We start from the raw sequence: 55284 nt of genomic DNA, 5'->3' as shown, positions 1-55284 counted from the left end.
CGCGAGGTCAACGACATCGTGACTGAGAAGGCCGCCGAGGCGGGACTGAAACACGAGGACGGCAAAATCGAGTGTCTCTACTTCGACGGCGAAATCCGGGTCGCCGACGTGGTCGGCACCTTCGACGAGAACCGCTTTTCCTACGAGGGCCAGCAACTCTCCAAGGAGGTCGTTCGGCAGTACCACAAGCGCACCCAACCGGAGTGGGTCGACGCCGTCGAGGCGGCCAAGGCCCGCGCCAAGGACGAAGACATCGCCGACTGGCGCGAACTCTGTGCGGTCGACCCCGAACCCCTCGACGACCACGTCGTCGACGCCGTCCGCGACATGTACACCGCGGGCACCAACGCCTACCTCGACCGCGAGTTGTTCAGCGCGCCGCCGCTCTCGGAGGCCGTCGAGACCGTGCGGAACCTCTAAGTTCGTCGGCGCGGACCGACCGCCGAACGGTCGACCGTGAATCCCTGCCGTTTTTATCTCCCTGCCGTGAACGGCCGAACATGATACCGCTACAAACGTTCTCGGACCCGGCGATGCCAGTCGTCCTTCTGGCCGTCTTCGCGACCCTCGCCGTCTTCGTCGGATTCATCTGGGCGTTCAAGAAGATCAGCGAACCGCCGGAGAGCCACGACGAAGACGAGGAATCGAACGGCGCTCACGCCTAACGCGGTCCTTTTACTACGCGTCGGGGTATCGCAGAAGGGGACAGACGCGGAACGGCACGCCACGATTCCGGGCGATGCCCACGGCGTGTCCGGAATCCCGGTGTCGTCGGAACGAACCGAGCAGTCGTTCGTCCCGGCTCCGCACTCGATTTTAGGCTAGCCTAAAAAAAAGCTATGGGTTACTCGCCGTCCGCGCTTCGGGAGACGACGCCGCCGAGACCGTCGACTGGCCGGTCCGGTTGGCGCTCCTCGAACGACTCGGGAAGTCCCAGTTGATAATCCTCGGGGTCGACGTCGTCGCGATACTCCGTGCGGCCGTGATAGACGTGGACGGCGTTGTCGAGATGCAGTCGGACGGCTTCGAGCAGGGCCTCGGCCTCCAGCGGCTGGCCGCGCCGTTCGATTTCCTCGACGTCGGCCTTCGCCGGAACGTTGAACGCCCGCTGGGTGATGATTGGTCCCTGGTCGAGGTCGGTCGTCACGTAGTGGGCGGTGACGCCGCCGATGCGGACGCCCTCCTCGCGGGCCTGCCGGTAGGCCTCGGCGCCGGGGAAGGCCGGCAGGAGGCTCGGGTGGATGTTGATGATGCGGTCCTCGTATCGGAAGACGACGTTCGGACTGAGGATGCGCATGTAGCGCGCCAGCACGATGAGGTCCGTATCGTAGTCGTCCAGCACCTCCAGCAGGCGCTCCTCGTCGGGACTGCCCTTCTCGTCGCCGACGTCGTGGAAGTCGACGCCGTAGTGGTCGGCCAGCGGTTCGAGGTCGTCGTGGTTGCCGATGATGACGCTGATTTCGGCGCCCAACTCGCCGTCGGCCCACGCCTCGAAGAGGGCTTCGAGACAGTGGGATTCCTTCGTGACGAGGACGGCGATGGTCTGGGTTTCGCGGTCGGCCGGGAATCGGACCTGCACCTCGACGCCGAGGTCGTCGCCGAGTTCGTCAAGGGCCTCGCGGAGTTCAGCCTCCGTGCAGGTCATCCCCGACGTGTCGACCGACATCGTCATGCGGAACACGCCATCGCGGACCGCCTGGTCGAGGTCCTCGATGTTGATGTCCCGCTCGAAGAGCAGGGTCGTCACCCGGGCGATGAGTCCGGTGTCGTCCTCCCCGATGACCGTGATTTCGGTGTACTCGCGACTCACAGCCGACACCTCCGGGGGGACGTACTGAATGCCATACTACCGGGTGAGCGGCGCGTCTTGAAAAGCGACACGTTCCACGACGCGCCACGGGCGGGCCGAACCGACGGACAATTACGGACCGGCCGACGAAGGACAGCCATGACCGAGTATTTCGAGGTTCACGCCCGCGACGGCGCCGCTCGTCGGGGCGAGTTGCGCCTCTCGGAGCCGGTTTCGACGCCGGCGCTCGTCGACGATATCGTCGAGGACGCCGGCAGTCGCTGGCACGAGACACAGGAGGTGCCGGACGGCGACGAATCGACGCTGACGGTGCTGCCCCACCGAGCGTTGCCGCCGGGCACCGAACAGCCGGTCGAGGAGGCCTTCGCAGTCGACTACCCCGACGTCGACTTCCCGAGCGCGGCCGTCGTCTCGCCGGGGACGGCCGACGATTACGGCGCCGACGCCTACGTGCTGGCCGGCGCGCCGGGCTACGCTGGCCACGCCGAGGCGTTCGTGGAGGCTCTCTTGGAGACGAAGGAGGCGGTTCCCGACGACACCGCACTGTACCTCTCGGGCGTCGCCACCCCCGCTAACGCGGCGACGCTGGTCTACGCCGGCGTCGACCTGCTGGACGAGACACGCGCCCGGACGCGCGGCCTCGACGGTTTCTATCTGACCACGGACGGCGAGGAGTTCCTCGAAGACCTCGACGAACTGCCGTGTGCCTGTGAGGCCTGTCAACAGTCGGTCTCGGAGTTCTCCCGCGCCGACTGTGCCGAGCACAACGCCAACGCCCTCCGCGCGGAGATGGCCCGGGTCCGCCACCGCATCTCACAGGGTCGTCTCCGGGATTACATCGAGGGCCAGGCCCGCCACGAGGCGTGGCTGACCGCGGCCTTCCGCCGCCTCGACCAGCAGTACGCTTACGTCGAGGAACGGACGCCCGTCTTCCGCCGGAACGAACTGCTGGCCGCGACGGACGACAGCATTCGTCGGCCCGAGATTCAGCGCTTCGCCGACCGGGTGACGAGTCGGTATCAGCGCCGCCTGAAGGGCCCGCTCGTCCTCGTGCCGTGTTCGGCACGGAAGCCCTACAGCGACTCCCAGAGCCACCGGCAGTTCATGGACGCCATCCAGTATCGGGGCCACGTCGTCTCGATGACCTCACCTATCGGCGTCGTCCCGAGCGAACTGGAGACGACCTATCCCGCCCAACACTACGACAGCGTGGTGACCGGCGAGTGGACCGCGACCGAAATCGAGTTCGTCGCCGCGGTGCTGGAACGCTATCTGGAACGCGCCGACTACGACCGCCACATCGCCCACGTCCCGGGCGAGGGCTACCGGGAGATCTGCGAGCGCGTCGAGGAGTCGCTCGGCATCGAGTTCGAATACACCGTCGAAGACCACCCGACGACGACCGAATCCCTCGGAAACCTCGCGAAGGCCCTGCAGGGCGAGGAGAGTTATTATAAAAGTGAGCGCGAGCAGTCCATCGTCCGGGCCATCGCCGACTACCAGTTCGGCGAGGGCGCGGGCGACGAGGTCTTCGGCGAGAACATCTCGACGGAGGGTCGGTATCCGAAACTCCGGGTTCGCGATGCCGACGGCGAACTGCTGGCGACGCAGGTCGCCCAGTACGGCACCTTGTCGCTGACCGGCGCCGGCGCCCACGCGTGGCAGGAAAGCGATGCGCCGACCAAGACCGTCGAAATCGACGGCTTCGTTCCGAGCGGGAGCGTCCTCGCGCCGGGCGTCATCGACGCCGACGCGTCGATTCGGCCGGGCGACGAGGTCATCTTCGAGGGGCCGAAGGCCTTCGGCGTCGGCCGGGCGAGTTGTCACGGCCGGGCGATGGTCGAGGCGACCCGCGGGTCGGCCGTCGACGTTCGGCATTGCGAGGAGCGATAGCGGTCGCCGAGCGGTAGCTTTTTTCACGAACTCGGCTGAACGGCCGTGTATGGACCGCCCTGCCCTCCTCGCAGTGCCGACACTCTGTATCGCCGCCGTCGTGGTTCCGTTACGGTCGCTGCCGACGTTCCGCGTCGTCAGGGAAACCCTCGACGTGGCGATGCTGTCGCTGTCGACCAAACTCCTGTGGACGACCGTCGCCGTGGTCGGCTTCGCCGCGGTCGGGTACGCCTACGGCTCGACCGCGAACGACGACCCGCCGTCGGTGCTCGGTGTCGGCACCCTCGCGGCGTTTCTCGGCGTCCTCGTCGGCTACGCCGTCCTCTGGTCGCTCCCGCATACCACGCTGGTTACCGGGGCCATCTATCTGGAGGTACTCGTCGTCGGCGCCTATTCGGTGGTCGACGCGCTCATGTTCGGCCTGCTGGTCCTCGGTGGCTACGCCCTCTCGTCGGGGACCCGGAATCGCTGACGCCGCGCCATCGCCGGCCACCTTTTTGGTCGGGTGGTTCCAGTATCACCCATGGACGAAATCGAGTTGGGCGTCCCCGGACCGCTTCTGGAGTCGCTTCCCGAGGACGACGGCGGCGCGGCACAGGACATGCAGCGGGCCGTCGAGGGGTACAACAAGCGGCTGAACCGACTGCTCGACGACGCCGACGACGACACCGAGGCCGCAAGCGCCGTCCTCGACGTCATCGAACACTTCGAGGCACGCGGCGAGAAATACGACGAGTTCGTCCCCGAACTGCGCGCGTGGGGGCAATCGCCCATCTTCGCCATCGCGTGGCGGAACCTGTATGCCGACCTCATCGCCCAACTGTACGAACACGACTGGCTCGCCGCCCAACTGGACCGCGAGCGCAACGCCCGCCTCGTCGAGGACGGCGTGCGACTCTCCGATTTATGACGGACGCGGACCAACGGGGCGCCATGGAACTGGAACTGCGGTTCTTCGCGACGTTCCGGGCGGCGGTCGGTCAGAAAACCGTCGACTGGGAGGCCGACGACGATGCGACCATCGGCGATGTGTTGCTGTCCATCGAGGAGGAATACCCCGAACTCGTCGGGGAACTACTCGACGAGGACGGCGACATCCAACCGCAGTTGACCGTCCTCAAGAACGGCCGGGAGGTCGTCCATCTGGGGGGGACCGAGACGGAACTCGACGACGGCGACCGGGTGAGCGTCTTCCCGCCGGTGGCCGGTGGATAGATGCAGGAGACACGCGAGTTCCGTGGTATCTCCCAGCGGTTGGCCGTCCAGTACCTCGAGAACCTCGGCGGCGAGGCCGTCGACGGCGGCGACCGCGTCGAGGGCGACGGCTGGAGTGTGTCGCTCGACGAGCGGAAGGTAAACCCCGTCGGCTCGATTACCCTCAACGAGGTCACCGTCGCGTTCGAGGGCGACGCCGAGGTCCTCGAACCGCTCATCGGGAAGTTCGAACAGAAGGCGATTCGCGCCGGGGGCTGAGATGGCTGGCGGGCCGCTGAAAGGGAACGCGCTGGTGCTCGGCGCCGCGAAGGCCTCGGTCTCCGGCGAGCGCCTGCCGGACCTCGCGGACCGCGCGCAGGTGTTTCTCGAACCGCGTCTGGCGGAGTACGTCCGGCGTTACGAGTGCGTCTACGAGGACGAAGCCGAAGCCGTCTTCCTCGTCGCGGAGGGCCACTGGGCCGAGGTCGGCGAGGAGATGGGCCTCAACGACCGGGAGTGGCAGGCCCTGCGACGCACCCACGCCGAGCATCTCAAGCAACTCGGCGGCGAACTCGACCGCCGCGCGGAGTTCGAAAGCGCGCTCGAACTGCGCGAGTCGGTCGTCATCGGGAAGGACTCGACCTGAGTCGGCCGTACTTTGTGAGGCCTCGACAGGCTACGAGCACGTGATGTGGGAGACCGACGACTACCTCGACGAACTCGAAGACGAGTGGGAGAGTCGCAAGCAGGCGACCTACGTCGTCTATCCCCGAGACAGCGAAGACGACGCCTGCGAGTTCGTCGGCCTGACGAACATGCGGTTCGCGTGAGACCGAAAGACCGGCGGCCTCGGCATCTGGTTCCGCAAGCCGTTCTGGGGCCGTGGCTACTCCGGCGAGCGAGCCGCCGCGCTGATGCAGTGGGCCTTCGAGGACCTCGACCTCGAAGTGGTCGGTGCCTCCCACCAGCCGGGCAACGAGCAGTCCCGCCGGGCCATCGAGAAGTACATCGAGGCCCACGGCGGCCAGTACGACGGCCTCCTGCGAAACTGGATCACGAAGGACGATGAGATGCGCGACCTCCGACGATACACCGTTACGCGAGAGCAGTACGAAGCGGCGACGGCGTAACTACACCATCCACTCGGCGACGTAGACGTTTTTACAAAAATAGGTAGCTTGCATCCGCTTCGGGGGCGTCCGAAGGTCGCCCCCGAGGCGGTTCGCCGCGCGAGCGAAGCGAGCGCGGGACCAAGGGCCGACCGGTTGCGAGACTCCGAACGGAGTGAGGAGTCTCGGATATGCCGAACGGCGAACGAAGTGAGCCGTGAGGCGAGGGAGGCCCGCCGTGTCTTTTTCATCGAAGTTTTTGCCGGGCGGCCGCAGGCCGCCCGTGCAAAAAGTTCGCTAGTCGTCAGCCGGCGCCGCAGAGTCGCCAGCACTCACGCCGGTCCCGGGCCCGACGTCGATGTCGAGTTCGTCGAGTTTCTCGTCGGGGACGACGCCGTCGACCCAGCCACGGTGCTCGTAGTAGGCCTCTTTCATCTGGTCGAGTTCGACGAGGCTGCCCTCGACGCCGCCCTGACCGGGGACGGCGTCCTCGTGGCCTTCGACGAAGCGGTCCGGCAGGGAGTCGTCGGAGCCGTCGAATCCGACGAGGTTGTTGTAGTAGCGTTCGAGGGTCCAGATGCGTTCGCCGGCCTTTTTGAGTTCTTTCTCGCTGACGTCGCGGCCGGTCATGCCGTTGTACTGGAGGACGTACTCCTCGATGCCCTCGGCGAAGGCGTTGAACTTGCAGATGTCGAAGGAGTCGCTGATGGCGTGCATGTCCTGGAAGGTGGCGGACAGTTCCGCTTTGCCCTCCCATTCGATGGGGTCGACCTTCTCGGGAAGGCCGAGGATTTCGGCGGAGGGCGTGTAGGCCCGCAGGTGGCAGGCCCCGCGGTTCGACGTGGCGTAGGCGATGCCCATGCCCTTCATACACCGGGGGTCGTAGGCGGCCATCGTCTGACCTTTGACGTCGAGACGGCAGTCGTGGGCGTCGAGCGCATCGGCGACGCCTTCGGCGCCCTCCGCGAGCGTGTCGGCGAGGTCGCCGTCGCGGTGGCCGATCTTCTCGAGCATGTCGATCATCGCTTCGGCGTCGCCCCAGTCGATGCCCTCGTCGATGTAGCCCTTCTCGGAGGCCTCCATCGCCATCGCGAGCATGTTGCCGGAGTCGATGGTGTCGATGCCGAGGTCGTTACAGAGGTCGATCATGACGGCGACCTTGTCGCGGTCGTCGTTCATGGAGTTGGGCCCGAGCGCCCACGCGGATTCGTACTCGTAGGACTCCATGCGGACGTTCATGTCCTCGCCCTTGTGGGTGACGTCGACCTCGACTTCCTTCTTACAGGCGACCGGACAGGAATGGCAGGTCGGCTCGTCGACCAAGATGTTCTCCCGGACGTTCTCCCCGGAGACCTTCTCGGAGTCGATGTTGGGTTCGCTCGGGGACTCGGTGGCCTCGCTTTCGGTCGAGGTATATCGGCCGTTCCGGGTCGGCAGGCCGTCCATCTCCTCGGTGGCGTTCATCAGGACGTTCGTGCCGTACAGCGAGAGGCCGCCCTCGTTGGGCGCGGTCACGTCCGATTCCCGGATTACCTCCATCGCCTGCTTGTGGCCCTGTTTGAAGGTCTCGGGGTCGGCGGGCTTCGGCATCTTCGTGCTGGATTTGACGACGACGGCCTTGAGGTTCTTCGAGCCCATGACGGCGCCGGTGCCGCCGCGGCCCGAGGCCCGGTCGTCCTCGTTGACGATGTTGGCGTACTTGACCTGGTTTTCGCCACCCGGCCCGATGGCCATCATCGAGAGGTTCTTGCCGTACTCCCCGTCGAGTTCGTCTTCCAGTTCGTCGCGCGTCTCGTGGACGCCATAGCCCCACATGTGCGAGGCGTCCCGAAGCTCTACCTCGCCGTCTTCGATGTAGGCGTAGACCGGTTTGTCGGCCTTCCCTTCGAAGAGCAGGCCGTCGAAGCCGGCCCATTTCAGGCGAGCGCCGGACCAGCCGCCGTGGTGGCTGTCGGTGACCGTCCCGGTGAGCGGCGATTTCGTACAGACGGCGATACGCCCGCTCATGGTCGTCTGCGAGCCCGTCAGCGGCCCGTTCATGAAGGCCAGCAGATTGTCGGGTCCGAGCGGGTCGACGTCCGTCCCCTGGTCGAATACGTACTTGACACCGAGACCGCGCGCCCCGATGTACTTTCGCGCGTCGTCGTCGTCGACGCCCTCGTAGGCGACGTCGCCCTCCGAGAGGTCGACGCGAGCGACGTGGTCGTGGAATCCACCTAAATTTGTCATGATAACTTATCCCACTAGATACAGGGTCGCAATTGGCGTAATAGTTGCCACCGTTGCGAAACCACTATCAGTTACATCGTCGCCATCCGCCCGAACACCTTCACGAGGGCGAAAACCGGGGGCGGCGTCCGAACGCGGCAGGCGCCGCCGGTTCTTCGGGGCTAGGGGGTAGTATCGTGACCGGGACGAACCGGGGGTTTAAATATGGCGCCGTGGCACGCGTCGAGCGTGAGCCGTTCCTTGCCGGTCGCGCCCCGAGCGCTCCGCTACGCTGGCGTCCTCGCCTGTGCGGTCGTCATCCTCTATTCGTCGGTGACGGTCGTCGACGACGGCGTCCCGCGGACCCTGTTCGGTATCGGCACGACCGTCTATCTCCACGTCATCGCCTACGCCGGATTCGCCGGCGCCATCGGCTACGCCCGACTGTCGGCCGACCGGCGCGCGCTCCTGCTCGCGGCCGGGATATCGACCCTCTACGGCGCCTTCATCGAACTCCTGCAGGGGACGCTTTCCTATCGGACGATGTCACTCCTCGACGGCCTCATCAATGCTGGGGGCGCGGGCCTCGGTGCCGTGCTGTGGCGGCTGACCGCGCCCATATTCGGTGCCAGCCGATAAGACCGGCAGTCGAGGCTGGAACGACACGGCTATCCGCGCTCGTATATTAGGGCCGCCAATGAGTCAACCGAGTCCCGACGCCTACGAGCAGGGCCGAGGGATGGACGCGCACAACGAGGTGATGCGCGACATCCGGGCCCGCAACGACGAGACCTACGACCCAACCGAACCGACGCGGGTCTGGCTCGACGAGGACAACACCCCCGACGGCGTCTACCAGTCTTTGACCATCATCCTCAACACCGGCGGCTGTCGGTGGGCCCGCGCCGGCGGGTGTACGATGTGCGGCTACGTCGCCGAATCGGTCGACGGCGGCAGCGTCGGCCACGAGAACCTGATGACCCAGATCGAATACTGTCTGGACCACGAAGCCGAGAACCTCGACGGCGACGAGAAGGCCGGCCTCATCAAGATATACACCTCCGGGTCCTTCCTCGACGAGCGGGAGGTCCCGGCCGAGACGCGCGATGCCATCGCCGAGACGTTCGCCGACCGCGACCGGATGGTCGTCGAGTCCCTGCCGGATTTCGTCGACCGCGAGAAACTCCGGGAGTTCACCGACCGCGGCATCGAGACGGACGTCGCCGTCGGCCTCGAAACCGCGACCGACCGGGTCCGCCACGACGCCGTCAACAAGTACTTCGATTTCGAGGATTTCGAGGATGCGTGTGCAGAAGCCAAGGCCGCCGACGCCGGCGTCAAGGCCTACCTTCTCATGAAGCCGCCCTTCCTCGCGGAACCGGACGCCGTCGAGGACATGAAGCGGTCGGTGCGGAAATGCGCGGGCGTCGACGGCTGCCACACCGTCTCGATGAACCCCTGTAACGTCCAGCGGCACACGATGGTCGAGGAACTCTACCACGACGGCGGCTATCGGCCGCCGTGGCTGTGGTCGGTCGCCGACGTGCTGGAATCGACCGCGGACGTCGACGCCATCGTCGTCTCGGACCCCGTCGGCCACGGCTCCGACCGCGGCCCGCACAACTGCGGGGAGTGCGACGACCTCGTCCAGACGGCCATCAAGGACTTCGACCTCCGGCAGGACCCCTCCGTCTTCGAGGAGGTCACCTGCGAGTGCGAGGCGACGTGGGAGTACGTGATGGCCGAGGAGACGACGTACAACCAGCCGCTCGTTAACTAATCTTAAAAAACGGAGTCAATCTCCTTCTGCGGCAGTTCGGAAATCAGGCGAAGCCGTCGAGGACGCCCTGTCCGTCCGTCGGGCCGATATCCGGCAACGAGACCCGTTCGGGGTGGGGCATCAGCACCGCGACGTTGTCGGATTCGCCGAGGACGCCCGCGACGTTCTCCTTCGAGCCGTTGGGATTCGCCGCGTCGGTGACGTTGCCGTCGGCGTCGCAGTAGCGGAAGATGACGCGGTCCTCGTCGTTGAGCGTTTCGAGGTGGTCGTCGGGGAGTTCGAAGCGGCCCTCGCCATGGGCGATGGGGACTTCGATGACCTCGCCTTCCTCGTAGGCGGCCGTCCACGGCGTGTCGGCGTTCTCGACGCGGAGATGGACGGGTTCACACTGGAAGCGGGCGCTCTTGTTGGTCGTGAAGGCGCCGGGCGTCAGGCCGCTCTCGGAGCCGATTTGGGCGCCGTTGCAGACGCCGAGGACGGGCGTGCCGTCGTCGGCCGCTTCGCGAACTTCGTCCATGATGGGCGAGCGGGCGGCCATCGCGCCGGCCCGCAGGTAGTCACCGTAGGAGAAGCCGCCGGGAATCATGACGCCGGAGGCGTCGGCCGGCAGACCGTCCTCGTGCCAGACGATTTCGGCGTCGATGCCGAGGTGCTCCAGCGCGCGGAGGGCGTCGCGGTCGCAGTTGGAGCCTCCGAAGCGAATGATGGCGACGGTCACGACGAACACCTCGTGTGTGAGTCGGACGTCGCCATCATCGTGATTGCGACCGTCATCAGGCTTCGGTGACCTCCACGTCGTAGTCGTGGATGGTCGGGTTCGCGAGCAGGCGTTCGGCCATCTCGGTGGCGCGTTCGGCGGCCGCGTCGGCATCCTCGGCATCGAGGTCGACCTCGAAGCGGTCGGCCGACCGCAGGTCCTCGAGGTCGAAGCCAAGCCGTTCGAGGGCCTGCTGGGTCGTCTCGGCTTCCGGGTCGAGAACGCCGTGCTTCAGCCGCACGGTCACGGTCGCGGTGTAGGCGGGCATACCTGACGTGGCGTGTTCGTGCGTAAAAACGATTGTGTATTTTGGGTGGTATGCATGTTCGTGGATATAGCAGTCGGCCGCCGAATATCCCGGCCACTCTTAAGCGCCGACGACAACGCTCGGATATGCTCATCACGCTGGAGGGCCTCGACGGCAGTGGGAAGTCGACCGTCGCCGAGGCGTTGCAGGATGTTCTCCCCGCTGAGGAGACGGTGTTCACCCGAGAGCCGACCGAGTCGTGGTACGGGGAGGCGGTCAATCGCTCCATCGGCGACGACGAGGCGGACCCGCTGGCGGAACTGTTCTTATATACCGCCGACCACGCTGACCACCTCTCGCGGGTGGTTCGGCCGGCCTTAGAGGAGGGGAAAGTCGTCGTCTCGGACCGCTATTCGGACTCGCGGTACGCCTATCAGGGCGCGACGCTGTCAGGGGTGCTCAAGCGGCCGATGGAGTACGTTCGCGGCATCCACCAGCCGTTCACGCGGCCGCCCGATGCGACGCTGTACTTCGAGGTGCCGCCACACGTCGGCGCCGAGCGCGCGGGCGCGACCAACAAGTTCGAGACGGTCGACTACCTCGGGCAGGTCGAGGAGAACTACGAGCGACTCATCGAGGCCGAACCCGAGCGGTTCGTCCGCATCGACGCGACGCAGTCCCCGGAGGAGGTCATCGCCGCGGCCGAACGGGCCGTGACGAACCTGCTCGATTTATAACCCGTTCCGCTCGCTGCTCACAGCGTGTCGGGCACCTCGACGTCCTCCGGGGCTGGCATCCAGAAGTAATCGAAGGCGATACCGACCGTCAGCGGGACGAGGACGGTCAGGCCGACGACCGTCGCGGCGTCACCGAGGTCGGGGCCGAGCACCTGTCCGAGAAACAGCGTCACGACGAGCAACGCGACGGGCGTCAGCAGGACCGTATAGAGCGCACCGCCCCACCGCGTGTCGAGGCGGGTCCGGAACACCCGAGTCAACACGGCGGCCAGCGCGGTGTTGATGCCGAGGAGCACGAGCAAGCCCACGGCTTCGAAGGCGGAGACCATACCCGGCCTAGGGTGTCGAGCCTCTTTGGTTTATCCGTCCAGCCGTCACGGCTTTGGCCCCGCCGAACGAGGGAGCGGTATGTACCGCGTTATCGGTGAGCGCGACCCCGAGAAGATAGACCCCGAACGGTCCCGGCGTCTCCTCGGAGAGATGGTCCGCGCGCGGGTCTTCGACGAGCGTGCCTTCGCCCTCCAGCGACAGGGGTGGATGAGCGGCTATCCGCCGTACCGCGGTCAGGAAGCCTCGCAGGTCGCCGCCGCGCTGGCGATGGGCGACGAGGACTGGCTGGCGCCGACCTATCGGTCGAACGCGATGCAGTTGGCCCGCGGCGTCCCGATGGCCGACATCCTCCGCTTTCGCCGCGGCTACCCGGAATTCGGCTCGGACCACGACGTTCCCATCCTCCCGCAGGCGGTGCCCATCGCCTCCCAGATTCCGCATGCGACAGGACTGGGGATGGCCGCCAACTATCAGGACACCGACGAGGCCGTCATCTGCTATTTCGGCGACGGCGCCACCAGCGAGGGCGATTTCCACGAAGGCCTCAACTTCGCCGGCGTCTTCGAGACGCCCGTCGTCTTCTTCTGTGAGAACAACGGCTGGGCAATCTCGACGCCCGAGACGAGACAGACCGCGAGCGACACCATCGCGGAAAAGGCCGACGCCTACGGCTTCGAGGGCGTCCGCGTCGACGGCAACGACCCGCTGGCCGTCTACGAGGTCGTCGACGAGGCGCTGGTGATGGCTCGGGAGGGAACGCCCGTGTTGGTCGAGAGCCTGACCTACCGGCAGGGTCCCCATACCACGAGCGACGACCCCGACCGCTACGCGGACCGCGAGTCCTTCCCGGAGTGGCGGACCCGAGACCCCATCGACCGCTTCGAGGCGTGGCTACGCGAGGCCGGCATCGTCGACGAGGAGTTCGTCGCCGAGGCCCGCACCGAGGCCGAGACGACCTTCGATGCGGCACGAAAGGAGGCCGAAACCGCCTCCCCGGACTCCGACGACGTCTTCGACCACGCATACGCGGAGACGTCACCGCGGCTGGAGGCACAGCGTGAGGAACTGCAGGCGTGGGTCGAACGGCACGGCGACCCCTACGAGGACTGACGGGTGGGTGTCACTCGAGACAGACGTACGTCTTCGTATCGCTGACGCCGTCAGTCGACCGGATTTCGGTCGCCACGGAGTTGATAACGTCGTAGACTTCCTCGCCCTCGGCTTCGACGATGATGTCGAAATCGCCGGCGACGATGTTGGCCTCGACGACGCGTTCGAGGCCCCGAACCGTCTCCAGAAGCGACTCCGCGTGGCCGGCGCCGGCCCTCACCATGATAAACGCACGAACCATGCCGGGTGTTCGCGGACCGTCTCGAAAAAGGTTTGGCCCAAGACACCATGTCACAGAGTAACATTATTGGGGCCGGTCGCCGTAGGGACCCCCATGAGATTCGTTATCGTTGGAGCTGGCCGCGTGGGGATGCGAACCGCCCGCGTGCTGCGCGATGAGGGCCACGACGTCGTGCTCATCGAACCCGAGGAGACGAAGGTCGAACGACTCGAAGACGAGGGCTTCGAGGTGGTACGGGGCGACGGCAGCGACGAGGAGACCCTCGTGAGCGCCGGCCTCGAAGACGCCGACGGCCTCGGCGGCCTCTCCGGTGATTTCACCGCCAACGTCATCGCCTGCATGATCGCCAAGTCCCACGGCTGTCGGACCGTCCTCCGGGTCGACGACGACTACCGCGAGTACGTCATCAGCAAGTACGCCTCCGACGTCGACGAGGTCATCTACCCCGAACGGCTCGGCGCTATCGCCGCCAAGAACGCGCTGGTCGGCGGCAACGTCCGCGCCGTCGCCGACATCGCTCAGAACCTCCAGCTCGTCCAGTTGACCGTCACCGAGGATTCGCCGATGCGCGGGTACACCCTCTCGGAGCTGGAGCTGCCCGCCGACGCGCGGGTACTGGCGTTCGGCAAGGAATCGGGAGCGCTGGAACTGCCCCACCCCGACGTCTCCCTCGAAGTCGGCGACCGACTCGTCGTCATCGCCGATTTCAGCGTCCTGCAGGACGTCCAGCAGATTATCGTCGGCGGCAACGACCACGCGGTCGCCGCGGGAGGTGTCTGAAATGGTCGTCGCATACGTCATGGTCAAGGCTCACACCGGCGAAGCCGACCGCCTCAAGCGGGACATCGAGGGCATCGAGGGCGTCGTCTCCGCCCACATCGTCGCCGGCGACGTCGACCTCATCGCCAAGGTCGACGTGCCGTCGCCGGCCGACGTCAAGGACATCGCCGCCACCGAAATCCAGAACCTCGACGGCGTCGAGGACACCCACACCTACGTCGCGATGGCCGACGCCGAGGCCTGACCCGGCAACTACCCCGTTCGGCGCACGGTTTTTATCCCGCAACGTCGTAGTGTGCGTATGCTTCACATCCGTGGGCACGCCGGGGGGACGGCGCTTACCGGGACGCTCTACGAGCGCGGCGAGGACCCACCGCAGTTCCGGGGCGCGCCCGACGACGAGGCGCCTTACGTGTGGGTCTGCGATGCCTTCTACCGGGTCGAAAGCGGCGGGACGACCCAGACCATCGACGGCGAGGAGATTCAGGTCGCCTTCGAGTCCCCGATGCCGCGCGGCTTCGAGGAACGGGGCGAGGCTATCGAAGCCGCCAAAGAACACGTGCGGACCCAGTTCGCTCGACTCGGGGTTCCCGAGGGGGACGTGCGTCTTGAGGTTATCGAGGTGGCTGAAGACCCCGCCTAGGACTATTTAAATTCGGATTTTCTTAGGACAGTTACTCGAAAGGGACCGCAACCTCCGAAGCCCTCAGCCGGGTGGCGGTCGCTCAGCGGGATATCCTCACTTCGTTCGGATAGAGCCCGCTTAGCGACCCCACTTCGTCGCCAGCCGACTTCGCCCTTCGATTCCGCCAGGGACCGAACCACACACCTCCCCAGCCGACTCCCTCCTTCGCTGCGCTCAGTCGGTCGTCCCTCGCACGGTTTCGTCCGACCGCCGCTCACGGGAGCGTTCGCGGCGGTCGCCCAGCGCGCGCCTATTGAATGGTTAATTGGCCGGGAGCGAGTGGTCGCTCTCGACGACCCTCGCGAGCTGTTGTGAGGGCGAGCGAAGCGAGTCCTCGGTGCGGTGAGCGGGCCGTAAGCCCGCGCAACCCGGGGAAGGGCAGGCGCGGTGCAGTTCCTCGGAGGACGGAAAGGGCGAGGCGCGGTGGCGCCGGAGGGGAGTCGCTGAACGGGCACTACCCGACCGAAGGGAGGGTATCCCATTCAGCGACCGCCAGCGCGCCGAGGGCTTTCCGGCTGTTGACGGTTGAGCAGTCGCCAAGCTCTATTTATAAATGGACGATGGGAACAACGAAGCGAAATAAGAAAACGAAATTTAGCTACAACGACCCTAGGCGAGGTCGTAGAGGTTGTCGACGACTTCCTGCGCGTACTCGCTGGTCGCGAGTTTCTCGCCGCCCTCGATCTGGCGTTCGATGTCGTAGGTGACCTTCTTCGAGGAGATGGTCTGCTCGACGGCGTCGCGGATGAGGTCGCCGGCGTCGTCCCAGCCCATCTGTTCGAGCATGATGCGGCCGGAGAGGATCATCGCGGAGGGGTTGACCTTGTCCTGGCCGGCGTACTTGGGTGCGGAGCCGTGGACGGGCTCGGCGAGGACGCGGCCGTCGCCGATGTTGGCGCCGGGCGCGATGCCGAGGCCACCGATCTGGGCGCCACAGGCGTCCGAGAGGTAGTCGCCGTTGAGGTTCGGCAGCGCCAGCACGTCGTACTGGTCGGTCCGGGTGAGGATCTGCTGGAGCATGTTGTCGGCGATGCGGTCGTTGACGACGACGGCGTCCTCGGGCTGTTCGCCGTCACGCTCCTCCCAGAGCGTGTCCTCGGTGATGACTTCGGTGCCGTACTCCTCCTCGGCGACCTCGTAGCCCCAGTCGCGGAAGGCGCCTTCGGTGAACTTCATGATGTTGCCCTTGTGGACGAGCGTGACCGAATCGCGGTCGTTTTCGAGGGCGTAGTCGATGGCCTTGCGGACGAGGCGCTTGGTGCCGAATTCGGTGATGGGCTTGATGCCGATGCCGACGGGACCGTCGTGGATGGTCGAATCGAAGCCCATCTCGTCTTCGACGAAGTCACGGACCTTCTCGACGTCGTCGGTGCCGGCCTCCCACTCGATGCCGGCGTAGACGTCCTCGGTGTTCTCCCGGAAGGAGACCATGTCCATCTGCTCCGGGCGCTTGACGGGCGAGGGGACGCCGTCGAGGTGGTAGGTCGGCCGAACGTTCGTATAGAGGTCGAGCTTCTTGCGCAGCGCGACGTTGAGGCTCCGGAAGCCGGCGCCGACGGGCGTCGTCAGCGGGCCCTTGATGGCGACCTTGTACTCCCGGATGGCGTCGACGGTCTCCTCGGGCAGGTTCTCGTCGTAGCGTTCGCGGGCGGATTCGCCCGCGTAGACGCGCATCCAGTGAATCTCCCGTCCCGTCGCGTCCGCGGCGGCCTGCAGCACCTTCTGTGCGGCCGGTCCCACGTCCGTCCCGATTCCGTCCCCGTGAATGATGGGAATGATGGGGTCATCAGGTACGACGAGTTCGTCGTCCTCCGTTACCTCGATTTTCTCGCCCTCGGCGGGCACCTCGACTTTGTCGTATCCCATATGGATGGAATTCTACGGGCCCCCTGAAAGGCGTACCGCTCTCGCGGCGAATTTTGCATGAACAAACGGGAAGGACTTTATCAAGTGGCCGACCGTCCGAAACTGCCCGAAGGCACAAGGCGTAACTCGCCGTCGGCCGCAGTCGAGATATGCGCATCATCGTCCATGGCGGCGCCGGAAGCCCGCCCGACGAACCCGACGAGCGTCAGCAGGTACTCGACGAGGCGGCCGCCGCAGGTACCGACGAAACCGATCCGACGGAGGCGGTCCGCGCGGCGATTCGGACACTGGAGGCCGACCCGTGGTTCAATGCGGGCGTCGGGTCGGCCGTCCAGTCGGACGGCTACATCCGAACCGACGCGGGCCTGATGACCGACGACCGCGAGGCCGGCGCGGCCTGCAGTATGCCGGGCGTCGAGGCGGCCATCGACGTCGCCCGTCTCGTCAAAGAGGAGACGCCGCACGTCATGCTGTCGGGCGTCCACGCCGTCGACCTCGCGGAGGCCTACGGCGTCGAGACGGGCGTCGATTTGTGGTCCGAGCGGATGCAGGAGAAGTGGGACGACCTCGACGAGTATCCCGAGGGCGACAAGCAAAATCACGCCGAGTGGGTTTCCGAGCGCTTCGGCGGCGACCCCGAAGGGGAGCAGTATTCCGACGACACTCCCACGGACCGCGACCACGACACCGTCGGCGCGGTCGCCACGGACGGCGACCACATCGCCGCGGCCACCTCGACGGGCGGCCGGTGGCTGGCGCTTGCGGGGCGGGTCGGCGACGTGCCGCAAATCGGTTCCGGCTTCTACTGCTCGGAGGTCGGTGGCGTCTCGGCCACCGGCGCCGGCGAGGACATCGCCCGCCTGAACCTCTCCCGTCGCGCCAGCCAGTTCCTCGAGGACGGCCTCGACGCCCAACAGGCGGCCGACGCCGCGGTCGCGGAGTTCGGCGACCTCGTCGAGGGGTCGGCAGGCGTCATCGTCATGACACCCGACGGCGACTACGGGGAAGCCTACAACAGTGACGCCATGCAGACGGCCGTCGACGGCGAGCTCTGAGACGGCTGCCGGAACGCCTGACCGAATCGCCGGTACCCGTGGGGGTTTTGGGGTTCGAAAAGAAGGGGGTGATATGGATGCGTTCGAGGCGTCGGCGAACGTCCCCCGCGAGGAGTTCGCCTTCGATCACCGGCCCGAAACCGACCAGTCATTCGAAAACGCGCTGGAGAAAGCGCGGGCCGGCAACCGCCTCGATGTCGACGACGCCATCGAACTGCTGACGACCGGCAGCGACACCGAGGGTATCGACCTCCAGCGCAAAGAGCAGGTGCTGGAGGCCGCCGACCGCCGCCGCGCGGAGGTGGTCGGCGAGGAGGTCACCTTCGTTGCCAACATCAACAACAACGTCACGACCGCCTGCAACGTCGGCTGTCTGTTCTGCAACTTCAAGGACGCCGCCCAGCGGTTCGAAGCCGACTACGAGGGCGAGAACGCTGGCTTCACCAAGACGCCCGAGCAGTCTCGCGACATCGTCGCCGACGCCGTCGACCGCGGCGTCTACGAGGTGACCTCGGTTTCGGGCCTCCACCCCGCCTTCGCCCTCGACGAGGAACACCGCGAGATACTGGAGGCCAAAACCGAATCGCTCGCCGAGGCAGGCGAGTTGAACTACAAGCCCCCGGAAGAATACGACGACGACCCCGGCACCTACGTCGAGCAGATGAAAGCGATGAGCGCCACGGGCGCCCACGTCCACTCGATGACGCCGGAGGAGGCCTACCACGCCCGCCGCGGTACCGACTGGTCCTACGTGGAGGTCTTCGAGCGGCTCAAGGACGCCGGCCTCGACTCCGTGCCGGGGACGGCCGCCGAGATACTGGTCGACGAGGTCCGGGAGGTCATCTGTCCCGGCAAGGTGGGCGCCGACGAGTGGGTCGAAGCCATGACCGCTGCGGCCGAGGTCGGCCTCGATACGACGGCGACGATCATGTACGGCCACGTCGAAAACGAGGCCCATCGTGCGATGCATCTCGACCGGATTCGCGACCTGCAGGAGGAAACCGGCGCGATTACGGAGTTCGTTCCCCTCTCGTTCATCCACCACGACACGCCGCTGAAGGAGCGCGGCATGGTCGAGGCCGGCGCGACGACCGACGAGGACGAGTTGATGATCGCCGTCTCGCGGCTCTTTCTCGACAACGTCGACCACATCCAGTCCTCGTGGGTCAAGTACGGCGACACACAGGGGCTGAAGATGCTGAACTGCGGGGCCGACGACTTCATGGGCACGATTCTCTCCGAGGAGATCACCAAGCGCGCCGGCGGCGACTATGGCGAGTTCCGCTCGTTCCAGGAGTACGTCGACATGATTCGCTCCATCGGCCGCGTGCCGGTCGAGCGGTCGACCGACTACGAGCAGCGTCGTGTCATCGACGACGAGGCGGACGTCGGGCCGAAACTCGGGTCGGAGGCCGACGGCACGCCGCTGCTCTGAGCTACGTGAACGACGACGCCATGCGGTCGTCCAGTCGCTTCCGGTAGCGTCGTCCAGCCTCGGTTTCTGCCCGGAGTTCGCCTTCGATGCGCTCGGAGAGCCACCCCTCCGCGACGTATCGCTCGTGGACCGGCAGGCGCTCGGTGAGAGGGACGCCCGCATCCTCGGCGATGTCCTCCAGTTCGCGCAGGGCGGGCCACTTGTATTCGGGGTTGATGTGGTCGTCGGTGACCGGCGAGACGCCGCCCAAATCGTCGACGCCGCAATCCAGCAGGTCGCGAACCGGCGCGAGGTTGGGCGGCGACTGGACGCTGATCTCGTCAGGCAGGCCGAACCGCGCCATCGCCGTCACACGGCGCATGTCGTCGATATCTGGCGACCCCTCCTGCCAGCGCTCGTTGTCGACGACTGGTTGGACGATGACCTCCTGAATGTGGCCGTAGCGCTCGTGGAGTTCGCGGATGGCCAGCAGGCTCTGGGCACGGTCCCGCCAGTTCTCGCCGACGCCGACGAGGATGCCGGTCGTGAAGGGCACGCCCAACTCGCCAGCGACGGCGAGCGTGTTGAGTCGCTGGCCCGGACTCTTGCTCCGGGGGCCGCCGTGGGCCTGCACCTCGGCGGTCGTCTCCAGCATGACGCCCATCGAGGCGTTGCGGTCGGCCACCTGTTCGATCTGCTCGCGGGTCTGGTCGCCGGGATTCGAGTGCGGGAGCAGGCCACAGTCCAGCGCTATCTCGCAGGCCTCCCGGAGGTAGCCGTGAATCGAGTCGTGGCCCCACTCGTCGAGTTGGTCGTGAATCCGGGTGTAGCGGTCGTCGGGGTCGTCACCGAAGGTAAAGAGCGCCTCCGTACAGCCGGCGTCGGCGCCGCGCTCGCAGACGTCCCGAACCTCTTCGGGCGACAGCAGCGACGCCTGTCCCGGCGGGTCGTAGTAGGTGCAGTACGTGCAGGTATAGCGGCAGGCGGTCGTCAGCGGGACGAAAACGTTGCGCGCGAAGGAGAGTTCCGGCGCGGCCTCGACGTCCTCGGGACCGACATCGAGCAGTCGCTCGACGTCCGCGTCCTCGACGGTGACCTCCCGACCGTAGTCTTCGGCGCCGAACACACTCGATGCTGTGTCGGTCATAGCATAAAAGGCTCGCCGTCGGGCGGTGGGCGTCGCCGAAAACGGGCGGGCGACGACCCGGCGATTCCTCAGGGTGCCCTCGACCGGAGTCGGGTCGCCACGCGGTCCCGCGCGAGGAGTTGGTCCCCCACGCACCGTTCTGTTCGTTGGCGGTGGTCAAAATACTTGCCACCCCGACAAACGCGACCCCATCGAAGGCGACCTTTATTCCCCAAAGGGCTACGCCCGACTGACGAGCGTTCGACCGGTCCCCGAATCGAGTTCGAAACCGGCGGTTTCGAGCCACCGCTTCGCTCGCCCCTCGCCGTGTAAGAGCACCTCGGCGAGGTCCCGCCGCTCGTCGATGTCCACCGCGAGCCGGAAGGAATCGACCGTCGCCGTCGAGGCGCCGACCGCCGCGGCGATGTCGCGGTGGTCACGGACCGACGTGTCGTGATAGTCGACGCGGAACTCGGGGTGGCGGACGACCAGCGCGTTCGTGCCGCCGCCGAGGCCCGGCGCGATGGCCACCTCGGCGTCGGCCTCGTAGAGTCGCTCGATGGCATCGGGCGTCGCCAACGCGAGGTCGGCCATCACGACGGCCGTCAGCGGGTCGAGGCGGGCGTTGACCGCCTCTGAAAGCGGCCGGTCGTCCACGACGACGGGATACGGACAGTCGACGTCGGCCGTCGAGAGGACGGTCGGGTCACCGCCGGCGTCGCTGACGGCCTCACAGACGTCGAGAAGCATCGCCCGCGAGAAGTCGTCCCGTTCGGCCGCCGAGAGGATGTCGTCGAGTCGGGTCTTCGGCTCGGTCGCCGCGAACGGAACGAGCGTGTCCATCTACCGGAGTCGGCTCGGGCCCTGCTGGCGGGACTTGTAGAGGTAGTAGCCACCGCCCAAAAGCAGGAGGACGACGACCGCTGCCGCCCCGTAGAGCAGGAAGCTCTGTCGCGTCTGGGTCTGGGTCGCCTCGTTTTCGGCCTGCGAGGCGAGGTCGACGGCGTTGTCGAAGTTACCGGCCTCGTAGGCCGAGATGGCGTTCTGTAGCGTCTGTTCGGCCTCGGAATCGCCCGAGTCCTCGACGACCGAACTGGCGTTGTCGATAGCGTTGCGAGCCGTCTTGCTCTCGTTCGTGTAGGGGTGGGCGTCGTGGGAGGCGACCTCCTGCTGGGTGCCGCCGTCGCGGACCTGCGTGAAGTTGGCGACCGTAAAGCGCTCCTCGGGGTCGTAGCTCAGGTTGCCGATTTCGGGCGTCGTGCCCGTAATCTGCACCTCGACGCGGCTGGTGCCGTCGTCGATGTTGATATCCTCGTCGAACTCCTGACCGTCCGTGGAGGTCTGGTCGATCTGGTTGCCGGCCTGGTCGTACTGGACGACCGTCCACGTGACGTTTGTGAGTTCGGTCTCACCGTTGAGCGTCCACTGTTCGAACTCGTTGAACAGTTCGGTCAACTCGAAGGTGGCCTCGTAGTCGGTACCGACTTCTGACTCTTCGGGAAGCTCCTGGGGGGCGCTCTCGACGGCCGCCGCTGAGCCAACGGCCAGCGACGAAACGAGCAACCCGGCGACGAGGAGCGACAGTAGCTTACTGCTCATCATCGTCGCCGTATTCGATAAGGTCCTCTAAGTCGTCTTTGCTTTTTGCTCGGAGTTGTTCGACGTTCTCCTCGGCCTCGATGGCCGTCCGTTGCATCTCCTTGACGCGGGGCACCTCCGTCACGCCGGAGAGGACGACGATGGCCGCGACCCGGTCCTCATTGGGCAGGGGGTAGTCCCCGGCCCGGACCTCCATACACCCGGTCTTCTCCTCGAGCCATTTCCGCGCCTTGTCTATGCCTTTCCGGTTGAGGGCGTCCGGCGGGCCGGAGACGAGAAGCAGCGCGCGCTCGGTGCTGTCGACCTCACACTGGAGAGTGAGTTTGCCGAGCGTCGCCCGGCGGACCAGCGACGTGATGCGGTTGGTGGCGTCGCCGGAGCTTTCCAGTCCGTTGTCGTCGTTACCGCCGCGAAGCCGGCCGAGAAGTCCCTTCTCTTCGGTTTCGATCTCCTCGCTGGCGTAGCCGACACTGGAGATGCCCTCCTCGCCGAGCGTGTTGATGATCTCGGAGGCGTCGACGACGCTTTCGGCCACGTCGTCGCCGAGGGCTTCGACCTCGCCCGCGGAGAACAGCGCGCCGAAGCGGGAGACGATTTCGGAGTTGATCTCGGTGTAGCCCTCACCGAGGCTCTCGCCGCCAGTCTTGAAGGCGTCGTTGTCGAAGCCGAGCAGGTTGTCGACGTTCTTGACGAACTCCTGGAAGGAGCGGGCGGCGTTGCGGTTGTAGATGCCGCCCTCGTCGCGGGCGGGCAGTACGCCGAGTCCGTAGACGGGTTCAACGTAGAGTCGCTGGAGATGTTCCGCGAGGACCGGCGCGCCGCCGCTGCCGGTGCCGCCGCCGAGACCCGCGATAATGAGGAAAGCGTCGATTTCGCTGCTCGTCATCTGGTCGATGGCGCTTTGAATCTCCTCCATGTCCTCCCGCGCACATCGCTCGCCGAGTTCGGGTTCGGTGCCAGCGCCGTGGCCCTTAACGACGGATTGACCGATGAGAACGCGGTTCTCCTTAGGGATGTAATCGAGGCCCATAAGATCGGCCTTGGCCGTGTTCACCGCGACGGCGTGGCCGATGATACCAGTGCCGCGAGTAGAGTCGTATTCGAGAAACCGGTCGGTGATTTTCCCGCCGGCTTGCCCGAAGCCGATCATTGCGAGTTTCATATCGTTACTTATCCCGATAGCGTACCACGGGAAGGATAAGCTTTCGGCCCAAATCGAAGCGCAAGGGCCTCTCAGCACCGAATCGTCTGACACACGTCAGCGCCTGTTAGGCCTGCTCAATCGTCGATTCTCTCGGGGGCGACGCCGAGGTACTCGGCGACCGTCATGAGGTCGTCCTCGCTGATGCCGAAGGCCGCCACGTCGTTGTCGTCGGTCGTGTTGTCGAACTGCAGCGAGCGGAACTGGTCCGAACCCATCCGCGGCACGCCCGGCAGGGCATCGATGATGGATCCGGGTACGTAATCCAGCGACTTGAGGCCGATACCCGCCAGCACCATCGGAATCGGGACGATGTCGACGGGCTTGTCGTCGGCCGCATGGGCGAGCGTGGCCACCTCCGCGAGCGTCAGCACCTCCGGACCGCCGACCTCATAGATTTGGCCGACGTGGGGGTCCGTGTCCTCGTCTTCTCCATCGTCCTCGTCGACTTTGCGAACGGCAGCCGTGAGTTCCTCGTCGAGTTCGCCAGCCTCGGTTTCGGCTTCCGCCCCGTCTTCGTCGGGGGCCGTCCCCTCGATAGCGTCGGCGAGCATCGGCACGAGGTCGCCGACCCAGATGGGCTGGAACCGCGTTTTCCCGCCGCCCGGAAGCGGCGTCAGGTAGGGCGTCGCCAACTGCTTCGTGTAGGGGATGAACTCCCCGCCGTCGCCGAAGACGACCGAGGGCCGGAAGACCACCCAATCGAGCGAGGAGTCCGTGACGATACCCTCGGCGAGGCCCTTCGATTTGATGTAGGCCGTGTTGCCGTCGGGGTCGGCACCCAGCGCGCTCATCTGGACGAGTTTCTCGACGCCGTGTTCCTCGGCGGCCCGAACGACGTGGTCGGTTCCGTCCCGGTGGATGCGGAAGTGCATCTCGTTGCCGCCGCTCGGTCGGAACAGCGGCGACAGTGCCACCAGATTGACGACGGCGTCCTGGCCCTCGAACGCCGGCTCAATGGAGTCGTAGGCCGTCACGTCGCCCATCACCCGCTCGACGCCCGCCGGCAGGTCGGCTTCGTCGGGGTCCCGCGCCAGCGCCGTCACCTCGTGGCCACGCCCGTGGAGTTCACGACACAGCGTCTCACCGATGAAGCCCGTACCGCCCACGACAAGGATTCGCATATAAACTACATAGTCGCGGAATCGACATAAAGGGTCGTGGCGAGGCAACGGGCGTGGGTATTCGCTGGCGCTCCTCCTCGCCGACTCTTAAAAATCGTCCAGTCCGGACTGTTCGGCCGCCGCCAGCACGTCCGCACACGTCGCCCACGACGTACGCGCACACGCGGGCAGTTCGCCGTTGGCGTCGACGTAGTCCGCGAGGAACGCCCGGGTCGTCGGGTCGCTCGGATAGCCGCTGCCGACCCCCTCGAACTCCGCGTCGAGAGCCGCGACGTGGGCCTCGCGGGCACTCTTGGCGACGATACTGGCGGCACCGACCAGTTCGTCGGCGGCGTCGGCGCCGTGTTCGGCGGTCACCGTCGCGCCGACATCGAGTCGGCTCTCGACCCGGTCGGCGAAGCGGTCGGCGTCGACATCGCCGGCGTCACAGACACCCATATCGCCCGGCCGGACGACACCCGACAGCGCCTCGGCGTGGGCGGCGACCGTCAGGTCGTTCATGTTCCCGGCGTCGATGCGCTCCGGTGAGATTTCGGCGATGCCGACGGTTATGCGGTCATCATCGCGAATCCGTTCGGCCAACGCCTCGCGTCTGGCGTCGGAGAGCCGTTTCGAATCGTCGATGCCCTCGGGCAGGGCCGCCCGCGGCGCCCGGACCGCGGCGGCGAACATCGACCCTAACACGGGGCCCTTGCCGGCCTCGTCGACGCCGAATTCCATAGCAACGGCTGAGCGGCGATACTCGAAAAATATTGTGTTCCCGGCGACGCTATTTCAGCGAGGACAGCGCGGTCTGGAAGTTCTCGTCGTCGAACTGCTCGGCGAGGTCCGAGGTCTCCTCGCGGAGTTTCTCGATGCGGGCCAGCAGGTACTGGTACTGTGGGTCCTCGGCCAGTTCCTCGGGGTCGTGTTCGTTCTCGAGGGCGATCTGTTTCGAGAGGGCCGCAAAGAGTTTGCGGACGTTGTCGTCGTAGACCCGCCGATGGAGGAGGTGGTCGACCAACTCGAAGATATCCTCCTCGCGAATCGGCTTGGTGATGTAGGCGTCGAAGCCCATGTCCACCACGTCGACGTCGGGTTCGACGGCGGTGACCATCGCGACCTGACACTCGGGGTCGCGGTCACGGATGAGCGAGAGGACGGCGTCGCCGTCCATCCCCGGCAGTTGGCGGTCGAGTAGGACGATTTCGACGTCCTCGTCGAACTTCTGCATGGCCTCCGAGCCGTCGTGGGCGACTCGCACCGGATACTTCTCCGAGAGCCAGCCGCTGTACAGGTCCGCGAGGTCGGGCTCGTCCTCGACGACGAGAATGACGTCTTGACTCATATGAGGGTAGCGTAGGGGTTCGTGTGGGAGTAGGGGACGTGAACGATAATAAATTCCCGGTTGAAACGGGGCGGGAGCCGTCGTCTGGAGTACAGCGACGGCGTCGGCGCACGTTCGTCGCCGAGAGTCGGGGGTTTCGGTCCGGATTTGGGTCCGAATACGGTCAATAACTTTTAGGGACCTCCGCGGAGCGACGAGTATGTCGATAGGAAGCGACGTGGACGACCACACGCCCCCCGACCTCGAATCACGGATCGTCGACGATGGCGCGTGCGTGATCTATGACCCGGACGAGTCGGACGCTTGGCTGTGGTCGGACCTCGTCCTCGAAATCAACGAGTTCTGCTGAACGGCGTCAACTGTAACCCAGGTAGGCCCGCGCTCGCGTCGCGACGGCGGCCCGAAGTTCCTCGAGGTCGACGCGTTCCGGCCCCCGAACGAGGGGCTGGTACTGCTCTCGAACGATAGCCTCGAAGACGCGTTCGGCGAGTGCGTCGACGGTGGCCGACTCGTTGCGTCGTCCAAGCCGCTGTTCGACGGCCTCGAATCGCTCCTCGGTGGCCAGTTCCGAAGCGATTTCGTCGGCGGTCCCCTCGATGGCCCCAGCGTCGGCCGACTCGACATCAGACGAAAGCATCTGTCCGCGTTGGCCGCGTTTGTTGCGGACGACCACACCGGCCGCGGGCCCGTCGTACCACGCCGACTCCGGCACCGTGTACGAGTCGGGGTCGAAGTCCCGAGCCGGGAGTTCCCGCTCGAAGGCGTTCACGGCGTCGAGGCCGAGTCGGTCGAGCGCGTTCTCGACGGTGTCGAAGGTGAGATATCGCCCGTCGCTGCCCGACCAGACGTCCGTCCCGACGAACGAAGGGAGCCGCGCCCAGTCGTAGGCGACATCCTGCCGGTAGGTCGCTGTCCCGAAGAAGACGTACTCCTCGACGTCGTCGACGGCGCTTCGGAGCGCCTCCCGGTCGAGGTGCTCGCGGACGTATCGGACGGCGTGGTGGTACTGGACCGGAATCTCCTCGGGATGGAAGACTCGTTGGCTGTCACCGAATCGGATAAGGCCCGAGTCCTGCACCTGAAATCGAAGTGGCGCGCCGTCGATGTATTCGAGCAGCCACAGGTGGCCCGTTTCGGTGAGAGCGTCGGGTGCCTCGTCGATAGATGGTTGTGGCGGCGCGTTTTTCATCGGGGTCTCCGGAGAGTACGGCGGCGGGACCGTAAGCCTGCCGTCGGTTCGATAGAGTTGTCACCCGACCTCCGCGCTCGGGGGATGCCGTTCCGTGCCAGTCCGAGAGGAACCGGAGCGGGACGCTCTGTTACTCCCGGGTTGCGTCGACGACCGAGAGTTCGTCGTCGACGGTGACTGTGAGTGTCTCGTCGTTGGCGGACAAGGTGAACCTCGCTTCGAACGGGTCCACCGAGAGGACCTCTTCGTCGTAGTCGAGGAGGGCTCTGCCGAAATCCGTTCCGTGTTCGTGGGCGACAGGATTGATGCCGTGGGAAGTGAGGAAGTCGAGGACTTCGACCGTGGCGATGAGTCGGCCGAAGACGAAGGGGGCGGTCTCCTTGTGGATGCAGTTCGTGCATTGTGAGTGGAGTTGGACGGCGTGACGGCAGTCACATCGATCACAGAGGCCGTCTTCGAGGGTGTGATTCTCGCAGACGGTGACGCGCTGGTCGATGCGTGCCCCACATCGGGGACAGACCCCCGAGGCCATCGCCATAAAGTCCAGGTGGCCCCAGATGTTCGCGGTCTCCAGGGCCTCGGCGGGGGTCCGGCCTTCGAGCCCTGCGGGTGGGAGGCGGAGATGGCCCAAAAAGCCATGATCTGGCGGACTGATCGGCTCACCGGGGGCGTGCGAGGGGCCGAATGTTCCGGGGCAGTCCGGGCAGCTCATCCAGACACGTCCGTGGTGATAGCCGATCTGGAAGGGGGCACCGCAGTACGGACAGGTTCGCTTCTCGTATTCGGTTCGCTCTAGCGTGGGGGCATCGGTCACCGCTCCCGAGAGGACCGCCTTGACGACGCGTTTGCCGGCCTGCTGGAGTGTGTAGCCGTCGCTCGTCTGGCGGACGAAATGGTCTTCGAGTTGTTCGAGATGGTAACTGAAGTTCGCCGTCGTGTCGTAGTCGATACGGTCGAACAGCGTCGAGAACGGAAGCGGGTCCTCGGCTTCCCCCAGCGCCTGAAGGATCGCCATCCGTGTTTCGTTGCCGAGAATCTGGAACGCCGTGTCGGGTTCGATCCCCGTGCTGTCGTCAGGCCCCTCCTCCCCAGTCATACTGCCTACTCTCGTGGTTCTAGTGCTTATATTCTACCCGAGATTGGCTGGCTCGCGGCTTTCTACCGTCGTTGCCCGACCCCGCTGAACTGCCAACGCCAGCCCATCTACCAGCCACCATACCTATCAGCCATCCAACTATAATGCAATATAGATTACACTTATTGGCCTCTCGTGCGAACTCGCTATCACCCCGGACGCTCCCGATACGGAGCGGTCGGGCGACTGCGGGGGAGGGACACGATGCACCCAACGGACGAGGAGAACGAGGCGCTGGTCAGGCGGTTTCTGACCGACGTCATCGAGGGGGGAGATACCGACGCCAGTGACGCGTTCGTCGCTGACGACCTCGTCGACCACGACCTCGTTTTCGGCGACGAACCACCGACCGGTGCCGTGATCGCACTCGGCTGGCAGGTGTTGGCGGCCGCGGACGTCCAGATAACGATCGAGGACGTCGTCGCGACCGACGAAAGGGTCGCTGTCCGCGCAACGGTCGCCGGCATCCACCGAGAGTCACTCATCGACCTCGCGGCCTCCGGCGACACCTTCGACATCGCCTACGTGTGGTTCTTCCGGATCGAAGACGGCGTCATCACGGAGATCTGGTCGTTCCCGGACGGCCTTGGCCTCATGACCCAACTCGGGGTGGTATCGACTGTGTCATGATACCCGATAGAATCGACGAGGAACCGACCACGAAACACCAGCGGCACCAACACAGACCGATGCGAACACCAGCAAACACCAACCGGCGCACCGTATTAAGAGGTATCGGCACGAGCCTCGTCGGGGGAACCGTCCTGACTGGCTCAACAGTAGCCGCACGAGGCGGACGAACAGACATCTATCTTCGCGGGCACAATTTCACGCCGAACAAGGCACATGTTCGTCTCGGCGGCGAAGGCGGTAGCGCTACCGTCAGATGGATCAACGACGAGGGGAACTACGGCAGCGAGGAGTTGCCAGTCCCTCACGACGTCCATCTTCACCATCATCATGAGGGAAATCTGGTCAAAAGCGGGATATTCACCCAGATGAATTCGTATGACCCGGATGGGGATGGTCCCACACCAACAGTTCCTCTAGGCCCGACCTTCTACGAGGTCAAATTTAGGGAGGAGGGCAGCGATCTCGTCATCGAAGAAACGGCTGGAATGGTGAAATCTCCGCCCTTGGAGGACATTCCTCCGATATACGTCATCGAGGAATACGAAACCGCGAGAATCGAGGACTGGGGTGGCGCTGTCACCCTCGACGTCCACTGCTCGATTCACAGTCTCCTCCTCGACGTGAACGAGGGAGAGGTCGTCACCCAACGAATCCAGAGCGACGAAACCGAGCCCCCATATGAGCATCACGCGGGGTTCCTCAAGATGGACGGTGGGCTCACAGTAACCCAGTAAGGTGCGTTGCCAGTACACATATATTTTCAGACGATATATTCTGAAAACTCGTCCCGATGAGTGCCAGCCCCAACAGCAAGCAGGCGCTGAAACAATAAAAATCAGGCCACGTCCCGCAATTCAACACGACTCTTCAGTTCGTTTTAGCCGGCAGTCTCAGTACCCGAGCTGTTCGCGGACGAGGACGACGGTCGTCCGTCCCTCTTCGAGTTCCTGCCGGAAGATTAGCTGTTTAGCAATCGCGCTCTCGACGCCGTAGGCGTCCTTTGCACGCTCGTTCTCAAGCGGGTAGGCGACCGATTCGAGACGGTCGAGCGCGGCTTCGAGGTCGTCGACGATCTTGTTCACGCCGCTGACGATGACGACGTTGCTGGCCGCAAAGGGATAGGCACCGATACGGCTTCCCGAGCGGTCGGCCGCGACCAACTCACCGGTCTGTGCAATCGCGTTGATGCCACCGAGGAAGTAATCGGCCGTCTGGGCCTCGCGGCGGGCGGCCTGTCGCTCGGCGTCGTCGTCGATACTCCAGATATCGTCGGGGAGACTCTCCCAGTCGTGGTCGCCCTCGCTCAGGTATTCGGTGAACCCGATTTCTTCGAGGGTCGTCGAGTGGCCGTTCATAACGGATGCACCCGCCGGAATGTGCGACTGAATGGTTTCGAGGGCATCCTCGGCACTATCAACGACGACGGCTTTGAAGCCGTTGGCCTCGAGATTCGCTACCGTCTGGTCGATGGTGTCATCGTCGGGCTGGTCGTCAAGCGTTGCGTCGATGTCGGTCTCGTCTACGTAATCTGATTTCTGTGACATGGAGATCGGAAAGCGTTCGTGCGCACTCATGGGTAGTAGCGTGACCCCGATAAACGCTCGCGGACGCCGGTGTCAGGTAGTTACGCTGGTGTTACCCCTCGATTGGCGACCCGGTGGTCGCGTCTGGCGACGGCTGACGTGGACCGGGAGGTCGTTGCAGGAAGTGCATCGGATGAAAGGCGACGACGCGATTCAAATTGTGGGAAATCCGTACTGGCTATGCAGAGTTACTGGATGGAGTAGCCGCCGTCGACGGGGAGGGGCTGTCCGGTCACGTACGAGGCGTCCTCGGAGCAGAGCCAGACGACCGCGGAGGCTATCTCTTCCGGCTGGCCGAGTCGGCTGGCGGGAATGCCGGCGACCGTCTGCTCCATCGATTCAGGGTCCTGTTCGCCCGAACGGGCGACCATGGGCGTGTCGATGACCCCCGGAAGCACCGCGTTCACCCGGAGACCGTCGCTGCTGAACTCGACGGCCGCCGTCTTCGTCAACCCGACGACCCCGTGTTTGCTGGCGACGTACGGACTCAGGTTCGGGAATCCGAGAATGCCGGCAATCGAGGACGTGTTGACGATGGCGCCGCCGCCGCTTTCCAGCATGGCCGGAATCTCCTCGCGCATCGCAAAGAACACGCCGTTGAGGTTGATATCGAGGACCCGATTCCAGTTCGCGTTGTCCTGTTCGGAGAAGCCGACCTGGTCGCCCTCGATACCGGCGTTGTTGAACGCGAAATCGAGGCCGCCGTACGTATCGACGGCCGTTTCGACCGCCGTGGCGAGGTCGCTTTCGTCGGTTACGTCCGTCTCGACGAACGTCGCCTCGCCGCCCTCGGATTCGATCCGTGAGACGGTCTCCTCGCCGCCATCCACGTCGATATCGGCGGCGACGACGCTCGCACCCTCCTCCGCGAACCGCTGTGCAGTCGCGCGTCCGATGCCCGATGACGCGCCTGAAACCAACGCGATACCGCCATCGATACCCTTCATTCGAGATCACCCTCCCGGTCGAGGCTGGATTGGCCCGCTCCGTTGCGAGTGAACCCGCGCGCTGTCGCGGACGCCATCACGCGGTCACCTCGAAATCGACCACAGCCCGGTCACCGACTGGTACCTCCGTGCCTGATTCTGCCGGGATAGTTGATTGCATTACATAACCTAGTACGCGCTTATATCTATATCACATTTATGATGGTTAATTGAACTGAAAACATCTCTGATAGTTACGATACATCTCTCAGTAATCGCACAACCGAGAACATTAGCAGGACATTATTTAAATCAGGTCCGCAGGCGGACTCGTCTGTCGGTTGTCCGGCGTATCCGCTCGGTCTGCGGGCACCCAGACGACGGTTGGCGGGTCGTCCGTACCCTCCTCACTGGGTTCGACGTCGACGATTTCGACCTCTTTGCCCGTCTTGACCACTCGACACAGGTCGCCGATTTCGAGGCCCCGCTCCTCGCGCAGGTAGTCGAGGGCTTCCTCGCGCTTTCGCTGTTCTTCCTCGACCGGGCAGTCGTGTCGCATTCGAAGTTCCGAGAGCGTCTCGTACTCCGCCCCGCAGGCGTCGCAAGTGTGCATATCCCTACTCTCGGGGCGAGTGGTATATCTCTGGGGTTGGGACGCTGCTGTGTTCGCGCCGGTCGATTTCGGGAGTACGACGGCCACCATCGAGTATATTTCAACCCCTATATAGATATCTAAAACCGAACCACCCATCACGGATGCGGTGGACATCTAACACGAGCAGATGGAACACTCGAACGTACTCGTAACTGGTGGGGCGGGGTTCATCGGCGGCCACATCGCTCGCAGACTGGCCGACGACAACGACGTGACGATACTCGATATTCGCCCGGACGCGCCGAGCGACGCCGTCTCACTCATCGAGGGCGACATCCGTGACGAAGCCACCGTCGAGGCGGCCGTCGCGGGTGCCGACGTCGTCTTCCACGAGGCCGCGATGGTCAGCGTCGACGAATCGGTCGCGAAACCGACGGAAAGCCACGACGTGAACGCCACGGGCACGCTGAACGTGCTGGAGGCCGCACGCACGCACGACGCCCGGGTCGTGCTCGCCTCCAGCGCCGCCGTGTACGGCGACCCAAACGAGACGCCGGTTCCGGAGACACACCCCCTGGAGCCGACCTCCCCGTACGGCCTCGACAAACTCGTAAGCGACCACTACGCCCGCCTCTATCACGACCTCTACGGGCTGGAAACGGCCGCGCTCCGCTACTTCAACGTCTACGGCCCCGGCCAAACCGGCGGCGATTACGCCGGCGTTATCGAGGTGTTCCTCGAACAGGCCCGCAACGACGACCCCATCACGGTCCACGGCGACGGGGAGCAGACCCGGGATTTCGTCCACGTCGACGACGTCGTTCAGGCGAACCTCCTCGCTGCCGAAACCGATGCCGTCGGAGAAGCCTTCAACGTCGGCACCGGCGAGTCGGTCACGATTCGCCGCCTCGCGGAACTGCTTCGGGATGCCGTCGACAGCGACTCCGAAATCGTCCACACCGACCCACGCGAAGGCGACATCCAGCACAGTTGCGCCGATATCAGCAACGCGCGCGATGAACTCGGATATGAACCCGCATTCGAACTGGACGAAGGGCTACGGACGCTGATCGACTCTATATAATGCGTCTAATCTGCTCGATGTATACGGCCGTTGCAGAGACGACGGACAGATAGGGGTCCCCGATACAACGTATCGAGGCGAAATCCCACGGCTCCAACCGTGGAGCCCGAGAAATCGGACTTCTTCGTTTCTCTACTCTCGTGACATTCACGAGTAATCTCATACTTCGCTTGTGGGTATCGCGAACTGACTGGGTTGTGGGCATTTAACAAAGACGGTAGGAGACATCCAGCCGTCTAACGAGGGAATACGCCCGACAGATGACTCCAAACGAACGAACGAGGGTCGACGAGCTCGGATACGATTCGTCCACCGGCTTCTATCATCTCCACCACGACTGGGAGTCGTCCGAACCGTTATCCTATACGGTCATGCACATGATTCTGGCGCTTACGGGGGGTGATTCGATGACCAGCACCCCGCTTGCGGAGTCCATCGACCCCGACGCAATCGACCAGTTGCTCGAACACGACAGGCCGATGAGTCACCCCCACGACCGGCTGACGTTCTCACACGAAGGCTGCACGGTAACGGTACAGCGGGATGGACACGTCTTCGCTGCCCCACCGGGTGTGACTGGACATAGAGACCTCGTCGGTTCGGAGCGGGACGAGCAGAACAACGATTGATACGGCCTGCTGTACGAATTTCCGGTTCACCACAGGACGACGCGGTGCGACGAGTGGGGACCCTCGCCGTCGTGGGAGGCGGTCAAATCGAATCCATATCGACGTACTGGTTCTCCCACTGGCGGCGGTCACGGATCGCTGACTTCCCGAACTCGGTCAGCTCGTAGAAGTTGGTTCGTCTGTCGATTTGCCCCCGGTCGAGGTACCCCTGTTCGACCAACGTATCGAGGTTGGGATACAATCGGCCGTGAGTAATCCGGTCGATGGATTCCAGCAGTTCCGATTTTATCTCCTGACCCGAGGGGCGATTCAATCCCGCTGTGACGTAGAGCAAATCGCGCTGAAACGCGGTGAGTTCGAACATACCACATACACAGGGGAAGGCGACTTTGTTAGAAGCGAATAAATAATACCACAAATATGTTATTTCAGAACAACCGACATTACCGACGGAGTCGGGGACTGGCCACCCACAGAAGCGCGGCGACAGGAGGGACGGTCCAGAAGACGGCCGGCACAGTAGAGAGAACCCCGATTCCAGTCACGCCAATGGCAGTGACTACTGCCACGGCTACCGCGACCGCTAACTCCGTCCGTGAGCCCTCCGCTTCCGCCGTCTCTGGATCCGAGTCTGCGAGGTACGGGTCGAGCAGGGTGGTGTTCCGAAGTTGGATGGTACCACGGTTCTTCTCGTACTCGATGACGCCGAGGTCGTCCATCTTCGGGAGGTGACACTGGTACAGCGCGATGTAGACCCGTTTCCGTTGACTCGAGGAGACCTGTGCGACGTCGATATCGTTCTCGAGGGACGCGATGTGCTCCGCCAGAACGCCGAGTGTCGTGGTACGATCGTCCTGTCGCTTTAAGAATGCGATAACCCGCCGTCTGCGTTCGTTTTTCAGCAGCTCGAACACCTCGCCGATACCGAGGTCCTCGGCGTCCTGCTGTGTCCGTTCCGCGAGTTCGGCGAGTTGTTCGACGTCGGCCGGCCCCTTTTTGGTATCGGGTTTCGTCTTCTTTTCGGTGGAATCCGATTCCGGATGAACCGCGTCTTCGATGGTAGACATTATCGGTAGTAGAGTGCCGTTATAACCATTGTTATGAATCACATACCGCGATTCGCCGAAGGATGCCACTTCCTACCACCGAGTAACGGACTGATTACATTCGATAGCGTCCGAATATCGCGCCTCAAATTCGACGGATGACAAACCCGGCCTGACGCCACGTCGTCGGGTCGGCAATGCCCTTCGTATCGATCACCGTTCGACCACGCATCCGTTCTCGAAGCTTCGTCAGGTCCAACCGCTGGAACTCGTCGTGGTCGGTCGCGAGTATGACCGCATCGGCGTCCGTCGTCGCTGTTTGTAGATCGGTTAGCTCGAGCGTCGGGTCCGTCACGTGCGGGTCGTGAATCGCGACCTCTGGTGCCTCGACGGCGCCGCCGTCGGTGGTCACCAGTTGCTGGTCTTCGTCGACGCGCTGGAGTTCTCTGGCCAGTTTCAATCCCGGACTCATGCGGGTATCTCCGACGTTGCCCTTGTAGGCTGCCCCGAGAATCGCGATTTTCTTGCCCCCGAGGTCGCCGAGTTCCGAACGGAGTAGGTCGATAACGTAGGTCGACATGGTATCGTTCACCTGCCGAGCGGTCTCGATAAGGACGAGTTCGTCGGACCCCTCTCCGAGGAACCACGGGTCGACCGGTAAACAGTGGCCGCCAACGCCGGGGCCGGGCTGAAGGATGTCGACCCGCGGATGGCTGTTGGCGAGGCTGATGGCCTCTCGCGAATCGATACCGTAATCGCCGGCGATTTTGGCTATCTCGTTGGCGAGTGCGATATTGACGTCACGGGACGTGTTCTGAATCAGTTTGACGAACTCCGCTACCGTCGGGTCGGTCACGGTTCGAATCGACCCATCGACGAACGACTCGTAGAGCCGGACCGCGGATTCGACGGACGCGGTATCGACGCCACCGACGATTCGGTCGTTCGCCCGGAGTTCCGCGAGGATGTTTCCGGGCAACACCGTCTCCGGCGAGTGAGCGAGCGCGAAGTCGTCGCCGACCGAGAGCTCGCTCATCTCGAGTATCCTTCCCAATTCGTCGACTGTCGTCCCCGGTGGGACCGTCGATTCCAGAATTACGGTATCGCCGGGCCGGAGGGTCGGTGCGATCGCCCGTCCCGCAGAACGCACGTACTCGAGGTCCGCCGTTTTCGAGACCTGATCGAACGGCGTGGGCACGCAGACGACGTGGTAATCGGCCGCGACCGTCTCGTCGGCGATCGTCAGGTTCCCCGACGCGAACGCCCGTTCGACGAACTCACTCAGCCCCGGTTCCTCGGGCGGAACCTCGACGTCTCGCAGTCGAGCCCGCACCTCGGGGTCGGCATCGTAGCCGTGAACCTCGTGGCCGGAGTTCGCCAGCATCGCCGCTGTCGGGAGGCCGATATATCCCAGCCCGTGGACACAGACGCTACTCATTGTACCACCGGATTGCGGTCCGCGACCAGTTCCTCGACGATTCGGTCCCCCGCGTTCCCGTCCCCGAAGGGGTTCTCCCAATCGTCGTCGGTATTCATCATCTCGGCCACGCCGCGTGCGATAGTGTCCGCATCGGGGGGACAGAGCGTGTTCGCACCGACGTCGATGGTCTCCGGGCGTTCGGTGCTGTCCCGCATCGTCACGCACGGGACACCGAGGATGCAGGCCTCCTCCTGGACACCCCCGGAATCGGTGAGGATGAGCGTCGCCTCCGCTTCCAGTCGGAGGAAGTCGAGATACTCTTGGGACGGAATCGTCCGGATGGAGTCGGGGACATCGAGGTCGAATTCCTCGAGGCGTTCCTGCGCACGCGGGTGGACCGGATAGATGACCTCGACGCCGTGGGCCTTCGCAGCGCGGTCGGCGCCCCGAAGGATTTCGCGGAACCGACCCTCGTCGTCGACGTTTTCGGCTCTGTGGGCCGTCATCAGGAAGTACTCCGTCCCACGGAGCCCCAGTTCGGGAATGACGTTGCTCCGCCGTCGAGCGATTTCCCGATTGCGATACACCGCATCGACGACCGTATTGCCCGTAACCGCGATTCGCGCCTCGGGGATGCCCTCATCGAGGAGTTGCTGTCTGCTCCCGTCGGTGGGCGCGAAGAGATGCGTCGAGACGTGGTCGGCGACGATTCGGTTTATCTCCTCGGGCATATTACGGTCGAAGCTACGCAGTCCGGCTTCGACGTGGCCGAGTTCGACGTCCATCTTGCTGGCGGCGATGGCACCGGCGAGGACGCTGTTCGTATCGCCCTGCACGAGGACGACCGCCGGGGCCATGTCCTCCAGAGCGCGTTCCATGCGGATCAGCATCTCACCCGTCTGCTCGCCGTGTGAGCCGGAGCCCACGGCGAGGTTGGCGTCCGGTTCAGGTAGTTCGAGCTGGTCGAAAAACACCGAATCCAGCGTCTCCGAGTAATGCTGCCCCGTGTGCAGTATCGTGTACGGAACGTCCTTTTCGCTGCACGTGTGTATCACCGGCGCGAGCTTGATTATCTCGGGCCGGGTCCCGAGCACGAACGTTATCGGACCGTTCATATCGGGCCACTCTCCTGTCGGTCCACGAGGCGTGTTCGTGCCGCCTCGGGGACATCGGCCCCAGAAGCGATACGGGACGGTCCGGACCGTTCGGGGACGAGGGGGTCAGCTAGCACACGTGGGTCAGCGTCGATCCGTTCGATGGTGGTCTCCTCGGGGAGACGCGAACGGGGTCTGGTTCGGTTACGTTGCATGAGTATTCGGGGTTTCATCGTGGGGCGCCGCCCATATCGGAGAACATCCACGGGGCGCTGTCGTTCTCGTTGACTCCGTCCCCGGGTTTTGTTATACAGTCTCTTCGGCCCCCTCCGAAGGTTCGGGAGGGCCGCCCGACCGCGAACGGCGGCAGTCACTCCGTCACCAACCGTCTGCCGTCCCCGCTACACCATCGAACCGAACGTTCGGCATGCGACGTGATTCGGGGAGTGGGAAACCAGGCGAGTACCGGAAAGTGGAGTCACTCCCGGAAATCCCGAAGTCCGACGACCGTTGGGTTATGTTCGGCTTACCCGGAGATACGTCCGTTCGATGGCTGGTGCCGTTCGGTTCCGAACGTCCCATAACCCATTATACACCGCCTCAACAGCCCATTTCTCGTTAATGGGTTCGAAACACATCGGGAGATCTAATCGTGGTTTCCCACAGCCACGCGACGGAACTCCGGTGCGTTCGGTTCCCCGCCGAGTTCGGGGTTATCTAACGTGTAACAATGTCCATCTGAGCCCATCTTTCGGACAGAATCCGGTCCTGCGAGTTCCCGATAGGGAGAACCATGAACGAAGATACAATCGAAACCGCTTCCGAGGGCCGATACACGCCGATAGAGGACGAGGCGACCTCGATAGCGATACACGACGGAGACGCCGAGCGAGCGGAGTCACCGAGTGAACGGCCCCTACCGTCAGTAGCGACGGAATCGACCGTCCTGGTCGGTGTGCCGGCGTACAACGAGGCCCAGTCTATCGCCAGCGTGGTCGCGAACGCGAAGGCATACGCCGATGACGTCCTCGTTGTCGACGACGGAAGCGACGACGACACGAGGGAACGCGCACTCGATGCGGGCGCGAAGGTCGCGACACACGAAACGAACATGGGGTACGGGGCGACGCTCGGGACGATCTTTCAGTACGCATACGCGATGGATGTCGACCATCTCGTGACCATCGACGGGGACGGACAGCACGACCCGGGGGACATCCCGAAACTGGTCGAGGCCCAGCAATCGAGCGGCGCCGATATCGTCATCGGGAGCCGCTTTGCCGATGGGGCAGACACGGATATCCCGACGTATAGAAGGGCCGGACTCGCCGTGGTGAACGCGTTGACCAACGCCGGATTGCGGCTCCGGTACTCCTCGCCGGGCGTTTCGGACACACAAAGCGGGTTCCGGACCTATCGACGGAGCGCGATAGAAGCGATCGTACTGGCCGACGATATCGGAACCGGGATGGGTGCGAGTCTGGACATCCTCTTTCAGGCTGCCCGGGAGGGCAACGACATCGAGGAGGTGCCGACGACGATCGACTACGATATCGACGACCCGAGTTCGCAGAGCCCCCTCGTCCACGGGCTGGGATTACTTCAGGCGATCTTCCTCGAGGTCGTCCCGGGACGGCCGCGACGAATCGGCGCCGGAATCGCCCTTACGGTCGTGCTGTTGGCAACGTTCGTCCTGCTGTACGGGCGCTTCGGGCCGACCGTCACGGGGGCGTTCGGGCTCTTCCTGCTCGGGGCCGGCGCCGTCCTCCGGTCGCGGTTGCGCTCGTTGTCCAGTCAGTCCTGAGCTTCGACGAGTCGGTGCAGTTTCTCGCGTAATTCGTCCGCGATGGCCCGCCGGTCGTAGTGTCTTACGACGTGGTCGCGGCCCTGCCGTCCCATTCGGTTGCGCAACGCCTCGTCAGCCAGCAGCCGGTCGATTCGCTCGGCGACTGATTCGGGGTCGTTGGCCGCATGGAACCCCCCTCCGGATTCGTCGATGAACCGCTCTATCTCACCGGTCCCGGTGACGACGGTCGGAAGCCCACAGGCCAGATACTCGTAGACCTTCGTCGGCATCGCGTAAGCCAGCGCCTCGCCGTTTTTCAGCGGTGCAACCCCGACCGTCGCCTCGTTGAGGTACGTCGGAACGGCCGTCCGTGGAACGGTTCCGACGAAGTCGACACGCTCGGCGACGCCGAGTTCCCGTGCCAACTCGCGAAGCTTCGACTCCATGTCGCCGCTGCCGACCAGCCGCAGCACGGCGTCCTGATGTTCGAGATGCGGCAAAGCGCGGATGCAGACCTCGAGGTCCTGTGCCGTTCCCAGGTTCCCCGTGTACACGAGCGTCGGCTTCCGACCGCCATCCGTCGCCGACTCCCGGGGCGCGACGCCCGCGTTGTCCTCGCTCGTCTCTCCCAGTTCGCTCGACGTGGCCCCGCCCGCCAGAACACCCCCTGAATGCGTTTCCCGTTCGAATTCGAACTGCCCGGTGTCGACGCCGTTCGGAATCACGAGTTGTTTCTCCCCGAGCGAGTCGCCGTACTGGTTCTGAATCTCCCGTCCCAGCGTCTCCGTCGTGACGGAAATCGCATCGGCGGTGTGCAACACGAGCCGCTGGAATCGGCGACTGACGCGCTCTACCGGGCTCCCTGCTTCGAGATAGCCGAGCGATATCGACGCGTCGATCCAGAGGTCCCGGACGTCGACGAGCCACGGTTTTCCGAGCAGCGCAGCGAGCAGCCCTGGCGCACCCGTCGAAATCGGCGGCGTGGAGGTCACGACGGCGTCGTACTTCCGGACGTTCAACAGGAGCCAGACCATCGCATGAATCCCGAACAGCAGATAATACGGCAGCCGGCGGGCCATCCCGGGATTCTCAACTGCCGGTTGCCAACTCCAGAGCCGGTGAACCGAAACGCCGTCCACGACCTCCGTTCGTGACCGCTGCCAGCTGCGGTCGAACTCGCCGGGTGGATAGCTCGGCGGCGGACACAGTACCGACACGTTCCAGTCGCCGTCCTGTAACTGTGTTGCCGTATCGTGGATTCGCGAGGCGTTCCCGCCCTTTTCCGGCGGATACATCTGCGAGACGAAGACCACACGTCGCTTCTCGGTCATGTATCTCGCCCACCAGTGGCCGAATCGTCGGTCCGTTCGCGAGGGAGACGCATCGTCAGAGAAGCCGCCTCCTCGGGGCTTATTTATGAGTAGATTAATCGGAAGTCGGTCGGGTAGCTGTCTGCTTCCCGTCACATAGATTCCCGGACAGCCCCTCGAATTGCTGGGCCGACTTCGTCCGTTCCAGCAGAACTCACTCGATTGGAGGACGCTACTGAACAACCATCAGGACTCGTTCGACGAGTATGTACAGGAGAACCACCCACCCACCGGCTTTGACCCACTGTAGGCGCTTCCACCAGACCGTCTTCGGGTCGGCCGGTGGGAATATCTCGCTGGTGACCAACAGCCCGATGAACGCGACGACGAAATACGTTCTGAGGGATACGCTATCGAGGGCCCACAGGACGGCCAGCGAGGCGAGCGAGAACAGAACGTACACTAAAACGAACGACCGGAACCCTCGGGCCTCGATCGTGTAGTCCACTACAGATATCGTACGTTGGGACATATTAAATCCTCCGTGGACCCCGTTTCTCCGTCATGGAGTGTAGTAAACTGTACGTTTACGACCACCACGCGGCGAGTAATGGGACGCTTAACAATGGGGAAGACCGGGTAATCGGGAGCATATGGATGGCGTCGACGTCGAAGCAAATGCCGGCCGTCCGTGGCGCCGGTATTCGAGCGTAGTCGTACTCGGAGAGCCGTTCGAGCCGTCTCACCGCCGGATGGAGGGACCCAACTGAGATGCGTTCGAATCAGCCGAGATGGCTCACCCTGGGTGGAGTCGCGCTTCTCATCGTCGCCGTCGCTATCGTCATCACCACCCCATCCGCGAACCGATACGAGATCTCGCTGTACCGGGCGTACCCGATCTATTTTTGGGTACTCCTCGTGGGAGCCATGCTGGCCGGGGCACTCACCATCGTTGCGAGTGCGAGAGTCGACTCGGGTCGCTCCTGGGTGTACGGAGTCTCGCTCATGCTCTTGACGAACGCGCTACTCCTGTTGTTACCGTACATCCGCGGGTACGAGATGTTCGGCCGCTCCGACGCGATGAGCCACCTCGGGTTCATGGTCGACATCAGCAACTCCGGGGGAATAGGGGGGAACATCTACCCCCCGATGCATCTACTGGCGATAGCCGTCTCGGATGCAACCGGCGTCGAACCGATGACAGTCGCCATGCTGCTCCCGGTGGTGTTCTCGGGAATATACTTCGGTGCGATGTTTTACCTGCTGTATGCGGTGTTCGAAACCCGGGCCCAGGTTCTGTTCGGTCTCCCGTTCGTCATGCTGCCAGTTCTGCGGCAAGCACACGTCGGGTTCCGGCCGTTCGACGTCGCCATCATGCTCGTCCCGCTCGTCCTCTATCTGTTTTTCAAAGGCCAGCCGAACCCCACTCCGCCGGTTCGGGCGACGTTCGTCGTCGTTCTGGTCGCCGTCCTGCTATATCACCCACTCACAGCGATATTCCTCATCATGGTCTTCGCGTTGTACGGTGCAAGCAAGTACGCGCCACTGGTCAAACGAAAGTACGCCTCCCCGACGAACCTCGTTTCGTTGTCTGCTGCCGTGTTCATTGTCTGGTATTCCGAATACGCGGGTATCATTCTGCGATTCGAGCAAGTCCATGACTCACTGTTCGGAGCGGGTGGTGGTGGGACGCGAGCGGATACCTACGCTCGGACCATCGAGGAGGCGTCGCCGCCTCTGATCGACCTCGCACGCGTCTTCACGTTCAAGTACGGACTCGAGTTCGTCCTGTTCGGACTCGGATTCGCGTTTCTCGGTATGGCGGTGTTGCTCATCCTGCAACGGAAGGCCGTCCTGGATACGTACTCCGTGATGATCATCGGAACCGTAATCGGGTTCAGTGTCTTCGGGGTCGCCTTCCTCCTGCAGGACCTGATCGTTCCGCCACAGCGACCGTTCCAGATAGCGAAGATCGGTGCCGTCGTCATCGTCGGGCAACTGTTCTACGTGCTGTGGAGGCACGTCGATTGGAGTCCCGAGCGGCCGAGCGTTAGAATCAGTTTTCAAACAATACTAACGATTACGCTAATAGTACTCATCGTACTATCTACGTTCAGCGTTTACGAATCCCCCCTGGAATCGGAGTCGAATCATCAGGTAACGGAGATGGAAGTCCAGGGGAACGAGTGGTTGACCGAACACGGGAGTGCGAGCCAGGAGGTGGCAGCGTTCAAGATCAGCCATCACCGCTTCAACCACGCTCGGTCCGGAACGAGCACACCGCAGCCGTTTGCGTTCAGTACGCCTCCACCCCATTTCAACTACACAGTCCATGACTCGCTTGGCCGGAGTTATCAGAACGACCGGTATCTGACGATTACTCGAGCTGGTCGCATCGTGTATCCGGAGGCGTTCCCCAATTATCGGCCTCGATGGCGGTTTACGCCCGAGGATTTCGAACGTCTTGAGAGAGACACCACCACGAATCGAATCTACGACAACGGCGATTACAGGCAGTATCTGGTCGAGGGGAATGCCGGGTAAAGAGATATGAATCTTAAAAAACACTTCACACGCTGGCCCGTCTTCGGAATCCACAAACTGCTCGAAGAGCGCCCGAGACGAGTCGGGAGTGTAGCCCAAAATGAGTTCAACCAAGTGTTTGAATCGTACGAGGACGACGTTGTCTTCGTTCACGCTGGGCTCAGCGATGTCAACAAAGCACTCCCTGGTGATCCATACGAACAGATTCTGACTACCCTCGATAGGAACTTCGACTCCATCCTGGCCCCCGGATTCACGGACTATTTCAAGATGTCTCGTGTGTATTCGAAACAGTACTCACGCCCGAAGCATGGTACGTTCAATTTCTTGTTTCTCGACGATTCGGATTACCGAACGGACGACGCCTGTCGTTCAATTCTCGTCAAGGGGGAGTACAGATTCGAAGGTAGAAACCACCACGACACGTTCGCTTCCGACAGTTGCTTTGCACAGCTAGGCGAGGACGACGTTTTGTTGACCAGTATCGGAACGCCGTGGCTTATGTGCTCGTTCCTCCACTATCTCGAATGGAAATACCGAGTACCGTACGTAACAAAACAGTCGTTCGAGGGAGTCTTATTCGATGGCAAAGAACGACGCGAAATCGAACAAGAAACCCCATATTGGGATGGATTTTGGCGGTTTAACAAGCTCAAGCTCCATCGGCACTGGCGTAAACACGGTATCGTCGACGAGTACAATCTGAACGGGCTCCGCCTATTCTTCACTTCGCTGGCAGATATCGAGGAGTTCGTCGGCCATAGACTACAGTCGGATCCATACTATTTGGTGACATAATTCTTATGACTCATTTCGACGGAGACCTGAAGGTTCGAGGGGTATTAGGACTGCGGGTACTGGTTGTACTCTGTCTCGTCGGGGCCTACGAGGCTACAAAGACCGGATGTCTTCCGTGTTCGATACACCGAACAGTTGAGGGCGAACGTGAGTTACCGCACACGAACGTCCGTTACCCAAGGAGTCGTTTATCATGAGCGTATTCGACCGTATATCTGCCGGCATTAGTGCAGCAAGAAACGAGTTGCCGCTCCCGCGTTCAGCACCCCAATCCGACGAATACCATCTCACGGCCGCGATAAAGTGGCTCTGTCACACCCAGGACGCGACCACGAACGGTGGTTCGGCAGCCTCTTACAACCTCGTGTTAGGATGGGAAGATGCCTACCCCGAGACAACCGGATACATCATTCCGACGCTGTTTGAATTCTCGTCAACGAGGGGCGTGTCTGAGATTACCGACCGTGCCATTCGGATGGCGGATTGGCTGTGTACCGTCCAGCACAGTAGTGGGTACTTTCCAGCAGGAACCGGCAGACAGGGCGATCCCAGCGTGTTCAACACCGGTCAAATTGTATTCGGCCTTGTCAGTGCCTACCAGGAGACGGGCGATAAAAGATACAAGCTAGCCACGAAAGAGGCCTGCAATTGGCTCATCGACCAGCAGACGCACAAGGGTTACTGGGACAATTACGACTACAATGACGAAGTTCACTCCTACTCGACCCGAATCGCATGGGCGCTTCTGGAAGGAGCGACAATCGTTCCGGAACGTGCCGAAGTGTTTCGGGAAGCGGCACGCCGGAACTACCGGTGGGCGATACAGCTACAGAGGGCAAACGGCTGGTTCGATAAATCGGGGTTCGAAGCAGGTTCAACGCCATATCTACATACTATTGCATACACGGTTCGGGGATTACTAGAAGGCGGAATCGCTCTCGAAGAGCGAGAAATGCTGGATGCCGCAACCCATACAGCCGATAAATTACTGTCGATACAGCAGTCGAACGGAGTTCTTAAAGGGGCGTACGATTCGTCGTGGTCGCCCGCGTGGTACTACTGTCTGACCGGAAATGCCCAGATGGCCGTTATCTGGCTCCATCTCTTCGAGCGGACAGGGGAGGTCAAATATCTTCGTACAGCACGGGAGACACTCGACTTTCTGAAAGAGCGACAGGTGCTCAACGGGCCCGCCGGAGTTCGCGGCGGGCTCGCTGGTTCGTATCCACTGTTCGGACCGTACATGTTCTTCCGCTTTCCGAACTGGGCAACCAAGTTTTTCGTCGACGCGTTGCTTCTATCCGAACGACACGACACGGACGGAGTGAGCTGACGTCTCGCCGTCACTACCGGCCTGGTTTTGAGTACTCCCCCCCAATCAGCAGCGGTTCGGGTAGCTGATACCGGTCGTCGGCCAACTCGAGATACGTCAGCGACGATTCATCGTACGTCGTCTCAATTTTGGAACCGGCTAGGTCTCGGCGCGTAACGAGAAAGCCAAGCGCCGTCCGCTCGGTTCCATTAGTGTCTACTGACAATCGAAGTGCTGACCTGTCGGTTGCGACTCCGAACCGTGGAAAGTACTTTTCCGTCGTAATGTCGGCCCGAGTCGCTTCGAGAGGATAGACGTACGCGTCGACACCAGTAGATTCGAGTCTGACCCTTCTGCCCGATTCCAGCGATGCGGTGATATCCGGGTGTAAGTGGAGCGGACTACAGATAGAGAGGCCATCATGATTCGATACCGAATCCCAGACGATCCACCAGTCGTCACCCGCAAACGCAGCACGGTGATGCGTGTACTGTCTGCCACCGAACGGCTTTGCCTCGTAACGGCCTTCGAACAGTGAGATCGGTCCTTCTTGGAACCGAACGGTTGGGTCGGTTCTGGGGCCCATCAGGTATTTCCCACCGATCGCAATCGGTTCGGTATCACCGACTTGAACGGTATTGTGGCCTTGTACACCTCGTGCGTACTGTCGGAGATGGCCGCTATCGTATCCGAAGGTCCCTGTATCGGTTGCAATGGGTCGGTCGTTGATCCACAGAAGTACGGATAGCGTATCACTGTGGGAGTGGCCGGGAAGGTGTGGCGGGCCGACCGGACCGCCATCTATCAGCATCGCACCGTTATTCGTCCGTAGCCAATAGTAACCCGAGGACTCCTTCGTCGGGGCCCGGTGACTGGAGAGCATCTGCTGAGGAGAATTTAAATCCTTGTCGAATCCGAGAGCGTTCGCGTATCGGAGACAGGACTCCAACGGAAGCGCTTGGTTATAAACGGAGTCGTTCAATAGCGGGATGTGACCGTTCGGTGGACGCAGAAATTTGAGAAATTCAGTAGCCTCCCGAGCAACCGAATTTAATTCGTCCGAAATCGGTATTTGGCTTCGATTCAGCAGGTCACAGGTCGTCAGGTACCGCGTCAGTGTAAGAATATGGTACATCGGGCTCCGCTCGAAGTGGAACCCGTCGTCGAGAAACTGCTCCGTCGCGGTTTCGGATAGAATCGACTTCCCACGGTCAACCCAGGATGGTTCCTCGAAGAGGACTCCGGCAACGACTAAGGCAGCACCGTTCTCTATCAGGTGGTTACCGCCGACATCCCTCTCGACGTGCTCGTTTAAAAACAGCGCGTTCTTATACACCTCCCGTCTGAACGACCGCTCGAACCCCGCTGAAACTGTTGTCTGACCATTTGTTTCGCGCCACGCAAGGTATCGGCTCCAGAAGATGACTCGAAGCGAGACCGACCACGGTGTCCACGCGCGGCGAAGGTAGTTCGGCCCCCCAATGTGTACGGACTCCATCCAGTCTTCGATCCAGCCGTCGTACGCCCACTGGAGTTCTGCCGAGTCCGCTTCACCGGGCTCGAAGCCACAGCACAGCCAAGAGAGTGGCTGAAACGCGTACAGTTTCAATCGCCAGTCTATCGGATAATCACCGAGCCGGTCGTCGTACCAGTTCACGTCGGTGCCCTCGGCGATTCGGAGCGAGCGGTTCAGGAAATCGGGGGTCCCCTCGGCGGCGCGTCGAGTTCGCCGCCGGTATCGGGCCCGCGTCTGCTCGTCGATACACTCCCGAAGCGTCGCTGTGTTTTCCGCGATTGCGTCGAGGTGAACCGACGGATCCTCCGGGACGCGCCGTTCGTACAATCGGTCAAAATCGACCGGTAGTCGGGGGAGCAGGGATTCGCGTGATTTACGTTCTACGATTCCAGCTAGCTGACGAGGTCGCATCTGTGCAGCTGTGTGGGCACGGAGATACAGCGGCTCTGTAATCTCTGAGAACTGTCGAGGAATCATGAACCCGAAGAGAACGTGAAGCAGCTCACCTGCCGGGGCAGGGGGGCCCCACAGTCGGCAGTCTCGAGATCCGGCGATGTATCAGCCACGCGAGGGACGTACATATCGATCGTTTGGGGGTAGGGCAACCTCGGATATAGATATAAACAACATAATGCAGCGGACGCGAATGTACGAACGCCGGTGCATGTGTCTCCTTATAAACCCCCGCGCTCGATCGCATGTATCAGACACGCGATTACGTACGTCCTAACAATATCGGTTCCGCCGATATACGACCTACATGTACTCCGTCAAGGGGATAAAGAAGGGCCTCGCCAACCCTCGGTACATCGCTCAGGAGGCCAATCGGCTGTTCTACCGCCGGCTACATACCTGGTCGTACAACGAACACGGGAGGGATTTTTTCGAGGCCGACTGGGACAACATGCTCATCCTCGACGCCTGTCGTTACGACCTCTTCGACCGCACCAGCACGCTTCCCGGAGAGACGACCTCGGTGCAGTCGCGAGGGTCTTCGACCCGGGAGTTCCTGCGGGGGAACTTCGATGGCAAGCGACTACTGGATACCGTCTACGTCACCGCGAGTCCGATGCTATACAGACACCGTGACGGCGTCGACGTCCGGTTCCACGAGGTCGTCGAGGTCTGGAAGGATGCCGGCTGGGACGAAACGTATCGGACCGTGTTACCAGAAACCGTAGCCGAGGCCGCCCTGAACGCCGCCCAACGGTTCCCGGACAAGCGATTGCTCGTCCATTTCCTCCAGCCTCACTATCCGTTCCTCGGGCCGACCGGACAGGACCACTTCGACCTCGACCGGCTCGACTTCCAGTGGGACGACCTGGCGAGTGGCGAACTCGGCATCTCTCGGGACGTCGTCGAACGAGCCTACGAGGAGAACCTCGAGGAGGTGTTGCCGTCCGTCGAACGACTCCTCTTCGAACTCGGTGGGAAGACGGTCGTGACGGCCGACCACGGCCAGATGTTCGGCGAACGAACGTTCCCGATTCCGATGCGGGAGTACGGCCACCCGGCCGGGATCTACTCAGAGGAACTGGTGACGGTCCCGTGGCACGTCTTCGACGAAGGACCGCGTCGCGAAATTGTCGCCGAGGAACCGGTTACGGATTCGGAGCGGGACGAGATGGAGTTGGCCGATGAGCGACTCCGGGCGCTCGGGTATCTCGACTGAATGTATTTGGTGTAATTTAAGACTGATATCCAGACACCGCTTTCTACGACGATATTCTGATATCGACTATCCTTTATCGAGACTTGCAGATGAAAATCCAGATACAATTTAGGTTCTTAATAACTATATCTGAACTTAATATACATCGGGGATATGGGCGCCAGTGACGTAATCTGGATAACACTTGAAAGTCTCCGACTGGACAAGACTACACTTGGAGGCCATATGAGAAACACGACACCCAATCTTCAACGGGTTTCTAACCGGGATGACGGGGTTGACTTTGATCAGTGCTTCTCACATGATATCTGGACCCGTCCATCCAGTGCGTCCATCCTGACTGGATATGCTCCATCTGCTCATCAAACGTGGTCCAATGGTGCAAGATTACCCGATAAAATATCTACGATCCCCGAAGCGTTTCAAGCAGGTGGGTTTCGTACGGCATGTATTTCTTCGAACCCACAACTGAGTACCAGTACTGGTCTGGACCGAGGGTTCGATTACTTTCATTACATCGAGCGATCCACTATTCTCAGTAACGTTGGGCTATTGTCTCTGGCAAAGTGGGTTGCAAATATTTCTCACCACGGCGGCGGGTTGACCCTTGAAAGGAGGAAGCATTGCCGTGGTTACTTGCTGAACGAAGTGGCAAAAAAGCATATATCAATCGCCTCAAAGCATGGTGAGTCTCTCTTTTTATATATACACCACGGCGATTCTCACCATCCCTATATCCCCCCGAAGTCGTGGGTTGAACATTTCACTGACGGATTATCGATTGATTCGGATCAGGCATTCAAGCTAGCGTTTGATATGTCCAATAATCTCCACCAGTATATTGGAGAAAGCGAACCGTTCACCGATGAAGAATGGCAAGCTCTTGAGGTGATGTACGATACCGTTGTAAGATACGTTGATCACCTTGTCGGTGAACTAGTTAAGTACGCAGAAAACAAACTTAAGAATCCAATCGTGGTAGTTACTGGTGACCACGGAGAATTATTTGGAGAATACGGGCTTTTAGCTCACATGTTGGTGACGCACACCGCTGTATCCAATGTACCCCTCGTTATTTCTGGGATCGACGGCCTTCCAACAAGCGGGTTAGTGCAACACGCAGATATCATGCAAATACTGTGCAATGAATTGGGTCTTGAACATCCTGTGCCGGCTGGCCAGGATATACGTGATGAGCCGAGAGAAGTGGCGATTACCCAACGAGGAGGTGAACGAGCTCAAAATAAACTGAATGAAATAACAAAACACAACCCGAAGTATGACTCTTCCCGATTCCACCTAAATGATCTCTCAAGTATACGGACTTCCGAGTGGCGGTATCAAACATCTGGTGAACGGTCAGAGTTATTTGACCTTGAGGATGAGATGACCGATGTAAGTGGTGATTATCCGGATAAGGCGAGTCAGCTGGATAAACGCCTCACGACTTGGTTAGAAGGTGTTGGTCAACCAATTGGGAGGACGGGTACTGCCAAATTTACTGACCAGATGGAAGACCACCTCCGTGAGCTCGGATATCTCCAATAGCGAACCAATGAAGTGGGTTACTGCTACTGGGTAGTTGTAGAGCTTGTTAACATTTCGTTAAAAAGGTGGGTTTGAATTCCTATCTATGAGTCCTGTTCAGATATAGGGTAGCGCCTATCTGGCAAGGGTTTGTGGGACTGAAGCGGGTAAGTTCGAGGTAGAATGTCCGAACTCGTCCGCTTCACCGGATGATATCCCGGATTTATATCCTATTCTATATTTTCTTGCTCTCGCTGATGTAGTCGTTCGAGGTGTCGTTGACCGACAGTCGAATTTCGTCGACATCGCCCTGGACACGCACCTCGTGGGTGAAGCTCGCGGTTTCACCACTGACGTTCGTGCTCTCGGCTGTGACGGTGTTGCCGTTGTACCGGAGTTCGCTGACAACTGTATCGAGTTCGCCGTCGACATCGGATACGGCCCAGTCGACTTCGTACCAGCTCCACGACGGATTGCTCTTGTCAGACAGGGCAAAGCGATCGATGCTGAGACTGGTGCTATCCGTCCCGGTGTCGAACGACCGTATCGACCCCGTTGCACGGTCGGTGGTCTCCGCGGCGGCCTGGAACTCGTAGCTGGTTCCGGCCTCGAGACCCGTCAGGTCGGCCGAGAACTCCCCGAGAGACGAACGCGTCTGCTCGCCGACCCTGTTCCACGTCTCGGTCCCCTGTTCACGCCACTCGAAGTAGCATGTCGCTCCGTCGGCACCGCCGAAACTCGTCACATTCCCGACCAGCATGGTCGAAGCGTCCGTGACGTTCTCCACACCGATGGTCTCGACACTGAGGGAGTTATCGACCGTCACGGTAACGCTCGTGTTCGCGGAGTTGCCGGCCGAATCAGTCGCTTTTGCCTCCAGCGTACGGTCGCCATCGGCTGTTCCAGTCGTATCCCACGTGTCCTCGTAGTATCCCGTATCGGCGTTATACGAGGCACTCTGCCATGTTCCGTCGTCGATTCGATATTCGACAGTGAGGGAATCGTCGTTGTCCTCCTGGTCCGCCGCATCGATTTGGAGGACCGTGGTTCCGCTCACCGTTTTGCCATCAGTTGGGTTCTGCCATGTTACTCCGGGTGACGTATCCGAGTTCAGGTGTGGTGCCGTCCCACCATCGGTCGCCACGCTGAAGATATCGGTCTCTACCAGTCCTGTGTCGAACGACCCAAGGCCGACCCAGCCATCGGCGTGGTCGCTGTCAGTCGTCTCGATATCCCACTCGGAAGGTTCGTTCTCACTGGCCTTCCATACCTTGGCTTTCAGTTCGTTTCCTTCCGCTCGGAACCGTCGGTAGTAGAACGTGTCCTCCTCCGGGGTTCCGAATCGGCCCATCGTCGTCAAATTCCCGTCCGTGTATTTCGCCAACCGGAAGGCTCCCTCCCGGTTTTCGAGTTCGAGCCAGTAGCCGTTTTCGCCAGCACTACTACTGGACGAGCGGAGATTCACACGTGCGTGGAATCCGAGGCTCTCGTCGTCGGTGAACGCAGGAACACGGAATTTATCGAGAACTTCCACATCGGCCGGCGTCCCGATTTCATCACACGATATCGCATATCGAGTTCGCGTCTGTCCGTCGTGTTCGAACGCAAGCGCGCTTCCGCCTGCAAACTCGTCGCCGGAAACGACGCTCCAGTCGTCGTGGTCGCTTTCCCACTGCGGCGTCCAGTCGTTGAACAGCGGCGAATCTGTCGTGGTTCCGTCGTCCTCTTGGCCGGTGTCAGAGAGCGCATTGACTCCGACTTCGTCTTGCGAGGGTACATCCGGCTGAAACGGGTCGGCCCCGGATTCGGAATCGAGAATTTCGACATCGTCCGTACTGCCGGCCGATCCACTGTTCCCGTATTTGAGTGTCTCTATCGATCCGTTCCCAGTTATATCGAGGACTGCATCCGTGTCGCTGTCGTGAACCGAGAGCCGCCCGATATCGGAGTCCACGAAATCTTCGCCAACCGCCCGAATCGCCTCATCCCTACCGTCTGCTTTCGCGATGTCGTGGAAGGCAATCATATCACCGTGCAGTTCCACGTCGCCGCTGAGATCCGAAGATCGTTCACGGATTTCGATTGCCTCCCTAGTCGTACCGCGAATCTCGACATCGTACAGTTCCGCTACTGGAACGACACTGGGGTCCCCGTCCAATCGGTAGAAGGGACCGCGCCGACCATTATATCCGTCCCCGATATCGTCACCGGCCGTCAAGTCTTGAAGCTCCTGCGTGAACGGCTCCATGTATACGTTTTCAAGCCGTAAATCATACGCTGAGAGCTTGCACCATCCGGTTCCAAGACCGGATCCCCAGCACCGATAGCACTCTACGGGGCCAGAGCCAGCCGCATCGATGGCGTTGCCCGACGTGTTGATGAACTCGGAATCTCGCATAACCACCTTGTTGCTCGATTCCGGCCGGGCGACGATGTGATGATTAATCGACGTATCACCAACCGCATCAGCGTCATTTTCGAGTTTGATGCCGGACTCTTCGAATGTCGAAAAATCAATGGTCAGACTGCCACGAACGTCAATACCAGCACCGTACATCTGATAGAAGTACGCTCGTTTTACTTCGAAGTCAAGTCCACTATTATCGGACTGAACGGAAACGCCACTCTGCCCGACGCGCGGTTCGCTGTCGTAGAGGTTCGGGAGCTTCGGTGCCTGCCCGTGGAACTGAATTTCTTGGTACGTAACCGTATGTTCGTTGGTGCCGGTGTATTCGTCAGCGGCATGGTTGAACAGTGTGTGTATTTCACCCTTTTCACCGTGGCCGTGCATCCCGAGGACTGAGGCTTCGGGTCCGTCACCGTATATCGAAATTCCCGGCGGTGTATGAGCGCCGTGCCGAATCCAATGATTACCACTCCCCTGTCCGAAGTAATACGTCCCCTCCGGTACGTAAATCGACCCCTCCGAACCAGCCGCATTGCAGGCGTCGATTATCGCATCCCGGTTGCCTTCGTAAACCGCTTGGTCGTTCGGGTCATCAGGATTTGATACCGCGCCATACTCTGTGATGTCTTTCGCGTCGTCGGGAACGTAGTCCGGTCTCGTCATAGAGCGTACTCCCCGTAGTCGGTCGTGAACGTCTCTCCGTTGCCACTGCCGGAGGCGGCAGTAAGGCCTGCCCCGCTCGCGAGTAACGTAGCAGTTACAGCTACGCCACCTTTGACGAAGCTTCGTCGGTTAAGCGAATCATTACCGTTCGAGTCTGTCGATTTTTCCGGAGAAGAACTGATAGCTCTGGAGTTCTCCTCACCCGTCTGCCTGTGTGCCATGCAAGTGGTAAGAGACACATACCGATGTTAAATGTTTCCTTATTCTGACAAATCGGTCGCTTCTCGTGACAGTGTCGCTCATTCAGGTTTTTTGATTGATATATACGGTCCGGCATCGAAGCTCCCTACGTACTCGTCGGATTATGCGTCCGGTCCGTATATTCGCGGTAATCGACGATAGAACGCTCACATCAGGATGGCATGGGTAGCGATGTCATCAGTCCGTAGACTACCCACCGATATCAGCTCGGTTACTTGGGGCGGTGACAGCACGGTAGTCGTACAATTACTATACGAACTACGTGTCCACGTCCACGTAATGTACCCACGCAGAGAAACCAAGAGATTTGGTCCCGTCAACGTGGTGAACCCGGGACAGTCGGTGAGCGAAGAGCCATGAAAAACGTCGTGTTCATCACCGTCGATTCGCTGCGTGCCGATTACGTGTTCGGTACCGAAGCGCGCGAGTCCTTAGAAACCCTACCTCGCTTGACCGATGATTGGCTCAGCTTCAGAAACGCGTTCTCGAACGCACCCTACACGAAACAGTCGTTTCTGTCGATTCTGAGCGGGACGTACCCGTGGATGTTTGACTCGGAACAAGATGGCTACGAGTTGAACCGCCCACACGTAGCCGAAATACTCTCGAAACACGGGTATTCGACCGCCGGATTCCACACGAACACCTACCTCAGCCCGACGTACAACTACGATAGGGGGTTCGACTACTACATGGGGCGCGACAGCTCCGACGGTAACAGCGGAGGTAGTGTTACGAACACGATGTACAACCGACTGGTGGAACGAGCGGTAGCCACGGAGGGACTATCGGACATCATCCACGCAGGGTACAAAACGGCGGGCAAGCATTTCGGGGTACAGCTCGGGAGCAGTCTCTACAAGCCGGCCGAAGCGCTCAACGACGCGGTCATCGGCTGGGCGGAGTCGAGTTCGAAGCCGTTGTTCGTCTGGGCCCACTACATGGACGTCCACAACCCCTACTATCCCCACCAAGGAACGGTCAGCGAGGACGTTAGTCGTCGGGAGGCGATCAAGCTGTTCCACCGCGTCAACGAACAGCACGGGGACGCGCCCGAAAGCGACATCGCGACGCTAGAACGGCTCTACCGTGGAGAAATCCAGTACTTCGACAGACAGCTCGGCGACCTTCTAGACCGGCTGGACGAGACACTGGGTCTCGAGAACACCCTCGTTGTGTTTACATCCGACCACGGGGAGGCGTTCAACGAGAAGGGCCACGTTTTCCACCCTGGAAGCGCGCTGTACGACGAGAACATTCACGTTCCGGTCTTGATAGGGGGAGCCGGAATCCAGCAGGGGGACGTGGAGACGCCCGTCTCGAACGTCGACCTCGTTGCGACGATTCTCTCAGAGGTTGGAATCAACCCACCGCCATCTATCACCGGCGAGAACCTGTCAATGTTCGGCGCTCAACCACCGAGCGACCGTCTAGTGTTCACCGAAAGCTTCAGCCGGGCAGATGGCGGAATCATGGTGACTGACGGGAGATTTAAGCTGATTCGCGACCTAGACACGGGCGAAGAGACGCTGTACGACCGTCACGAAGAGCCCAGAGAGGTGCATAATCGACTCGAAGCGTATCCGGAAAAACACGACGAACTGGCGACGGCGATAGACGAACACATCCGCTCCGTGGGCGAAACCGAGGGGCAGGGTGCGGACGTAGAGGTCACCGAGGATGTCCGGCTACAGCTCCGTAAGCTCGGCTACGACGAGTGACCCGAGTTCCGGACGCCCGAGTCAACCGAAGACGTACTGTTCGAGGAACCGCTCGTACCTATCGAGTACGGGCCCGGTTGCGAACTCGTCGGCGCGGGCCATGAGTTCGTCCCGTGGCGTCTGTTCCTGTAAAATTCCGATGATAGCCTCGGCGAGTCCGTCGGCGTCACTTACGGGCCTGAGGCGGCCGTACGTTCCGTCCGCGAGGATTTCTCTCGGGCCGCTCGGACAGTCCGTCGCGACGACCGGACAACCACAGGCGAGCGCCTCTATCAGTACGGAAGGGAGCCCCTCGTACCGAGAGGACAAAAAGAACACGTCGGCCCCGTGCATGTATCCGTACGCGTTCTCGACGTATCCGGGTATGGAGACGACATCGGCCAGGCCGAGACGTTCCGCGTACGCCTGCAAGTCCTCCCGCATAGGTCCCTCTCCTGCGATTATCGCCCTCGTATCGGGGTTCTTCGCGTGAACGCGTTCGAACGCGCGGAGCCACGTCTTCAAGTCTTTCTGCTCCGTAAGACGGCCAACAGAGAGGACGACCTCAATATTATCATCCGTTATCCACTCGTGGTCGACGCCACGGCGGGCCTGTTCTCTGATAGAGTCTACCTCTATCGGATTGTGCAGAACAGTAACTTGTTCCCGTTCGACGGCCATCTGTTCAACGATGCTGTCAGCGACACCCTCTGAGACAGCGATAATCCGGTCTGCTGACGGGTAAAGAAGCAAAACAAGCCGCCCGATTGCCCAGGGCTTCAGACCCTGGTTCGTCTTGATTCCAAACGCGTCGTGGTGGGTGACCACGACTTCCGTATCAGTATCGAGCAGGCGGCCGGC

Annotated in this window: 60 protein-coding genes (2 of these 60 cut by a window edge); 31 read left to right on the top strand and 29 right to left on the bottom strand. The window is 62.1% G+C overall.

The annotated features are described in order from the left end of the window. Together U5914_RS09345 and U5914_RS09340 are read left to right on the top strand one after the other, a co-directional pair. Positions 1-420, top strand: the end of a protein-coding gene (locus U5914_RS09345) for a phosphoribosylaminoimidazolesuccinocarboxamide synthase (protein WP_336135486.1). The gene continues 603 nt to the left of window position 1, outside the view; 420 of the gene's 1023 nt are visible here — the last part of the coding sequence; its start codon lies beyond the left edge, outside the window; the stop codon is at positions 418-420. Between the two features lie 80 nt (positions 421-500). After that, positions 501-665, top strand: a complete 165-nt coding sequence (locus tag U5914_RS09340; RefSeq protein ID WP_336135485.1) for a hypothetical protein — start codon at positions 501-503, stop codon at positions 663-665. Between the two features lie 179 nt (positions 666-844). Here U5914_RS09340 and U5914_RS09335 read toward each other — a convergent pair whose 3' ends face one another. Then, on the bottom strand, positions 845-1810 hold the full coding sequence (locus tag U5914_RS09335; protein WP_418766758.1) for a formyltetrahydrofolate deformylase: 966 nt from the start codon (positions 1808-1810) through the stop codon (positions 845-847). Positions 1811-1948: 138 nt separating this feature from the next. Between U5914_RS09335 and arcS the strand changes: the two genes are divergently transcribed. Genes arcS through U5914_RS09295 form a run of 8 tightly spaced genes read left to right on the top strand, consistent with a single transcriptional unit; the run spans position 1949 to position 6027 of the window. Next, positions 1949-3703 carry an archaeosine synthase subunit alpha gene (arcS, locus tag U5914_RS09330; protein WP_336135483.1) on the top strand — a complete coding sequence of 585 codons (1755 nt, stop codon included), beginning with the start codon at positions 1949-1951 and terminating at the stop codon, positions 3701-3703. A 49-nt stretch (positions 3704-3752) separates the two neighbouring features. Then, complete coding sequence (locus tag U5914_RS09325; RefSeq protein ID WP_336135482.1) at positions 3753-4175, top strand: hypothetical protein; 423 nt, start codon at positions 3753-3755, stop codon at positions 4173-4175. A gap of 51 nt (positions 4176-4226) precedes the next feature. Further along, on the top strand, positions 4227-4613 hold the full coding sequence (locus tag U5914_RS09320) for a DUF7971 family protein (RefSeq protein WP_336135481.1): 387 nt from the start codon (positions 4227-4229) through the stop codon (positions 4611-4613). A 23-nt stretch (positions 4614-4636) separates the two neighbouring features. Further along, positions 4637-4918, top strand: a complete 282-nt coding sequence (locus U5914_RS09315; protein WP_336135480.1) for a ubiquitin-like small modifier protein 1 — start codon at positions 4637-4639, stop codon at positions 4916-4918. Further along, positions 4919-5176, top strand: a complete 258-nt coding sequence (locus tag U5914_RS09310) for a MoaD-like domain-containing protein (protein WP_336135479.1) — start codon at positions 4919-4921, stop codon at positions 5174-5176. Position 5177: 1 nt separating this feature from the next. Beyond that, a complete protein-coding gene (locus tag U5914_RS09305; protein WP_336135478.1) occupies positions 5178-5543 on the top strand; it encodes a DUF8048 family protein in 366 nt (121 codons plus the stop codon). A 43-nt stretch (positions 5544-5586) separates the two neighbouring features. After that, positions 5587-5727, top strand: coding sequence for a hypothetical protein (locus U5914_RS09300; protein ID WP_336135477.1), 141 nt, complete (start codon positions 5587-5589; stop codon positions 5725-5727). Positions 5728-5751: 24 nt separating this feature from the next. After that, complete coding sequence (locus U5914_RS09295; RefSeq protein WP_336135594.1) at positions 5752-6027, top strand: GNAT family N-acetyltransferase; 276 nt, start codon at positions 5752-5754, stop codon at positions 6025-6027. A gap of 276 nt (positions 6028-6303) precedes the next feature. On the opposite strand, the gene U5914_RS09290 is transcribed toward U5914_RS09295, so the two are convergent. Continuing rightward, on the bottom strand, positions 6304-8235 hold the full coding sequence (locus tag U5914_RS09290) for an aldehyde ferredoxin oxidoreductase family protein (protein WP_336135476.1): 1932 nt from the start codon (positions 8233-8235) through the stop codon (positions 6304-6306). A 228-nt stretch (positions 8236-8463) separates the two neighbouring features. Between U5914_RS09290 and U5914_RS09285 the strand changes: the two genes are divergently transcribed. After that, a complete protein-coding gene (locus U5914_RS09285) occupies positions 8464-8853 on the top strand; it encodes a VanZ family protein (RefSeq protein ID WP_336135475.1) in 390 nt (129 codons plus the stop codon). 58 nt (positions 8854-8911) lie between these two features. After that, positions 8912-9994, top strand: a complete 1083-nt coding sequence (locus U5914_RS09280) for an archaeosine biosynthesis radical SAM protein RaSEA (RefSeq protein ID WP_336135474.1) — start codon at positions 8912-8914, stop codon at positions 9992-9994. A 43-nt stretch (positions 9995-10037) separates the two neighbouring features. On the opposite strand, the gene purQ is transcribed toward U5914_RS09280, so the two are convergent. Both purQ and purS read right to left on the bottom strand, forming a co-directional pair. After that, entirely contained in the window at positions 10038-10712 is a 675-nt protein-coding gene (gene purQ / locus U5914_RS09275; RefSeq protein WP_336135473.1) for a phosphoribosylformylglycinamidine synthase I, read from the bottom strand. Between the two features lie 55 nt (positions 10713-10767). Beyond that, positions 10768-11019, bottom strand: a complete 252-nt coding sequence (gene purS, locus U5914_RS09270) for a phosphoribosylformylglycinamidine synthase subunit PurS (RefSeq protein WP_336135472.1) — start codon at positions 11017-11019, stop codon at positions 10768-10770. A 125-nt stretch (positions 11020-11144) separates the two neighbouring features. Here purS and tmk point away from each other — a divergent pair, with 125 nt between their 5' ends. Continuing rightward, complete coding sequence (gene tmk, locus U5914_RS09265) at positions 11145-11735, top strand: dTMP kinase (RefSeq protein ID WP_336135471.1); 591 nt, start codon at positions 11145-11147, stop codon at positions 11733-11735. Positions 11736-11752: 17 nt separating this feature from the next. Here the strand turns inward: tmk and U5914_RS09260 are convergent, their stop codons facing one another. After that, positions 11753-12064 (bottom strand): DUF7991 family protein, encoded by a 312-nt coding sequence (locus tag U5914_RS09260; protein ID WP_336135470.1) that lies wholly within the window; start codon positions 12062-12064, stop codon positions 11753-11755. Positions 12065-12143: 79 nt separating this feature from the next. Here U5914_RS09260 and U5914_RS09255 point away from each other — a divergent pair, with 79 nt between their 5' ends. Continuing rightward, positions 12144-13175: a thiamine pyrophosphate-dependent dehydrogenase E1 component subunit alpha gene (locus U5914_RS09255; protein ID WP_336135469.1), complete on the top strand. Its 1032-nt coding sequence runs from the start codon at positions 12144-12146 to the stop codon at positions 13173-13175. A gap of 10 nt (positions 13176-13185) precedes the next feature. Here U5914_RS09255 and U5914_RS09250 read toward each other — a convergent pair whose 3' ends face one another. Continuing rightward, positions 13186-13416: an Lrp/AsnC ligand binding domain-containing protein gene (locus U5914_RS09250; RefSeq protein WP_336135468.1), complete on the bottom strand. Its 231-nt coding sequence runs from the start codon at positions 13414-13416 to the stop codon at positions 13186-13188. Positions 13417-13509: 93 nt separating this feature from the next. On the opposite strand from U5914_RS09250, the gene U5914_RS09245 reads away from it, so the two are divergent. The 3 genes from U5914_RS09245 to U5914_RS09235 are packed head-to-tail and all read left to right on the top strand — an operon-like array spanning position 13510 to position 14839. After that, positions 13510-14196: a potassium channel family protein gene (locus tag U5914_RS09245; RefSeq protein WP_336135467.1), complete on the top strand. Its 687-nt coding sequence runs from the start codon at positions 13510-13512 to the stop codon at positions 14194-14196. A gap of 1 nt (position 14197) precedes the next feature. After that, complete coding sequence (locus U5914_RS09240) at positions 14198-14440, top strand: Lrp/AsnC family transcriptional regulator (protein WP_336135466.1); 243 nt, start codon at positions 14198-14200, stop codon at positions 14438-14440. A 57-nt stretch (positions 14441-14497) separates the two neighbouring features. After that, positions 14498-14839, top strand: a complete 342-nt coding sequence (locus U5914_RS09235; RefSeq protein WP_336135465.1) for a DUF7113 family protein — start codon at positions 14498-14500, stop codon at positions 14837-14839. Between the two features lie 651 nt (positions 14840-15490). On the opposite strand, the gene icd is transcribed toward U5914_RS09235, so the two are convergent. Further along, positions 15491-16747 (bottom strand): isocitrate dehydrogenase (NADP(+)), encoded by a 1257-nt coding sequence (gene icd / locus U5914_RS09230; protein ID WP_336135464.1) that lies wholly within the window; start codon positions 16745-16747, stop codon positions 15491-15493. A 149-nt stretch (positions 16748-16896) separates the two neighbouring features. Here icd and U5914_RS09225 point away from each other — a divergent pair, with 149 nt between their 5' ends. Together U5914_RS09225 and cofH are read left to right on the top strand one after the other, a co-directional pair. Beyond that, positions 16897-17802: an isoaspartyl peptidase/L-asparaginase gene (locus U5914_RS09225; protein WP_336135463.1), complete on the top strand. Its 906-nt coding sequence runs from the start codon at positions 16897-16899 to the stop codon at positions 17800-17802. Between the two features lie 73 nt (positions 17803-17875). After that, positions 17876-19237, top strand: a complete 1362-nt coding sequence (cofH, locus tag U5914_RS09220) for a 7,8-didemethyl-8-hydroxy-5-deazariboflavin synthase subunit CofH (RefSeq protein ID WP_336135462.1) — start codon at positions 17876-17878, stop codon at positions 19235-19237. Between the two features lies 1 nt (position 19238). Here cofH and cofG read toward each other — a convergent pair whose 3' ends face one another. The 7 genes from cofG to U5914_RS09185 all read right to left on the bottom strand — a co-directional run bounded on the left by cofG (position 19239) and on the right by U5914_RS09185 (position 25593). Beyond that, positions 19239-20363: a 7,8-didemethyl-8-hydroxy-5-deazariboflavin synthase subunit CofG gene (cofG, locus tag U5914_RS09215; protein WP_336135461.1), complete on the bottom strand. Its 1125-nt coding sequence runs from the start codon at positions 20361-20363 to the stop codon at positions 19239-19241. Positions 20364-20582: 219 nt separating this feature from the next. After that, the gene (cofC, locus tag U5914_RS09210) at positions 20583-21185 is read right to left on the bottom strand and encodes a 2-phospho-L-lactate guanylyltransferase (protein ID WP_336135460.1); all 603 of its coding nucleotides are present in this window, start codon (positions 21183-21185) and stop codon (positions 20583-20585) included. Beyond that, entirely contained in the window at positions 21186-21941 is a 756-nt protein-coding gene (locus U5914_RS09205; protein ID WP_336135459.1) for a hypothetical protein, read from the bottom strand. Then, positions 21931-23103: a tubulin/FtsZ family protein gene (locus U5914_RS09200; RefSeq protein ID WP_336135458.1), complete on the bottom strand. Its 1173-nt coding sequence runs from the start codon at positions 23101-23103 to the stop codon at positions 21931-21933. The genes U5914_RS09205 and U5914_RS09200 overlap by 11 nt, the downstream gene beginning before the upstream one ends. A 116-nt stretch (positions 23104-23219) precedes the next feature. Next, positions 23220-24266 carry a complex I NDUFA9 subunit family protein gene (locus tag U5914_RS09195; protein ID WP_336135457.1) on the bottom strand — a complete coding sequence of 349 codons (1047 nt, stop codon included), beginning with the start codon at positions 24264-24266 and terminating at the stop codon, positions 23220-23222. 87 nt (positions 24267-24353) lie between these two features. Then, complete coding sequence (rnhB, locus tag U5914_RS09190; RefSeq protein ID WP_336135456.1) at positions 24354-24986, bottom strand: ribonuclease HII; 633 nt, start codon at positions 24984-24986, stop codon at positions 24354-24356. A gap of 49 nt (positions 24987-25035) precedes the next feature. After that, positions 25036-25593 carry a response regulator gene (locus U5914_RS09185; protein WP_336135455.1) on the bottom strand — a complete coding sequence of 186 codons (558 nt, stop codon included), beginning with the start codon at positions 25591-25593 and terminating at the stop codon, positions 25036-25038. Positions 25594-25792: 199 nt separating this feature from the next. Here U5914_RS09185 and U5914_RS09180 point away from each other — a divergent pair, with 199 nt between their 5' ends. Continuing rightward, positions 25793-25942: a hypothetical protein gene (locus tag U5914_RS09180; RefSeq protein ID WP_336135454.1), complete on the top strand. Its 150-nt coding sequence runs from the start codon at positions 25793-25795 to the stop codon at positions 25940-25942. A 6-nt stretch (positions 25943-25948) separates the two neighbouring features. Here the strand turns inward: U5914_RS09180 and U5914_RS09175 are convergent, their stop codons facing one another. Further along, positions 25949-26782: an RNA ligase family protein gene (locus U5914_RS09175; RefSeq protein ID WP_336135453.1), complete on the bottom strand. Its 834-nt coding sequence runs from the start codon at positions 26780-26782 to the stop codon at positions 25949-25951. 130 nt (positions 26783-26912) lie between these two features. Next, positions 26913-27878 (bottom strand): winged helix-turn-helix domain-containing protein, encoded by a 966-nt coding sequence (locus U5914_RS09170; protein WP_336135452.1) that lies wholly within the window; start codon positions 27876-27878, stop codon positions 26913-26915. Between the two features lie 243 nt (positions 27879-28121). Between U5914_RS09170 and U5914_RS09165 the strand changes: the two genes are divergently transcribed. Continuing rightward, a complete protein-coding gene (locus U5914_RS09165) occupies positions 28122-28547 on the top strand; it encodes an ester cyclase (protein ID WP_336135451.1) in 426 nt (141 codons plus the stop codon). After that, entirely contained in the window at positions 28544-29284 is a 741-nt protein-coding gene (locus tag U5914_RS09160) for a hypothetical protein (RefSeq protein WP_336135450.1), read from the top strand. The genes U5914_RS09165 and U5914_RS09160 overlap by 4 nt, the downstream gene beginning before the upstream one ends. Positions 29285-29440: 156 nt before the next feature. On the opposite strand, the gene U5914_RS09155 is transcribed toward U5914_RS09160, so the two are convergent. The 3 genes from U5914_RS09155 to U5914_RS09145 all read right to left on the bottom strand — a co-directional run bounded on the left by U5914_RS09155 (position 29441) and on the right by U5914_RS09145 (position 31672). Beyond that, positions 29441-30094, bottom strand: a complete 654-nt coding sequence (locus U5914_RS09155; protein ID WP_336135449.1) for a lactate utilization protein — start codon at positions 30092-30094, stop codon at positions 29441-29443. A 227-nt stretch (positions 30095-30321) separates the two neighbouring features. Continuing rightward, complete coding sequence (locus tag U5914_RS09150; RefSeq protein WP_336135448.1) at positions 30322-31080, bottom strand: glucose 1-dehydrogenase; 759 nt, start codon at positions 31078-31080, stop codon at positions 30322-30324. A gap of 286 nt (positions 31081-31366) precedes the next feature. Next, the gene (locus U5914_RS09145; protein ID WP_336135447.1) at positions 31367-31672 is read right to left on the bottom strand and encodes a hypothetical protein; all 306 of its coding nucleotides are present in this window, start codon (positions 31670-31672) and stop codon (positions 31367-31369) included. 169 nt (positions 31673-31841) lie between these two features. Here U5914_RS09145 and U5914_RS09140 point away from each other — a divergent pair, with 169 nt between their 5' ends. Together U5914_RS09140 and U5914_RS09135 are read left to right on the top strand one after the other, a co-directional pair. After that, positions 31842-32738 (top strand): NAD-dependent epimerase/dehydratase family protein, encoded by an 897-nt coding sequence (locus tag U5914_RS09140; protein ID WP_336135446.1) that lies wholly within the window; start codon positions 31842-31844, stop codon positions 32736-32738. Positions 32739-32998: 260 nt separating this feature from the next. Next, positions 32999-33367, top strand: a complete 369-nt coding sequence (locus tag U5914_RS09135) for a HalOD1 output domain-containing protein (protein WP_336135445.1) — start codon at positions 32999-33001, stop codon at positions 33365-33367. Positions 33368-33449: 82 nt separating this feature from the next. Here the strand turns inward: U5914_RS09135 and U5914_RS09130 are convergent, their stop codons facing one another. The 4 genes from U5914_RS09130 to wecB all read right to left on the bottom strand — a co-directional run bounded on the left by U5914_RS09130 (position 33450) and on the right by wecB (position 36948). Continuing rightward, entirely contained in the window at positions 33450-33731 is a 282-nt protein-coding gene (locus tag U5914_RS09130) for a PadR family transcriptional regulator (protein WP_336135444.1), read from the bottom strand. A gap of 79 nt (positions 33732-33810) precedes the next feature. After that, on the bottom strand, positions 33811-34434 hold the full coding sequence (locus U5914_RS09125; protein ID WP_336135443.1) for a DUF7344 domain-containing protein: 624 nt from the start codon (positions 34432-34434) through the stop codon (positions 33811-33813). 124 nt (positions 34435-34558) lie between these two features. Continuing rightward, positions 34559-35851 (bottom strand): nucleotide sugar dehydrogenase, encoded by a 1293-nt coding sequence (locus U5914_RS09120; RefSeq protein ID WP_336135442.1) that lies wholly within the window; start codon positions 35849-35851, stop codon positions 34559-34561. Then, positions 35848-36948 carry a non-hydrolyzing UDP-N-acetylglucosamine 2-epimerase gene (gene wecB / locus U5914_RS09115; RefSeq protein ID WP_336135441.1) on the bottom strand — a complete coding sequence of 367 codons (1101 nt, stop codon included), beginning with the start codon at positions 36946-36948 and terminating at the stop codon, positions 35848-35850. Before wecB ends, U5914_RS09120 begins: the two co-directional genes overlap by 4 nt. Positions 36949-37720: 772 nt before the next feature. On the opposite strand from wecB, the gene U5914_RS09110 reads away from it, so the two are divergent. Then, the gene (locus tag U5914_RS09110; RefSeq protein WP_336135440.1) at positions 37721-38731 is read left to right on the top strand and encodes a glycosyltransferase family 2 protein; all 1011 of its coding nucleotides are present in this window, start codon (positions 37721-37723) and stop codon (positions 38729-38731) included. Here the strand turns inward: U5914_RS09110 and U5914_RS09105 are convergent. Both U5914_RS09105 and U5914_RS09100 read right to left on the bottom strand, forming a co-directional pair. Further along, positions 38722-40044 (bottom strand): glycosyltransferase family 4 protein, encoded by a 1323-nt coding sequence (locus tag U5914_RS09105; protein WP_336135439.1) that lies wholly within the window; start codon positions 40042-40044, stop codon positions 38722-38724. The two genes, U5914_RS09110 and U5914_RS09105, sit on opposite strands and share 10 nt — an antisense overlap. A gap of 211 nt (positions 40045-40255) precedes the next feature. Further along, positions 40256-40531 (bottom strand): DUF8044 family membrane protein, encoded by a 276-nt coding sequence (locus tag U5914_RS09100; RefSeq protein ID WP_336135438.1) that lies wholly within the window; start codon positions 40529-40531, stop codon positions 40256-40258. Positions 40532-40794: 263 nt separating this feature from the next. Between U5914_RS09100 and U5914_RS09095 the strand changes: the two genes are divergently transcribed. The 3 genes from U5914_RS09095 (at position 40795) to U5914_RS09085 (ending at position 44698) form a co-directional block, all read left to right on the top strand. Continuing rightward, positions 40795-42567: a hypothetical protein gene (locus U5914_RS09095; protein WP_336135437.1), complete on the top strand. Its 1773-nt coding sequence runs from the start codon at positions 40795-40797 to the stop codon at positions 42565-42567. A 6-nt stretch (positions 42568-42573) separates the two neighbouring features. Next, a complete protein-coding gene (locus U5914_RS09090) occupies positions 42574-43365 on the top strand; it encodes an AAC(3) family N-acetyltransferase (RefSeq protein ID WP_336135436.1) in 792 nt (263 codons plus the stop codon). Positions 43366-43558: 193 nt separating this feature from the next. Next, a complete protein-coding gene (locus U5914_RS09085; RefSeq protein ID WP_336135435.1) occupies positions 43559-44698 on the top strand; it encodes a prenyltransferase/squalene oxidase repeat-containing protein in 1140 nt (379 codons plus the stop codon). A gap of 13 nt (positions 44699-44711) precedes the next feature. On the opposite strand, the gene U5914_RS09080 is transcribed toward U5914_RS09085, so the two are convergent. After that, positions 44712-46520: an alginate lyase family protein gene (locus U5914_RS09080; RefSeq protein WP_336135434.1), complete on the bottom strand. Its 1809-nt coding sequence runs from the start codon at positions 46518-46520 to the stop codon at positions 44712-44714. A gap of 433 nt (positions 46521-46953) precedes the next feature. Between U5914_RS09080 and U5914_RS09075 the strand changes: the two genes are divergently transcribed. Continuing rightward, a complete protein-coding gene (locus tag U5914_RS09075; RefSeq protein WP_336135433.1) occupies positions 46954-47865 on the top strand; it encodes a hypothetical protein in 912 nt (303 codons plus the stop codon). Between the two features lie 153 nt (positions 47866-48018). After that, positions 48019-49413: a sulfatase gene (locus U5914_RS09070; RefSeq protein WP_336135432.1), complete on the top strand. Its 1395-nt coding sequence runs from the start codon at positions 48019-48021 to the stop codon at positions 49411-49413. Positions 49414-49627: 214 nt separating this feature from the next. On the opposite strand, the gene U5914_RS09065 is transcribed toward U5914_RS09070, so the two are convergent. Then, a complete protein-coding gene (locus tag U5914_RS09065; protein WP_336135431.1) occupies positions 49628-52462 on the bottom strand; it encodes an Ig-like domain-containing protein in 2835 nt (944 codons plus the stop codon). After that, entirely contained in the window at positions 52459-52683 is a 225-nt protein-coding gene (locus U5914_RS09060) for a hypothetical protein (RefSeq protein WP_336135430.1), read from the bottom strand. The genes U5914_RS09065 and U5914_RS09060 overlap by 4 nt, the downstream gene beginning before the upstream one ends. 396 nt (positions 52684-53079) lie before the next feature. On the opposite strand from U5914_RS09060, the gene U5914_RS09055 reads away from it, so the two are divergent. Continuing rightward, a complete protein-coding gene (locus U5914_RS09055) occupies positions 53080-54444 on the top strand; it encodes a sulfatase (protein WP_336135429.1) in 1365 nt (454 codons plus the stop codon). Positions 54445-54465: 21 nt separating this feature from the next. Here U5914_RS09055 and U5914_RS09050 read toward each other — a convergent pair whose 3' ends face one another. Next, positions 54466-55284, bottom strand: partial view of a glycosyltransferase gene (locus U5914_RS09050; RefSeq protein ID WP_336135428.1) — the 3' portion only. The gene runs 417 nt beyond the window's last position; 819 of the gene's 1236 nt are visible here — the last part of the coding sequence; its start codon lies beyond the right edge, outside the window; the stop codon is at positions 54466-54468.

This window comes from Natronomonas amylolytica (assembly GCF_037031205.1).
GTDB classification, from domain to species: Archaea; Halobacteriota; Halobacteria; order Halobacteriales; family Haloarculaceae; genus Natronomonas; species Natronomonas amylolytica.
The sequence above is the reverse complement of the archived record's forward strand: the minus strand, read 5'-3'. Positions and strand labels throughout refer to the sequence as shown.

Coding starts and splice junctions, on each gene's coding strand:
- U5914_RS09340 (WP_336135485.1), top strand. CDS start 501: ATGATACCGCTACAAACGTTCTCGGACCCGGCGATGCCAGTCGTCCTT.
- arcS (WP_336135483.1), top strand. CDS start 1,949: ATGACCGAGTATTTCGAGGTTCACGCCCGCGACGGCGCCGCTCGTCGG.
- U5914_RS09325 (WP_336135482.1), top strand. CDS start 3,753: ATGGACCGCCCTGCCCTCCTCGCAGTGCCGACACTCTGTATCGCCGCC.
- U5914_RS09320 (WP_336135481.1), top strand. CDS start 4,227: ATGGACGAAATCGAGTTGGGCGTCCCCGGACCGCTTCTGGAGTCGCTT.
- U5914_RS09315 (WP_336135480.1), top strand. CDS start 4,637: ATGGAACTGGAACTGCGGTTCTTCGCGACGTTCCGGGCGGCGGTCGGT.
- U5914_RS09310 (WP_336135479.1), top strand. CDS start 4,919: ATGCAGGAGACACGCGAGTTCCGTGGTATCTCCCAGCGGTTGGCCGTC.
- U5914_RS09305 (WP_336135478.1), top strand. CDS start 5,178: ATGGCTGGCGGGCCGCTGAAAGGGAACGCGCTGGTGCTCGGCGCCGCG.
- U5914_RS09300 (WP_336135477.1), top strand. CDS start 5,587: ATGTGGGAGACCGACGACTACCTCGACGAACTCGAAGACGAGTGGGAG.
- U5914_RS09290 (WP_336135476.1), bottom strand. CDS start 8,235: ATGACAAATTTAGGTGGATTCCACGACCACGTCGCTCGCGTCGACCTC.
- U5914_RS09280 (WP_336135474.1), top strand. CDS start 8,912: ATGAGTCAACCGAGTCCCGACGCCTACGAGCAGGGCCGAGGGATGGAC.
- purS (WP_336135472.1), bottom strand. CDS start 11,019: ATGCCCGCCTACACCGCGACCGTGACCGTGCGGCTGAAGCACGGCGTT.
- tmk (WP_336135471.1), top strand. CDS start 11,145: ATGCTCATCACGCTGGAGGGCCTCGACGGCAGTGGGAAGTCGACCGTC.
- U5914_RS09260 (WP_336135470.1), bottom strand. CDS start 12,064: ATGGTCTCCGCCTTCGAAGCCGTGGGCTTGCTCGTGCTCCTCGGCATC.
- U5914_RS09255 (WP_336135469.1), top strand. CDS start 12,144: ATGTACCGCGTTATCGGTGAGCGCGACCCCGAGAAGATAGACCCCGAA.
- U5914_RS09250 (WP_336135468.1), bottom strand. CDS start 13,416: ATGGTTCGTGCGTTTATCATGGTGAGGGCCGGCGCCGGCCACGCGGAG.
- U5914_RS09245 (WP_336135467.1), top strand. CDS start 13,510: ATGAGATTCGTTATCGTTGGAGCTGGCCGCGTGGGGATGCGAACCGCC.
- U5914_RS09240 (WP_336135466.1), top strand. CDS start 14,198: ATGGTCGTCGCATACGTCATGGTCAAGGCTCACACCGGCGAAGCCGAC.
- U5914_RS09235 (WP_336135465.1), top strand. CDS start 14,498: ATGCTTCACATCCGTGGGCACGCCGGGGGGACGGCGCTTACCGGGACG.
- icd (WP_336135464.1), bottom strand. CDS start 16,747: ATGGGATACGACAAAGTCGAGGTGCCCGCCGAGGGCGAGAAAATCGAG.
- U5914_RS09225 (WP_336135463.1), top strand. CDS start 16,897: ATGCGCATCATCGTCCATGGCGGCGCCGGAAGCCCGCCCGACGAACCC.
- cofH (WP_336135462.1), top strand. CDS start 17,876: ATGGATGCGTTCGAGGCGTCGGCGAACGTCCCCCGCGAGGAGTTCGCC.
- cofG (WP_336135461.1), bottom strand. CDS start 20,363: ATGACCGACACAGCATCGAGTGTGTTCGGCGCCGAAGACTACGGTCGG.
- cofC (WP_336135460.1), bottom strand. CDS start 21,185: ATGGACACGCTCGTTCCGTTCGCGGCGACCGAGCCGAAGACCCGACTC.
- U5914_RS09205 (WP_336135459.1), bottom strand. CDS start 21,941: ATGAGCAGTAAGCTACTGTCGCTCCTCGTCGCCGGGTTGCTCGTTTCG.
- U5914_RS09200 (WP_336135458.1), bottom strand. CDS start 23,103: ATGAAACTCGCAATGATCGGCTTCGGGCAAGCCGGCGGGAAAATCACC.
- U5914_RS09195 (WP_336135457.1), bottom strand. CDS start 24,266: ATGCGAATCCTTGTCGTGGGCGGTACGGGCTTCATCGGTGAGACGCTG.
- rnhB (WP_336135456.1), bottom strand. CDS start 24,986: ATGGAATTCGGCGTCGACGAGGCCGGCAAGGGCCCCGTGTTAGGGTCG.
- U5914_RS09185 (WP_336135455.1), bottom strand. CDS start 25,593: ATGAGTCAAGACGTCATTCTCGTCGTCGAGGACGAGCCCGACCTCGCG.
- U5914_RS09180 (WP_336135454.1), top strand. CDS start 25,793: ATGTCGATAGGAAGCGACGTGGACGACCACACGCCCCCCGACCTCGAA.
- U5914_RS09175 (WP_336135453.1), bottom strand. CDS start 26,782: ATGAAAAACGCGCCGCCACAACCATCTATCGACGAGGCACCCGACGCT.
- U5914_RS09170 (WP_336135452.1), bottom strand. CDS start 27,878: ATGACTGGGGAGGAGGGGCCTGACGACAGCACGGGGATCGAACCCGAC.
- U5914_RS09165 (WP_336135451.1), top strand. CDS start 28,122: ATGCACCCAACGGACGAGGAGAACGAGGCGCTGGTCAGGCGGTTTCTG.
- U5914_RS09160 (WP_336135450.1), top strand. CDS start 28,544: ATGATACCCGATAGAATCGACGAGGAACCGACCACGAAACACCAGCGG.
- U5914_RS09155 (WP_336135449.1), bottom strand. CDS start 30,094: ATGTCACAGAAATCAGATTACGTAGACGAGACCGACATCGACGCAACG.
- U5914_RS09150 (WP_336135448.1), bottom strand. CDS start 31,080: ATGAAGGGTATCGATGGCGGTATCGCGTTGGTTTCAGGCGCGTCATCG.
- U5914_RS09145 (WP_336135447.1), bottom strand. CDS start 31,672: ATGCACACTTGCGACGCCTGCGGGGCGGAGTACGAGACGCTCTCGGAA.
- U5914_RS09140 (WP_336135446.1), top strand. CDS start 31,842: ATGGAACACTCGAACGTACTCGTAACTGGTGGGGCGGGGTTCATCGGC.
- U5914_RS09135 (WP_336135445.1), top strand. CDS start 32,999: ATGACTCCAAACGAACGAACGAGGGTCGACGAGCTCGGATACGATTCG.
- U5914_RS09130 (WP_336135444.1), bottom strand. CDS start 33,731: ATGTTCGAACTCACCGCGTTTCAGCGCGATTTGCTCTACGTCACAGCG.
- U5914_RS09125 (WP_336135443.1), bottom strand. CDS start 34,434: ATGTCTACCATCGAAGACGCGGTTCATCCGGAATCGGATTCCACCGAA.
- U5914_RS09120 (WP_336135442.1), bottom strand. CDS start 35,851: ATGAGTAGCGTCTGTGTCCACGGGCTGGGATATATCGGCCTCCCGACA.
- wecB (WP_336135441.1), bottom strand. CDS start 36,948: ATGAACGGTCCGATAACGTTCGTGCTCGGGACCCGGCCCGAGATAATC.
- U5914_RS09110 (WP_336135440.1), top strand. CDS start 37,721: ATGAACGAAGATACAATCGAAACCGCTTCCGAGGGCCGATACACGCCG.
- U5914_RS09105 (WP_336135439.1), bottom strand. CDS start 40,044: ATGACCGAGAAGCGACGTGTGGTCTTCGTCTCGCAGATGTATCCGCCG.
- U5914_RS09095 (WP_336135437.1), top strand. CDS start 40,795: ATGCGTTCGAATCAGCCGAGATGGCTCACCCTGGGTGGAGTCGCGCTT.
- U5914_RS09090 (WP_336135436.1), top strand. CDS start 42,574: ATGAATCTTAAAAAACACTTCACACGCTGGCCCGTCTTCGGAATCCAC.
- U5914_RS09085 (WP_336135435.1), top strand. CDS start 43,559: ATGAGCGTATTCGACCGTATATCTGCCGGCATTAGTGCAGCAAGAAAC.
- U5914_RS09075 (WP_336135433.1), top strand. CDS start 46,954: ATGTACTCCGTCAAGGGGATAAAGAAGGGCCTCGCCAACCCTCGGTAC.
- U5914_RS09070 (WP_336135432.1), top strand. CDS start 48,019: ATGGGCGCCAGTGACGTAATCTGGATAACACTTGAAAGTCTCCGACTG.
- U5914_RS09065 (WP_336135431.1), bottom strand. CDS start 52,462: ATGACGAGACCGGACTACGTTCCCGACGACGCGAAAGACATCACAGAG.
- U5914_RS09060 (WP_336135430.1), bottom strand. CDS start 52,683: ATGGCACACAGGCAGACGGGTGAGGAGAACTCCAGAGCTATCAGTTCT.
- U5914_RS09055 (WP_336135429.1), top strand. CDS start 53,080: ATGAAAAACGTCGTGTTCATCACCGTCGATTCGCTGCGTGCCGATTAC.